Annotated in this window: 42 protein-coding genes, 3 tRNA genes and 1 pseudogene; 19 read left to right on the forward strand and 27 right to left on the reverse strand. The window is 61.0% G+C overall.

What is annotated here, in order from left to right:
* Positions 1–465: 465 nt before the first annotated feature.
* The 9 genes from AB4N80_RS00795 (at position 466) to AB4N80_RS00835 (ending at position 13,164) form a co-directional block, all read left to right on the forward strand.
* Positions 466–2,067, forward strand: coding sequence for an ABC transporter substrate-binding protein (locus AB4N80_RS00795; RefSeq protein WP_305469721.1), 1,602 nt, complete (start codon positions 466–468; stop codon positions 2,065–2,067).
* 255 nt (positions 2,068–2,322) lie between these two features.
* On the forward strand, positions 2,323–3,948 hold the full coding sequence (locus tag AB4N80_RS00800; RefSeq protein WP_122569173.1) for an ABC transporter substrate-binding protein: 1,626 nt from the start codon (positions 2,323–2,325) through the stop codon (positions 3,946–3,948).
* A gap of 383 nt (positions 3,949–4,331) precedes the next feature.
* Entirely contained in the window at positions 4,332–5,933 is a 1,602-nt protein-coding gene (locus AB4N80_RS00805) for an ABC transporter substrate-binding protein (protein WP_122569172.1), read from the forward strand.
* Positions 5,934–6,105: 172 nt separating this feature from the next.
* Complete coding sequence (locus AB4N80_RS00810; RefSeq protein WP_122569171.1) at positions 6,106–7,527, forward strand: OprD family porin; 1,422 nt, start codon at positions 6,106–6,108, stop codon at positions 7,525–7,527.
* 75 nt (positions 7,528–7,602) lie between these two features.
* A complete protein-coding gene (locus AB4N80_RS00815; protein WP_460080248.1) occupies positions 7,603–9,198 on the forward strand; it encodes an ABC transporter substrate-binding protein in 1,596 nt (531 codons plus the stop codon).
* A gap of 74 nt (positions 9,199–9,272) precedes the next feature.
* On the forward strand, positions 9,273–10,283 hold the full coding sequence (locus AB4N80_RS00820) for an ABC transporter permease subunit (RefSeq protein WP_014336601.1): 1,011 nt from the start codon (positions 9,273–9,275) through the stop codon (positions 10,281–10,283).
* Positions 10,284–10,293: 10 nt separating this feature from the next.
* Entirely contained in the window at positions 10,294–11,205 is a 912-nt protein-coding gene (locus AB4N80_RS00825) for an ABC transporter permease subunit (RefSeq protein ID WP_053118415.1), read from the forward strand.
* 10 nt (positions 11,206–11,215) lie between these two features.
* On the forward strand, positions 11,216–12,184 hold the full coding sequence (locus tag AB4N80_RS00830; protein ID WP_122569169.1) for an ABC transporter ATP-binding protein: 969 nt from the start codon (positions 11,216–11,218) through the stop codon (positions 12,182–12,184).
* Positions 12,184–13,164 carry a peptide ABC transporter ATP-binding protein gene (locus AB4N80_RS00835; RefSeq protein ID WP_122569168.1) on the forward strand — a complete coding sequence of 327 codons (981 nt, stop codon included), beginning with the start codon at positions 12,184–12,186 and terminating at the stop codon, positions 13,162–13,164. The genes AB4N80_RS00830 and AB4N80_RS00835 overlap by 1 nt, the downstream gene beginning before the upstream one ends.
* A 198-nt stretch (positions 13,165–13,362) precedes the next feature.
* On the opposite strand, the gene AB4N80_RS00840 is transcribed toward AB4N80_RS00835, so the two are convergent.
* A complete protein-coding gene (locus AB4N80_RS00840) occupies positions 13,363–13,602 on the reverse strand; it encodes a hypothetical protein (RefSeq protein WP_122569166.1) in 240 nt (79 codons plus the stop codon).
* Positions 13,603–14,619: 1,017 nt separating this feature from the next.
* Complete coding sequence (locus AB4N80_RS00845; protein WP_122569164.1) at positions 14,620–16,203, reverse strand: peptide chain release factor 3; 1,584 nt, start codon at positions 16,201–16,203, stop codon at positions 14,620–14,622.
* Between the two features lie 334 nt (positions 16,204–16,537).
* On the opposite strand from AB4N80_RS00845, the gene AB4N80_RS00850 reads away from it, so the two are divergent.
* The 6 genes from AB4N80_RS00850 to AB4N80_RS00875 all read left to right on the forward strand — a co-directional run bounded on the left by AB4N80_RS00850 (position 16,538) and on the right by AB4N80_RS00875 (position 24,934).
* The gene (locus AB4N80_RS00850) at positions 16,538–17,254 is read left to right on the forward strand and encodes an ABC transporter permease (protein WP_122569163.1); all 717 of its coding nucleotides are present in this window, start codon (positions 16,538–16,540) and stop codon (positions 17,252–17,254) included.
* Between the two features lie 26 nt (positions 17,255–17,280).
* Positions 17,281–18,183 (forward strand): glycine betaine ABC transporter substrate-binding protein, encoded by a 903-nt coding sequence (locus AB4N80_RS00855; RefSeq protein WP_122569162.1) that lies wholly within the window; start codon positions 17,281–17,283, stop codon positions 18,181–18,183.
* A gap of 15 nt (positions 18,184–18,198) precedes the next feature.
* A complete protein-coding gene (locus AB4N80_RS00860) occupies positions 18,199–18,852 on the forward strand; it encodes an ABC transporter permease (RefSeq protein WP_122569161.1) in 654 nt (217 codons plus the stop codon).
* Positions 18,849–20,006, forward strand: a complete 1,158-nt coding sequence (locus tag AB4N80_RS00865) for an osmoprotectant ABC transporter ATP-binding protein OsmV (RefSeq protein WP_122569160.1) — start codon at positions 18,849–18,851, stop codon at positions 20,004–20,006. The genes AB4N80_RS00860 and AB4N80_RS00865 overlap by 4 nt, the downstream gene beginning before the upstream one ends.
* Before the next feature lie 478 nt (positions 20,007–20,484).
* Positions 20,485–21,648: a type III PLP-dependent enzyme gene (locus AB4N80_RS00870; RefSeq protein ID WP_122569159.1), complete on the forward strand. Its 1,164-nt coding sequence runs from the start codon at positions 20,485–20,487 to the stop codon at positions 21,646–21,648.
* Between the two features lie 760 nt (positions 21,649–22,408).
* Positions 22,409–24,934: a PepSY domain-containing protein gene (locus AB4N80_RS00875; RefSeq protein WP_460083191.1), complete on the forward strand. Its 2,526-nt coding sequence runs from the start codon at positions 22,409–22,411 to the stop codon at positions 24,932–24,934.
* Positions 24,935–25,087: 153 nt separating this feature from the next.
* Here the strand turns inward: AB4N80_RS00875 and AB4N80_RS00880 are convergent, their stop codons facing one another.
* From AB4N80_RS00880 to ptsP, 4 genes are all read right to left on the reverse strand, one after another.
* Entirely contained in the window at positions 25,088–26,629 is a 1,542-nt protein-coding gene (locus tag AB4N80_RS00880) for an alkaline phosphatase D family protein (protein WP_122569156.1), read from the reverse strand.
* Between the two features lie 192 nt (positions 26,630–26,821).
* Positions 26,822–28,567: a PTS fructose-like transporter subunit IIB gene (locus tag AB4N80_RS00885; RefSeq protein WP_122569155.1), complete on the reverse strand. Its 1,746-nt coding sequence runs from the start codon at positions 28,565–28,567 to the stop codon at positions 26,822–26,824.
* Positions 28,568–28,581: 14 nt separating this feature from the next.
* Positions 28,582–29,523, reverse strand: coding sequence for a 1-phosphofructokinase (gene pfkB, locus AB4N80_RS00890; RefSeq protein ID WP_460080259.1), 942 nt, complete (start codon positions 29,521–29,523; stop codon positions 28,582–28,584).
* Entirely contained in the window at positions 29,523–32,387 is a 2,865-nt protein-coding gene (ptsP, locus tag AB4N80_RS00895) for a phosphoenolpyruvate--protein phosphotransferase (RefSeq protein WP_305491687.1), read from the reverse strand. The genes pfkB and ptsP overlap by 1 nt, the downstream gene beginning before the upstream one ends.
* A 289-nt stretch (positions 32,388–32,676) precedes the next feature.
* Here ptsP and cra point away from each other — a divergent pair, with 289 nt between their 5' ends.
* Entirely contained in the window at positions 32,677–33,672 is a 996-nt protein-coding gene (cra, locus tag AB4N80_RS00900; protein WP_122569152.1) for a catabolite repressor/activator, read from the forward strand.
* 20 nt (positions 33,673–33,692) lie between these two features.
* Positions 33,693–34,469: a TatD family hydrolase gene (locus tag AB4N80_RS00905; RefSeq protein ID WP_122569151.1), complete on the forward strand. Its 777-nt coding sequence runs from the start codon at positions 33,693–33,695 to the stop codon at positions 34,467–34,469.
* Positions 34,470–34,591: 122 nt separating this feature from the next.
* On the opposite strand, the gene AB4N80_RS00910 is transcribed toward AB4N80_RS00905, so the two are convergent.
* The 5 genes and pseudogenes from AB4N80_RS00910 to AB4N80_RS00930 all read right to left on the reverse strand — a co-directional run bounded on the left by AB4N80_RS00910 (position 34,592) and on the right by AB4N80_RS00930 (position 40,578).
* On the reverse strand, positions 34,592–35,521 hold the full coding sequence (locus tag AB4N80_RS00910; protein WP_431496248.1) for a methyl-accepting chemotaxis protein: 930 nt from the start codon (positions 35,519–35,521) through the stop codon (positions 34,592–34,594).
* A pseudogene (locus AB4N80_RS00915) lies at positions 35,498–36,589 on the reverse strand (methyl-accepting chemotaxis protein); the annotation flags it as partial. The pseudogene AB4N80_RS00915 and the gene AB4N80_RS00910, both read right to left, overlap by 24 nt.
* A gap of 317 nt (positions 36,590–36,906) precedes the next feature.
* The gene (ampE, locus tag AB4N80_RS00920) at positions 36,907–37,743 is read right to left on the reverse strand and encodes a regulatory signaling modulator protein AmpE (protein WP_122569149.1); all 837 of its coding nucleotides are present in this window, start codon (positions 37,741–37,743) and stop codon (positions 36,907–36,909) included.
* Positions 37,740–38,300 carry a 1,6-anhydro-N-acetylmuramyl-L-alanine amidase AmpD gene (gene ampD, locus AB4N80_RS00925; RefSeq protein ID WP_122569148.1) on the reverse strand — a complete coding sequence of 187 codons (561 nt, stop codon included), beginning with the start codon at positions 38,298–38,300 and terminating at the stop codon, positions 37,740–37,742. The genes ampE and ampD overlap by 4 nt, the downstream gene beginning before the upstream one ends.
* Before the next feature lie 64 nt (positions 38,301–38,364).
* Positions 38,365–40,578 carry a DUF1631 domain-containing protein gene (locus AB4N80_RS00930; protein WP_460080265.1) on the reverse strand — a complete coding sequence of 738 codons (2,214 nt, stop codon included), beginning with the start codon at positions 40,576–40,578 and terminating at the stop codon, positions 38,365–38,367.
* Positions 40,579–40,801: 223 nt separating this feature from the next.
* On the opposite strand from AB4N80_RS00930, the gene nadC reads away from it, so the two are divergent.
* Entirely contained in the window at positions 40,802–41,650 is an 849-nt protein-coding gene (nadC, locus tag AB4N80_RS00935) for a carboxylating nicotinate-nucleotide diphosphorylase (RefSeq protein WP_122569146.1), read from the forward strand.
* An 87-nt stretch (positions 41,651–41,737) separates the two neighbouring features.
* Here nadC and AB4N80_RS00940 read toward each other — a convergent pair whose 3' ends face one another.
* The gene (locus AB4N80_RS00940) at positions 41,738–42,043 is read right to left on the reverse strand and encodes a DUF6388 family protein (RefSeq protein WP_053213286.1); all 306 of its coding nucleotides are present in this window, start codon (positions 42,041–42,043) and stop codon (positions 41,738–41,740) included.
* A gap of 304 nt (positions 42,044–42,347) precedes the next feature.
* On the opposite strand from AB4N80_RS00940, the gene AB4N80_RS00945 reads away from it, so the two are divergent.
* A complete protein-coding gene (locus AB4N80_RS00945; RefSeq protein WP_122569145.1) occupies positions 42,348–42,893 on the forward strand; it encodes a hypothetical protein in 546 nt (181 codons plus the stop codon).
* A gap of 9 nt (positions 42,894–42,902) precedes the next feature.
* Here AB4N80_RS00945 and AB4N80_RS00950 read toward each other — a convergent pair.
* The 15 genes from AB4N80_RS00950 to ftsH all read right to left on the reverse strand — a co-directional run bounded on the left by AB4N80_RS00950 (position 42,903) and on the right by ftsH (position 57,604).
* Positions 42,903–42,978: transfer RNA gene (locus AB4N80_RS00950), tRNA-Thr, on the reverse strand.
* A 125-nt stretch (positions 42,979–43,103) separates the two neighbouring features.
* Positions 43,104–45,209 carry a polyribonucleotide nucleotidyltransferase gene (pnp, locus tag AB4N80_RS00955; protein ID WP_003197725.1) on the reverse strand — a complete coding sequence of 702 codons (2,106 nt, stop codon included), beginning with the start codon at positions 45,207–45,209 and terminating at the stop codon, positions 43,104–43,106.
* Positions 45,210–45,403: 194 nt separating this feature from the next.
* Entirely contained in the window at positions 45,404–45,673 is a 270-nt protein-coding gene (gene rpsO / locus AB4N80_RS00960) for a 30S ribosomal protein S15 (protein WP_003197723.1), read from the reverse strand.
* Between the two features lie 143 nt (positions 45,674–45,816).
* Positions 45,817–46,734: a tRNA pseudouridine(55) synthase TruB gene (gene truB, locus AB4N80_RS00965; protein WP_060739216.1), complete on the reverse strand. Its 918-nt coding sequence runs from the start codon at positions 46,732–46,734 to the stop codon at positions 45,817–45,819.
* A gap of 3 nt (positions 46,735–46,737) precedes the next feature.
* Positions 46,738–47,139, reverse strand: a complete 402-nt coding sequence (gene rbfA / locus AB4N80_RS00970) for a 30S ribosome-binding factor RbfA (protein ID WP_003177871.1) — start codon at positions 47,137–47,139, stop codon at positions 46,738–46,740.
* Between the two features lie 159 nt (positions 47,140–47,298).
* Positions 47,299–49,818 carry a translation initiation factor IF-2 gene (infB, locus tag AB4N80_RS00975; RefSeq protein WP_122569143.1) on the reverse strand — a complete coding sequence of 840 codons (2,520 nt, stop codon included), beginning with the start codon at positions 49,816–49,818 and terminating at the stop codon, positions 47,299–47,301.
* 27 nt (positions 49,819–49,845) lie between these two features.
* A complete protein-coding gene (nusA, locus tag AB4N80_RS00980; RefSeq protein ID WP_003177868.1) occupies positions 49,846–51,327 on the reverse strand; it encodes a transcription termination factor NusA in 1,482 nt (493 codons plus the stop codon).
* Positions 51,328–51,386: 59 nt separating this feature from the next.
* Positions 51,387–51,845, reverse strand: a complete 459-nt coding sequence (gene rimP, locus AB4N80_RS00985; protein WP_013692254.1) for a ribosome maturation factor RimP — start codon at positions 51,843–51,845, stop codon at positions 51,387–51,389.
* Between the two features lie 140 nt (positions 51,846–51,985).
* A tRNA-Met gene (locus tag AB4N80_RS00990) sits at positions 51,986–52,062 on the reverse strand.
* A 97-nt stretch (positions 52,063–52,159) separates the two neighbouring features.
* Positions 52,160–52,245: transfer RNA gene (locus tag AB4N80_RS00995), tRNA-Leu, on the reverse strand.
* Positions 52,246–52,266: 21 nt separating this feature from the next.
* Positions 52,267–52,650: a preprotein translocase subunit SecG gene (gene secG / locus AB4N80_RS01000; protein WP_025211789.1), complete on the reverse strand. Its 384-nt coding sequence runs from the start codon at positions 52,648–52,650 to the stop codon at positions 52,267–52,269.
* 4 nt (positions 52,651–52,654) lie between these two features.
* Positions 52,655–53,410 (reverse strand): triose-phosphate isomerase, encoded by a 756-nt coding sequence (gene tpiA, locus AB4N80_RS01005; RefSeq protein ID WP_122569142.1) that lies wholly within the window; start codon positions 53,408–53,410, stop codon positions 52,655–52,657.
* 66 nt (positions 53,411–53,476) lie between these two features.
* Entirely contained in the window at positions 53,477–54,814 is a 1,338-nt protein-coding gene (gene glmM / locus AB4N80_RS01010) for a phosphoglucosamine mutase (RefSeq protein ID WP_122569141.1), read from the reverse strand.
* Between the two features lie 16 nt (positions 54,815–54,830).
* Entirely contained in the window at positions 54,831–55,682 is an 852-nt protein-coding gene (folP, locus tag AB4N80_RS01015) for a dihydropteroate synthase (RefSeq protein WP_122569140.1), read from the reverse strand.
* An 8-nt stretch (positions 55,683–55,690) separates the two neighbouring features.
* Positions 55,691–57,604 carry an ATP-dependent zinc metalloprotease FtsH gene (gene ftsH / locus AB4N80_RS01020; RefSeq protein ID WP_053118351.1) on the reverse strand — a complete coding sequence of 638 codons (1,914 nt, stop codon included), beginning with the start codon at positions 57,602–57,604 and terminating at the stop codon, positions 55,691–55,693.
* Between the last annotated feature and the right edge of the window lie 67 nt (positions 57,605–57,671).

Raw genomic sequence — 57,671 nt, forward strand, 5'->3', positions numbered from 1 at the left:
ATTGTGGAGTGGGCATCCCGGCATGGATGCCGGGATAGCCGCGCTGGGCCATGGATGGCCCTTCGCGGCGGGCCCACGGAGCAATGCCGGAGTGAGGGCATGCCGAGCCTAGGCGAGGTGCCGAGTGGTGGGGCAGAAGCGTTTTGGTTACTTTTGACTGGGCCGGCTTCCGGGCTCTTCAAAAGTGACCCGCCGTAAGGGCGGAACCCTAAGCCGCCGTTACCGCAGCAATGGATATGTACTCAGCCAACAACATTCTGGCCGGCTGTCAGGCCGCCATCGCAAGCAAGCTTTGCTCCCACACACCTGACAGGTGTACACCCGGAAGAAACAGGCCGGCTATAAGGCCGCCTCGTCCAAAGCACTATGCCCAAACCCAACAGTCCCCCTCACTTTTCGATATTTCCAACACCCCCACCCACAACGCTACTCTCCTGAAAACCGTCGCCACCCCCAAGGGATTTCATGGACAGAACCACCTTCAAACCACTTCTACTCACCCTAGCCCTGATCAGCAGCGCCCCAATGGCCCAGGCCGCCACCACCCTGGTCTACTGCTCCGAAGCCAGCCCCGCCGGATTCGACCCCAGCCAATACACCAGCGGCACCGACTTCGACGCCTCGGCCGAAACCGTCTTCAACCGCCTCACCCAATTCAAACGCGGCGGCACCGAGGTCGAACCTGGATTAGCCACGAGCTGGGACGTGTCGCCCGACGGCCTGGCCTACACCTTCCACCTGCGCGACGGCGTGAAATTCCACACCACCGACTACTTCACCCCCTCCCGCGACTTCAACGCCGACGACGTGCTGTTCACCTTCCAGCGCCTGCTCGACCCACAACACCCGTTCCGCCAGGCCTACCCCACCGAATCGCCGTACTTCACCGACATGGGCCTTAACACCACGATCAAGAGCGTCGAGAAAGTCGACGAGCACACCGTGCGTTTCAACCTGAACAACGTCGATGCCGCCTTCGTGCAAAACCTGGCGATGAGTTTCGCCTCCGTGCAGTCCGCCGAATACGCGGCGCAGTTGTTGAAGGAAGGCCAGGCCGGCGACCTCAACCAGAAACCCGTCGGCACCGGGCCGTTCGTGTTCAAGCGCTACCAGAAGGACTCGCAGATCCGCTACGCCGCCAACACCGCGTACTGGAAACCCGAGGACGTGAAGCTCGACAACCTGATTTTCTCCATCACCCCGGACGCCGCCGTGCGCCTGCAAAAGCTCAAGCGCGGCGAATGCCAGGTCAGTGGCTACCCACGCCCGGCCGACATCGAAGTGATCGAACAGGATCCGAACCTGCAAGTGCTCAAGCAGCCCGGTTTCAACCTGGGCTTCCTCGCCTACAACGTCACCCACCCGCCCCTGGACCAGCTCAAGGTCCGCCAAGCGCTGGACATGGCCATCGACAAGCCGGCGATCATCAAGGCTGTGTACCAGAGCGCCGGGCAACTGGCGCAGAACGCCCTGCCACCGGCCCAGTGGTCGTTCGACCCGAGCATCCAGGACGCGCCCCACGACGTGACCAAGGCCAAGGCGCTACTGAAGGAGGCCGGGGTTGCGCCCGGTACAACCATCAATTTATGGGCGATGACGGTGCAGCGCGCCTCCAACCCCAATGCGCGAATGTCTGCGCAGATGATCCAGCAGGATTGGGCCAAGATCGGGATCAAGGCCAACATCGTCAGTTATGAATGGGGCGAGTACATCAAGCGTGCAAAAAATGGCGAGCATGATGCAATGATTTACGGCTGGACCGGTGACAACGGCGACCCCGACAACTGGCTGGGGGTGCTGTACAGCTGCGCGGCGGTCAAGGGCAGCAACTACGCCAAGTGGTGCGACCCGGCGTATGACCGCTTGATCCAGCAGGCCAAAGTCTCGACAGACCGACAGAAACGGATCGATTTGTACCAACAAGCACAGAAAATCCTCAAGCAACAGGTGCCGATCACCCCGATCGCCAACTCCACGGTATTTCAGCCGATAAACAGACAAGTGGTGGACTTCAAACTCAGCCCATTCGGCCTCACACCCTTCTACGGCGTGGGTTTGAAGAAGTAACACCCGCCCATTTCCGGTGCGTTACAACCACATAGCGCACCGGGAAAGGGCGCTATTTGCCCCGAAAAAACACGCGCAAACGATCAAATGCGCCGAAAGTTACACAGATGCGACATTAAGGTACGTTCGTGCCACTGTTTCGGACTTGTGACCGCTCTGGATCTTGCATTGGGTATGGGGCCTGCATAAGTATCCGCAGGACGACTCACGAGGTCGCCCTCAAATCCAAAAATGACAACAAATCATGAGGCCAACATGCTTAAACAAGCGGTCATTCCGTTTTTAGTCGGCGCAAGCTTATTAGCCAGCGCACCTTTCGCCCAAGCCGCGACTAACCTGGTGTTCTGCTCCGAAGGAAGCCCGGCCGGTTTTGACCCTGGTCAGTACACCACCGGAACCGACTTCGACGCCTCTGCAGAGACCATGTTCAACCGCCTGACCCAGTTCGAGCGTGGCGGCACCGCCGTGATTCCTGGCCTGGCGACCAAATGGGATATTTCCGAAGACGGCCTGACTTATACCTTCCACCTGCGTGAAGGCGTCAAGTTCCACACCACCCCGTACTTCAAGCCGACCCGCGAATTCAACGCCGACGATGTGTTGTTCACCTTCAATCGGATGATCAACAAGGACGACCCGTTCCGTAAGGCCTACCCGACCGAATTCCCGTACTTCACCGACATGGGGATGGACACCAACATCACCAAGATCGATAAAGTCGACGACCACACCGTCAAGTTCACCCTCAAGGATGTCGACGCTGCGTTCATCCAGAACATGGCCATGAGCTTCGCCTCGATCCAGTCCGCCGAATACGCCGCCCAGTTGCTCAAGGAAGGCAAGGCCTCCGACATCAACCAGAAGCCGGTCGGCACCGGCCCGTTCGTGTTCAAGAGCTACCAGAAAGACTCCAACATCCGCTACACCGGGAACAAGGACTACTGGAAGCCTGACGACGTGAAGATCGACAACCTGATCTTCGCCATCACCACCGACCCGTCGGTGCGCATGCAAAAGCTCAAGAAAAACGAATGCCAGATCACCCTCTTCCCACGCCCGGCCGACCTCAAGGCCCTGAAGGAAGACAAGGCACTGAAGATGCCTGACCAGGCGGGTTTCAACCTGGGCTACATCGCTTATAACGTGATGGACAAGATCAAGGGCAGCAACGAGCCGAACGTGCTGGCCGACCTGAAGGTCCGACAGGCGCTGGACATGGCGGTCAACAAGCCGCAGATCATCGACTCGGTCTACCAGGGCGCCGGCCAACTGGCCGTCAACGCCATGCCGCCGACCCAATGGTCCTACGACACCACCATCAAGGACGCCAAGTACGACCCTGAGAAAGCCAAGGAGCTGCTCAAGGAAGCCGGCGTCAAGGAAGGCACCAACATCACCCTGTGGGCGATGCCGGTCCAGCGTCCGTATAACCCGAACGCCAAGCTGATGGCCGAGATGCTGCAGTCCGACTGGAAGAAAATCGGCCTGAACGTCAACATCGTCAGCTACGAATGGGGCGAGTACATCAAGCGTTCCAAAGGCGGCGAGAACCAGGCGATGATCATCGGCTGGAGCGGTGACAACGGTGACCCGGACAACTGGCTCAACGTGCTGTTCGGCTGCGATTCGCTGGCCGGCAACAACTTCTCCAAATGGTGCGACAAGAAATTCGATGGCCTGGTCAAGGAAGCCAAGCGCACCACCGACCAGTCCAAACGCACCGAACTGTACAAACAGGCACAACACGTCCTCAAGGATGCCGTGCCAATGACACCTATCGCTCACTCGACGGTGTATCAACCCATGCGCGCCAACGTGCAGGACTTCAAGATCAGCCCATTTGGCTTGAACTCCTTCTACGGCGTCAGCGTCAGCAAATAAGGTGACCTGTGGCGAGGGAGCTTGCTCCCGCTGGGCTGCGTAGCAGCCCCTCTTTTGAGCGCGATGGCGGTGTACCAACAACGCCATCGCGAGCAGGGCTCGCTCCCACGGCATGCCGTTGCTTTAAGCCAAGACCAAGGAAAACGCCTACATCCAAAAGCACTGCGTACCACAGCAGTTGGTTTGGGACGTATCGCCTTTTCCCACAAGTCTTTCAGGCATTACGCATTTACCGCCCGGCCTACGGCTCATACCGTCGGCACTTGGACGACTTGCCAGCCCTGCGGCATCGCTACGCAATGGAATGAGCTCAGTGCTCCGGACCTGTCCCCGGAAGAACACCGGTTCACTGTTAAAACACCCCGAACGAGAGAGGGAGCGTCATGCGCCATACCTTGGTTTTATCCGCATTGCTGGGCACCGGCCTGCTGGCCGCCACATCCGCAGCCCAAGCCGCCGGCGGCAGCCTGGTGTTCTGTTCCGAAGGCAGCCCCGCCGGTTTCGACACCGCGCAATACACCACGGCCACCGACAACGATGCCGCCGAACCGCTGTACAACCGCCTGGCCGAGTTCGAAAAAGGCGCGACCAACGTCGTCCCGGGCCTGGCCACCAGTTGGGACATTTCCGAAGACGGCTTGAAGTACACCTTCCACCTGCGCGAAGGGGTGAAATTTCACACCACCGACTACTTCAAGCCGACCCGGGATTTCAACGCCGACGACGTGCTGTTCACCTTCAACCGCATGCTTGATCCGCAGCATCCGTTCCGCAAGGCCTACCCCACTGAGTTCCCCTATTTCAACGGCATGAGCCTGAACAAGAACATCGCCAAGGTGGAAGCGACGGGGCCGTTGACCGTGGTCATGACCCTCAACAGCGTGGACGCCGCGTTCATCCAGAACATCGCCATGAGTTTCGCCGCGATCCTGTCGGCCGAATACGCCGATCAGTTGCTCAATACCGGCAAGCCCAGCGACATCAACCAGAAGCCGATCGGCACCGGGCCGTTCGAGTTCAAGAGCTACCAGAAAGACTCCAACATCCGCTATGTCGCCAACAAACAGTACTGGGCGCCGGAGCGGGTCAAGCTGAACAACCTGATCTTCTCCATCAACACCGATGCCTCGGTACGGGTGCAGAAACTCAAGGCCAACGAGTGCCAGATCACCCTGCATCCGCGTCCCGCCGACGTGCCGGCCTTGAAGAACGACCCCAAGCTGCAACTGATCGAGAAGCCCGGCTTCAACCTGGGCTACATCGCCTATAACACCCGCCACAAGCCGTTCGACCAGGTCGAAGTACGCCAGGCGCTGGACATGGCGGTGAACAAGCAAGGCATTCTCAATGCCGTGTACCAGGGCGCGGGGCAACTGGCGGTCAACGCCATGCCACCGACGCAGTGGTCCTACGACGACACCATCAAGGACGTGCCCTACAACCCGGAAAAAGCCAAGGAGTTGCTCAAGGCCGCCGGGGTCAAGGAAGGCACCGAAATCACCCTCTGGGCCATGCCCGTGCAACGTCCGTACAACCCTAACGCCAAGCTGATGGCCGAGATGCTCCAGGCCGACTGGGCGAAGATCGGCCTGAAAGTGAAGATCGTCAGCTACGAATGGGGCGAGTACATCAAGCGCACCAAGAACGGTGAGCACGACATCAGCCTGATCGGTTGGACCGGTGACAACGGGGACCCGGACAACTGGCTGGGCACGCTGTACAGCTGTGATGCCATTGGTGGCAACAACTACTCCATGTGGTGTGACCAGGACTACGACAAGCTGATCAAGCAGGCCAAGGTCGTCACCGACCGCGACCAGCGCACCGTGCTCTACAAACAGGCCCAGCAGTTGCTCAAGCAGCAAGTGCCGATCACCCCTGTTGCCCACTCGACGGTCAACCAGCCGCTGAGTGCCAAAGTCGAAGGGTTCAAAGTCAGCCCCTTCGGTCGCAACGTGTTCTCGGGCGTCAGCCTTACCCCATAACCGATAGCCATACAGTCTGGGGGCCCATTTGGGCCCTCACGCAGACGTCTTGCCTGAATTCGCCGATCAAGCGCCATGCAAACGTTTGCGATCTGTAAATGAGTTGTAAAAACCACTAGCCGTATCACCAAAAAAGACCGGCGTTAAAAAAGCAAGCAAAGGAGCGTTACCGATGAAACTGAGCAGCACCGCGATACTGGCCTTGGCCATCAGCAGCGTTACGGCCACGGCTTACGCTGAATCTGTCAGTCAGGAATTCGTTCCTACCGCGCTGGCCGACAGCAGCGCCCAGAGCGAAGCAAAAGGCTTCATCGATGGCCAGAGCCTGGGGGGCACGACTCGTAACTGGTACTCCAACGAGTTGAAACGTCGTGACGACCGATTCAGCTACAAGCCAAACAGCGTAAAAAATGACCCGTCCGTGCCGGCGACTCCCATCGCTCGTCGTATCAACTGGGTCCAAGGCACCATCGTCAACTACACGTCGGGCTTTACCCAAGGCACCGTCGGCGTCAGCACCGAAGTGGCCGCCTACAACGCTGTCGTTCTGGACCAGGACCGCAAGCACATTGCCGGTGGTTCCAACCGTACCCTGGCAGACTCCAACGGTGATGCCGTGGACCAATGGAGCAAACTGGGCCTGGCTAACGTAAAGTTCCGCGTATCGAACACGACGCTGACTGCGGGTCGCCAGAACTTCAGTACGCCAATCATTGATGTCATTGGTAACCGTGCGCTGCCTTCGAGCTTCGAGGGTGTCAGCCTGCACAGTGAAGAATTCAACAACCTCTCGTTCGATCTGGCCGGTTTCGATCGCGTTTCGCCACGGACCGAGCAGAGCCTGTCAAAATTCCGTACCGAGTATTCCGCCACTGGCGTGGAAACCGACAAGGTCTACACCGCCGGCGTGAACTACCAGCCGTTCAAGAGCCTGAAAACCAGCCTGTATGGCGCCAAGGTCGAAGACTTCTGGAACCAATACTACTTCGGCGCCACCCACGAGCTGGGCGATAGCCAGGTGCTCAGCCTGACCACCAGCCTGAACTATTACAAAACCGTCGACGAAGGCAAAAAGCTGATGGGGAATATCGACAACGATACCTACTCCCTGTCGCTCGGCCTTGCTCACCAGGCCCACAGCCTGACGTTCTCCTACCAGGAAGTGAACGGCGACGAGTACTTCGACTACCTGCACGAAACCAACGGCATCTACCTGGCCAACTCCCTGCTGTCGGACTTCAACAGCCCGAACGAGAAATCGTTCCAGATCGCCTACGGCCTCAACATGGCCGAGTACGGCGTACCAGGCCTTAAGTTCAACATCTACCAGGCACGCGGTTGGGGCATCGACGGCACGCATTACCGTGGCACGGCCTACACCGTTGCAGGCAACCAACGCGCCGACCTGAGCCTGATGGACGGCGAAACTCACTACGAATACGGTGTCGGCGCCTCCTACGCCGTGCAGAGCGGCCCGCTCAAGGCCACCGCGATTCGTGCCACCTACACCACTCACCGCGCCAGCGAAAACCAGGCTGATGGCAACATCAACGAGTTCCGCCTGGTCACCACCATCCCGTTCAACATTCTCTAAACTGCCACCGGGCGGTCGACTCACAAGGTCGCCCGCCCGGTCTTTTGCCATTGACCCGATTGCAGAGGATTGACGATGAACATGATTCCCCTACGCGCCGCCATCGCCGCCGCGCTGCTGAGCGTCGCCGTTGGCGCCACGGCCAAACCCCTGGTGGTTTGCACAGAAGCCAGCCCGGAAGGCTTCGACATGGTCCAGTACACGACTGCAGTCACCGCCGATGCCGTGGCGGAAACCATTTTCAATCGCCTGGCCGACTTCAAGCCCGGCACCACCGAGGTGATTCCGGCCCTGGCCGAATCCTGGGACATCAGTGACGATGGCCTGACCTATACCTTCCACCTGCGCAAGGGCGTCAAGTTCCACACCACCGAATACTTCAAGCCGACCCGCGACATGAACGCCGACGACGTGGTCTGGAGCTTCCAGCGCCAGCTGGACCCGAACCACCCGTGGCACAAACTGTCGAGCGTGGGCTTCCCCTACTTTGAAAGCATGGGCTTCAAGGAACTGCTCAAAAGCGTCGAGAAAGTCGACGAGCACACGGTCAAGTTCAGCCTGACCCGCCGCGAAGCGCCGTTCCTGGCCGACATCGCCATGGCCTTCTCCTCGATCTACCCGGCCGAATACGCCGACCAGTTGCTCAAGGCAGGCAAGGCTGGCGACCTCAACAGCAAGCCGGTCGGCACCGGGCCGTTCGTCTTCCAGCGCTACAACAAAGATGCCCAGGTGCGCTTCAAGGCCAACCCGGACTACTTCCGTGGCAAGCCGCCGGCCGATGCCCTGGTATTGGCCATCGCCACCGACAACAACGTGCGCATGCAGAAACTCAAGACCAACGAGTGCCAGATCGCGCTGTACCCCAAACCCGATGACATCCCCAGCATCAAGAAAGACCCGAACCTGAAGGTCACTGAACTGGACGCGATGACTGTCTCCTACACCGCCCTGAACACCAGTCACAAATACATGAGCGATGTGCGGGTGCGCAAAGCCGTCGACCTGGCCTTCGACAAGGAAGCCTACGTCAACGCGCTGTTCGGCAAAGGCAACGCCACCGTGGCGGTCAACCCGTACCCGCCAACCCTGCTGGGTTTTAACCACGACCTGAAGAACCCGACCCCCGACCTGGACAAAGCCCGCCAGTTGCTCAAGGAAGCCGGCGTGCCGGAAGGCACCGTGTTCACCCTGTTCACCCGCAACGGCGGCGGCCCGACCAACCCCAACCCGATGCTCGGCGCGCAGATGATGCAGGCGGACCTGGCGAAGGTCGGGATCAAAGTCGACATCCGCGTGATGGAATGGGGCGAAATGCTCAAGCGCGCGAAAAACGGCGAACACGATATGGTGTCCGCCGGATGGGCGGGCGACAACGGCGACCCGGATAACTTCCTGACGCCTATGCTCAGTTGCGAGGCGGCCAAGAACGGCGAAAACTACGCGCGCTGGTGCAACGAGAAATTCCAGACACTGATCGACCAGGCACGCGCCACGGTGAACCCCGAGGAGCGCGCCAAGCTCTATGAACAGGCCCAGGTGATTTTCAACCAGGACCAACCGTGGATCAGCATGGCCCACACCCGGATGTTCACTGCAATGCGCAACAACGTAGAGGGCTATGTGATCAGCCCGCTCACCACCAACAACTTCGCCACCACCCAGGTGAAGTAGATAAGAAAACGCCCGGTATCCCTTATCCGAGGGCTACCGGGCACGCCTAACCGGCTGATGAGGTACACCTGAAGATGTTTAGTTTTATTGCCCGCCGACTGGGATTACTGATCCCCACGTTCTTCGGCATCACCTTGCTGACCTTCGCGTTGATTCGCATGATCCCCGGCGACCCCGTGGAAGTGATGATGGGCGAACGTCGGGTCGATCCCGAAATGCATGCACAGGCAATGGAACGCCTTGGCCTCAACAAACCGCTGTATGCCCAGTACTTGGACTACATCGGCAAACTGGCCCACGGCGATCTCGGCGAATCGCTGCGTACCCGTGAAAGCGTATGGACCGAGTTCAGCTCCCTGTTTCCCGCGACCCTGGAACTGTCCATGGCCGCCCTGTTGTTCGCCGGTATCCTGGGCCTGCTGGCCGGGGTGATCGCGGCACTCAAGCGAGGATCCCTGTTCGACCATGGGGTGATGGGCATCTCCCTGGCGGGGTATTCGATGCCGATCTTCTGGTGGGGCCTGATCCTGATCATGTTCTTCTCGGTGTCCCTGGGCTGGACGCCGGTGTCGGGGCGGATCGACCTGCTCTACGACATCGAACCAAAAACCGGCTTCATGCTGATCGACACGCTGCTGGCCGACGAGCCGGGCGCGTTCCTCGATGCGCTGCATCACCTGATCCTGCCGGCCATCGTGCTGGGCACCATTCCGCTGGCGGTCATCGCCCGCATGACCCGCTCCTCGATGCTCGAAGTGCTGCGTGAAGACTACATCCGTACCGCCCGCGCCAAGGGCCTGTCGCCGTCGCGCGTGGTGTTCGTGCATGGCCTGCGCAACGCACTGATCCCGGTACTGACCGTGGTCGGCCTGCAAGTCGGCACGCTGCTGGCCGGTGCGGTCCTGACCGAAACGATCTTCTCCTGGCCGGGCATCGGCAAGTGGCTGATCGAAGCCATCGGCGCCCGGGACTACCCTGTGGTGCAGAACGGCATCCTGTTAATCGCCTGCCTGGTGATTCTGGTCAACTTCGTCGTGGACATCCTCTACGGCTTTGCCAACCCACGCATCCGTCACCAGCGCTGAGATCAAAACCATGAGTACTCCAACTACCGCGGTAGCAGTCGATCAAAGCCTGCTGTACCCGTCCCCGTACAAAGAATTCTGGCAGGCGTTTTCCCGCAACAAGGGCGCCGTGGCCGGGCTGCTGTTCATGATCCTGATCGTGTTCTGCGCGATCTTCGCGCCGTGGGTCGCGCCCCATGACCCGAGCGAGCAATACCGCGACTTCCTGCTGACGCCGCCGGCCTGGCTTGAAGGCGGGCAGATCCAGTTCCTGCTGGGCACCGACGAACTGGGCCGCGACTTGCTGTCGCGCCTGATCCAGGGTTCGCGGCTGTCGCTGCTGATCGGTCTGTCGTCGGTGGTGATGTCGCTGATCCCGGGCATCCTGCTGGGGCTGTTCGCCGGCTTCTTCCCGCGCCTGCTCGGCCCAACCATCATGCGTTTGATGGACATCATGCTCGCCCTGCCTTCGCTGCTGCTGGCCGTGGCGATCGTCGCCATCCTCGGCCCAGGCCTGATCAACACCGTGATCGCCATCGCCATCGTGTCGCTGCCGTCCTACGTGCGCCTGACCCGCGCCGCCGTGATGGGCGAACTGAACCGCGACTACGTGACCGCCGCGCGCCTGGCCGGTGCCGGCCTGCCGCGCCTGATGTTCATCACCGTGCTGCCTAACTGCATGGCACCGCTGATCGTCCAGGCGACCCTGAGCTTTTCCTCGGCCATCCTCGACGCCGCCGCCCTGGGCTTCCTCGGCCTTGGCGTGCAGCCGCCGACCCCGGAGTGGGGCACCATGCTGGCCTCGGCCCGCGACTACATCGAACGCGCCTGGTGGGTCGTGAGCCTGCCTGGCTTGACCATTTTGCTCAGCGTGCTGGCAATCAACCTGATGGGCGACGGGCTGCGCGATGCGCTGGACCCGAAACTCAAGAATGCCGCCTGAGGAGATTCCCATGTCACTGCTAGAAATCAAGAATCTCAATGTCCGCTTTGGCGACGCCACCGCCGTGCCGGTGGTCGACGGCCTGGACCTGAGCGTGGAAAAAGGCGAAGTCCTGGCAATCGTCGGCGAATCGGGGTCGGGTAAATCCGTGACCATGATGGCGCTGATGGGCCTGATCGAGCATCCCGGCATCGTCACCGCCGATGCGCTGAACTTCGACGGCAAGAACATGCTCAAGCTGAGCAACCGCCAGCGCCGGCAGATCGTCGGCAAGGACCTGGCGATGGTGTTCCAGGACCCGATGACCGCGCTCAACCCCAGCTACACCGTGGGTTTCCAGATTGAAGAAGTGCTGCGCCTGCACCTGAAGATGTCCGGCAAGGCCGCCCGCAAGCGCGCCATCGAGCTGCTGGAAAAAGTCGAGATCCCCGGCGCCGCCAGCCGCATGGACGCCTACCCGCATCAACTGTCCGGCGGCATGAGCCAGCGCGTGGCGATTGCCATGGCGATTGCCGGCGAGCCGAAACTGTTGATCGCCGACGAACCTACCACCGCCCTCGACGTGACCATCCAGGCGCAGATCATGGACCTGCTGCTGGCCCTGCAAAAAGAGCAAAACATGGGCCTGGTGCTGATCACCCACGACCTGGCCGTGGTGGCTGAAACCGCCCAGCGCGTGTGCGTGATGTACGCCGGCCAAGCCGTGGAAGTGGGCCAGGTGCCGCAGCTGTTCGACATTCCGGCCCACCCGTACAGCGAAGCGCTGCTGGCGGCGATTCCGGAGCACAGCATGGGCGCCGAGCGCCTGGCGACTCTGCCGGGCATCGTGCCCGGTCGCTACGACCGTCCACAAGGCTGCCTGCTGTCGCCGCGCTGCCCGTACGTGCAGGACAACTGCCGTCAACAACGCCCGGCCCTCGATCCGAAATCCAACAGCCTCGCCCGCTGCTTCTACCCGTTGAACCAGGAGGTGGCGTGATGGCCGTCGTACTTACCGCCCGTGACCTGACCCGTCATTACGAAGTGTCCCGTGGCATGTTCAAGGGCCATGCGACCGTGCGCGCCCTCAACGGTGTGTCGTTCGAACTGGAAGCCGGCAAGACCCTGGCCGTGGTCGGTGAATCCGGTTGCGGCAAATCCACCCTCGCCCGGGCCCTGACGCTGATCGAAGAACCGTCCGCCGGCTCCTTGAAAATCGCCGGCCAGGAAGTGGCCGGCGCCAACAAGGCCGAACGCAAGCAATTGCGCAAGGACGTGCAGATGGTGTTCCAGAGCCCCTATGCGTCCCTTAATCCGCGGCAGAAAATCGGTGATCAACTGGCCGAGCCGTTGCTGATCAACACCAACCTGTCGGCCACCGAGCGGCGGGAAAAAGTCCAGGCGATGATGAAGCAGGTGGGCTTGCGTCCCGAGCATTACCAGCGCTACCCGCACATGTTCTCCGGCGGCCAGCGCCAACGCATCGCCCTGGCCCGCGCCATGATGCTGCAACCCAAGGTGCTGGTGGCGGACGAACCGACCTCCGCGCTGGATGTGTCGATCCAGGCTCAGGTGCTGAACCTGTTCATGGACTTGCAGCAGGAATTCAACACCGCCTACGTGTTCATCTCCCACAACCTGGCGGTGGTGCAGCATGTGGCCGACGACGTGATGGTGATGTACCTCGGCCGCCCGGTGGAAATGGGCCCCAACGAGTCCATCTACAGCCGCCCGCTGCACCCGTACACCCAGGCGCTGCTGTCGGCCACCCCGACCATCCACCCGGACCCGAACAAGCCGAAGATCAAAATCGTCGGCGAACTGCCCAACCCGCTCAACCCACCGTCCGGCTGCGCCTTCCACAAGCGCTGCCCGTACGCCACCGAGCGCTGCAAAACCGAAGAACCGGCATTGCGCTTGCTCGATAACCGGCAGGTGGCGTGTCACTACGCGGAGCAATTCCTCGAAGGCGCGGCGTAACAGCCGGCACTTGCGATAAACCGTGGCGAGGGAGCTTGCTCCCGCTGGGCAGCGCAGCGGACCCTCTTTTTTGGGCCTGCTGCACAGTCCAGCGGGAGCAAGCTCCCTCGCCACGAGTCATGCAACGAAGATGAAAAAAAACCCCTTCAGCCCGATCAAGCATCGATCAGGCGGAAGGGGTTTTCTTTTACCTGAAATCTAAGTCTGGCTATCACCTTCATCGTCGGCATCGGGATCATCATCAATCGTCGAGTCGTCATTGTCTTGATCGCCAGGCTGCTGTTCTTCAGTCGCGGCCAGCATCAACTCACCCTGGGCCACCTGTCCGCTCGCCGCGTGCTTCTCATGCTCATCGCATTCCGCCCACACAGCCGTAGACCCCAGGGACAGCATCACCAACACCTTCAGCAAAAACATCATGCGTAGCAGCTTATTCATAGCCAATTCCTTCTTTTCCGGATAAAGCCGGGGCCTGACGGCGCTCAAGAAAATCTAGTTCTGAACAGGCCGGTTCACCAGATAAGACGCTGTCGAACCACCAGAAATGCCCCTGCCCGACAGATTGGTTTCGAATAAGTATTATCTCCAAATCTACTAACGCCTGGAGCCCGTGTGGGAGCAAGGCTTGCCCGCGATGGCACCAGTACATTCAACACTCCCCGCTATCGCAAGCAAGCTTTGCTCCCACAGAGAGATCTGTGCCAAACACAAGTTTCTTGCCCGCTGAAGATCCAGTGTGGGAGCGAGCTTGCTCGCGATGGCGGTGGCACATCCAACATCCAGGCAAGCTGACCCGCCGCTATCGCGAGCAAGCTCGCTCCCACAGGGAATCTGTGCCGAACACAAATTTCTTGCCCACTGAAGATCAGTGTGGGAGCGGGCTTGCCCGCGATGGCGGTGGCACATTCAACATCCAGGCAAGCTGACCCACCGCTATCGCGAGCAAGCTCGCTCCCACAGGGGATCTGTGCCGGACACAAATTTTTTGCCCGCTGAAGATCCAATGTGGGAGCGGGCTTGCCCGCGATGGCGGTGGCACATCCAACATCCAGGCAAGCTGACCCGCCGCTATCGCGAGCAAGCTTTGCTCCCACAGAGGGATCTGTGCCAAACACAAATTTCTTGCCCACTGAAGATCCAGTGTGGGAGCGAGCTTGCTCGCGATGGCGGTGGCACATCTAACATCCAGGCAAGCTGACCCGCCGCTATCGCGAGCAAGCTTTGCTCCCACAGAGGGATCTGTGCCAAACACAAATTTCTTGCCCACTGAAGATCCAGTGTGGGAGCGAGCTTGCTCGCGATGGCGGTGGCACATCCAACATCCAGGCAATCTGACCCACCGCTATCGCGAGCAAGCTCGCTCCCACAGTGAGTTATCTATGTTCAGGGCATGGGACAAGCCATAAAAAACCCCCGCTGTTTTCGCAACGGGGGTTTTGATTTGCAGCTCAGCGTTTAGTGATGCTCACGCGTCGCGCGGAATTTCACATCCGGCCAGCGCTCTTCCATCAGCGCCAGGTTGACCCGGGTGGGCGCCAGGTAGGTCAGGTGACCGCCGCCATCCAGCGCGAGGTTTTCCACGGCCTTGTTGGAAAATTCCTCGAGCTTTTTCTTGTCGCCGCATTCGACCCAGCGGGCGGAGTACACGGTGATCGGCTCATAAGAGCACTCAACCTTGTATTCCTCTTTCAAGCGGCTGGCGACGACGTCGAACTGCAGCACACCGACGGCACCGAGGATGATGTCGTTGCTGCGCTCCGGGAAGAACACCTGGGTGGCGCCCTCTTCGGCCAGTTGCTGGAGGCCCTGGCGCAGTTGCTTGGACTTGAGCGGGTCCTTCAGGCGGACGCGGCGGAACAGTTCCGGGGCGAAGTGCGGGATACCAGTGAAGCCCAAGGCTTCGCCTTCGGTGAAGGTGTCGCCGATCTGGATGGTGCCGTGGTTGTGCAGGCCGATGATGTCACCGGCGAAGGCTTCTTCCAGTTGTTCGCGTTCCGAGGAGAAGAAGGTCAAGGCGTCGCCGATGCGCACGTCCTTGCCGGTGCGCACGTGGCGCATCTTCATGCCTTTTTCGTATTTGCCGGAGCAGATGCGCATGAAGGCGATGCGGTCGCGGTGCTTGGGGTCCATGTTCGCCTGGATCTTGAACACGAAGCCTGCGAACTTCTCTTCCACCGGTTCCACGGTGCGCTCGTTGGCGACACGTGGCAGTGGGCGCGGGGCCCAATCGACCACGGCGTCGAGCACATGGTCGACACCGAAGTTGCCCAACGCGGTCCCGAAGAACACCGGGGTCAGTTGGCCGTCGAGGAATTCCTGTTGGTTGAACTCGTGGCAGGCGCCCTGTACCAGTTCCAGTTGCTCGACAAAACGATCGTACTCGTCGCCCAGATGCGCGCGGGCCTCGTCGGAGTCGAGCTTCTCGATGATCTTGACTTCGGTGCGCTCGTGCCCGTGACCGGCGGTGTAGACGATGATGTAGTCGTCGGCCAGGTGGTACACGCCCTTGAAGTCGCGGTAGCAACCGATCGGCCAGGTGATCGGCGCCGCCTTGATCTTCAGGACCGCTTCGATCTCGTCGAGCAGTTCGATCGGGTCACGGATGTCGCGGTCGAGTTTGTTGATGAAGCTGACGATCGGCGTGTCCCGCAGACGGCAGACATCCATCAGCGCGATGGTCCGTGGCTCGACGCCTTTACCGCCGTCGAGGACCATCAAGGCCGAGTCCACCGCGGTCAGGGTGCGGTAGGTGTCTTCGGAGAAGTCTTCGTGGCCCGGGGTGTCGAGCAGGTTGATCATGTGATCGCGATACGGGAATTGCATGACCGACGTGGTAATGGAAATACCCCGTTGTTTTTCCATTTCCATCCAGTCGGAGGTGGCATGGCGGTCGGACTTGCGAGATTTCACCGTGCCAGCGACCGCAATCGCCTTGCCCATCAGCAAGAGCTTTTCGGTGATGGTGGTCTTACCGGCATCGGGGTGGGAAATAATGGCGAAAGTGCGGCGTTTCGCGACTTCGGCGGCCTGTTTGGTCATGGGAAATCGCCTGGCAGGTGATTCAAAAAAGGGCGGCGATTATAGCTCAACTTGAACCAGGAACCGAACCGTTGAGCACATCAAGGGTGGCCAGATATTGCCCAGCATGGGAACCTTTCGCCGCGTGGAGGCGTCCACCACCCTGTTACGGCTATTCGTCAGGGTCTGAAAAATCAGCAAGTTAGCCTGACGAGGCTGCGCTCATGGCTCGATTTATCTGCCGTTTTACCGGCATCGAAAAGAGCTGCTTCTCGCGAACGTCTTGTCCCGACAGCCAGCAATGGCCTGCCACACGGGACTGCGTGCGCCGACTGAAACAAAAAGGAGTCCGCCTGTGGCTATCCGCTATGGCAAAGGGCTTATCGGAGGTGCGGTCGTCGTCGCCCTCCTGGCCCTGTTGGTCCACTGGATCGGCATCGATACGATCCAACATTACCGCGACGATCTGTTGTTTTACCTGCAAGCGCACCTGATGCTTGTACTGGCCTCCATGCTGGCGGCCCTGATTGTTGGCATCCCCGCCGGCATCGCCCTGAGTCGCCCCAGCCTGGTCGGGCGCGCCGAACGCTTCATGCAAGTGTTCAACATCGGTAACACCGTACCGCCCCTGGCCGTGCTGGCCATCGCCCTGGGTATCCTGGGCATCGGCAGCGGGCCCGCCATCTTCGCCCTGTTCCTCGCCTCGCTGCTGCCCATCGTGCGCAACACCTATGAAGGCCTGAAGAATGTCCAGGGCTCCCTCAAGGAAGCCGCCGTCGGCATCGGCATGACCCCGCGCCAGGTGCTGTGGAAAGTCGAATTGCCCAACGCCGTGCCGATCATCGTCGGCGGCGTGCGCGTAGCCCTGGCGATCAACGTCGGCACCGCGCCCCTGGCGTTCCTGATTGGCGCCAACAGCCTCGGCAGCCTGATCTTCCCCGGCATCGCCTTGAACAACCAGCCGCAGCTGCTGCTCGGCGCGGCCTGCACCGCCCTCTTGGCACTGCTGCTCGACGGCCTGGTGACACTGGCCAGCCGTCTCTGGCTGGAACGCGGTCTGCGACCGTCATAAGCCCGGCTGGATAAAGGAAATCGTTTATGAAGAAGTTGAGCTTGATATTGGGCTGTGTCCTGCTGTTCGCAGGGTTCGCCCAAGCGGCTGAAAAACCGCTGATCCGCCTCGGCGCCCGAGTGTTCACCGAACAGACGCTGCTGGCGGAAATCACCGCGCAATACCTGCGCGATAAAGGTTATGACGCGCAAATCACCGGCGGCCTGGGCAGCACCCTGGCCCGCAGTGCCCATGAGACCGGGCAATTGGACATGCTGTGGGAATACACCGGCGTGTCGCTGGTGTCCTACAACCATGTCACGGAAAAACTCGACAGCGCCCAGTCCTACGCCCGGGTGAAAGAACTCGACGCCAAAAAAGGCCTGGTCTGGCTCGCACCGTCGAAATTCAGCAACACCTTCGCCCTGGCCCTGCCGGAAAAGGTTGCGCAGAAATATCCGCAAATCAACACCATCAGCCAATTGAACACGGTGTTGCAAGCCGAAGCCGATGACAATCATCTGGTGGCCCTGGACACCGAGTTCGCCAACCGTTCCGACGGCCTGGCGGGCATGGTCGAGCAGTACGGCATGAACCTCACCCGCAAGAATATCCGGCAGATGGACGCAGGCCTGGTCTACACCGCCCTGCGCAACAGTCAGGTGTTCGCCGGCCTGGTCTACACCACCGACGGCCGGCTTAACGCCTTCAAACTGAAGTTGCTGGAAGACGACAAGCATTACTTCCCCGATTACACCGCCGCGCCGGTAGTACGCCAGGTGTTCCTCGACGCGCACCCACAACTGGCCGCGCAGCTCAAGCCCCTGACCGAACTGTTCGACGACGCAACCATGCGCCAGCTCAACGCCCGCGTGGACGTCGATCATGAAAGCCCCTCCGCCGTTGCCGCCGATTTCCTGCGCCAACATTCGCTGCTCTCAACCCAATGACCTGGAGGAAAAGCCATGGATTTTCTTGACGCCTTTTCCCATCTGGACTGGCCGCTGGTGCTGCACCTGACCTGGCAGCACATCACCCTGGTGGGCATCGCCGTGACCCTGGCGATTATCGTCGGTGTGCCGCTGGGCATTTTCATGACCCGCTTCCCGGCGCTCGCCGGCCCCTTGCAGGCCAGCGCCACGGTGCTGCTGACAATTCCGTCGATTGCCCTGTTCGGCCTGCTGCTGCCGTTCTATTCCAAGTTCGGCCAGGGCCTGGGGCCAATGCCGGCGATCACCGCGGTGTTTCTCTATTCCCTGCTGCCGATCATGCGCAACACCTACCTGGCCTTGACCGGCGTCGAACCAGGCATCCGTGAAGCCGCCCGCGGCATCGGCATGACCTTCGCCCAGCGCCTGCGCATGGTTGAACTGCCCATCGCCGTGCCGGTGATCCTGGCCGGCGTACGCACCGCCGTGGTCATGAACATCGGCGTCATGACCATCGCCGCCACCATCGGCGCCGGTGGCCTGGGCGTGCTCATCCTCGCTTCCATCAGCCGCAGCGACATGTCGATGCTGATCGTCGGCGCCGTGCTGGTCAGTCTCCTGGCCATCTTCGCCGACCTGCTTCTGCAATGGCTGCAACGCTCGCTGACTCCTAAAGGACTTCTCAAATGATCGAACTTCAAAACCTCAGCAAAACCTTCAAGAGCAACGGCAAAGACGTCAAGGCCGTGGACTCGGTGAACCTGACCGTCAACGAAGGCGAGATCTGCGTGTTCCTCGGGCCGTCGGGCTGTGGCAAAAGCACCACGCTGAAGATGATTAACCGGCTGATCCCACCCACCTCGGGCAAGGTGTTGATCAACGGCGAAGACACCACCGGCCTGGACGAAGTGACCCTGCGCCGTAACATCGGCTACGTGATCCAGCAGATCGGCCTGTTCCCGAACATGACCATCGAGGAAAACATCACCGTCGTCCCGCGCCTGCTCGGCTGGGACAAGCAGAAATGCCACGACCGCGCCCGCGAATTGATGAGCATGATCAAGCTCGAACCCAAGCAGTACCTGCATCGCTACCCCCGTGAACTGTCGGGCGGCCAGCAGCAGCGGATCGGCGTGATCCGGGCCTTGGCGGCCGATGCACCGCTGTTGCTGATGGACGAACCTTTCGGCGCGGTCGACCCGATCAACCGCGAGATGATCCAGAACGAGTTCTTCGAAATGCAGCGGGCGCTGAACAAGACCGTGATCATGGTCAGCCACGACATCGACGAGGCCATCAAGCTGGGGGACAAGATCGCGATCTTCCGCGCCGGCAAGCTGGTCCAGTGCGATCACCCGGACACGTTGCTGGCGCATCCGGCCGACGAGTTCGTCAGCAACTTCGTCGGCCAGGACAGCACGCTCAAGCGCCTGTTGCTGGTCAAGGCCGAAGACGCCGCCGACAACGCCCCGTCGGTCAGCCCCGAAACGCCGGTGAGTGAGGCGCTGGAGTTGATGGACGAGCATGACCGGCGCTACGTGGTGGTCACCTGTGCCGAGAACAAGGCCCTGGGCTATGTACGCCGTCGCGACCTGCATCGCCAGACCGGCACGTGCGACCAATACCTGCGCGAATTCAACGCCACTGCCGCCTACGACGAACACCTGCGGATCCTGCTGTCGCGCATGTACGAGTTCAACCGTTCGTGGCTGCCGGTGCTGGATGCCGAACGGGTGTTCCTCGGTGAGGTGACCCAGGAGTCGATCGCCGAGTACCTGAGTTCCGGTAAGTCCCGTGGGGGTAAGACCAGCATTGTCTCGCCGGCCGAGACAGCGTTGGCCTGACTGACGCCTTCGCGAGCAAGCCCGCTCCCACATTAGATCTGCATCGACCGGCAATTTGTGCTTGAACACAGCCCAGTGTGGGAGCGGGCTTGCTCGCGAATGGGGCTGCACAAATACCCCTGAAACACCTCAAAAACAACTTCAACGGGAACATCAATCTGTCACGCAGGTCGGTTACATCATGAGCTGTCGCGGGCCGCACGACGGATGTGTGCAAAAACGCGACATTTTTAGTTGATCTCAGGCCCCTCACGCCCTAAAGTTCGCGCCGAACGTCCATGCTGGAAACGATCCATCCGGCTCAAGTACTGACGACGAGACAGCAAGGCCAAGGGAATCACGCATCCCATGGCCTTTTTGCTTTCGGCGACATGCCTTGGGAAGTAGGCGAACCAAAGTGGGGATACGGAGGACGTTCACGAAGGCTGCTAGCCTTCACACCCATTGATCCTGATGTTTGCCAGTAGGAGTCCCAAGTATGTCGATCCAGGTCGAAGATTATTTCGCGCGCGAAACCTTCCAGAAAATGAAAGCGTTCGCCGACAAGCAGGAAACCCCGTTCGTGGTGATCGACACCGCGATGATCTCCCAGGCCTATGACGACCTGCGCGCCGGTTTCGAATTCGCCAAGGTCTACTACGCCGTCAAGGCCAACCCGGCGGTGGAAATCATCGACCTGCTCAAGGAAAAAGGCTCGAACTTCGACATCGCCTCGATCTATGAGCTGGACAAGGTCATGAGCCGTGGCGTGGGCCCGGAGCAGATCAGCTACGGCAACACCATCAAGAAATCCCGCGACATTCGCTACTTCTACGAGAAGGGCGTGCGCCTGTATGCCACCGACTCCGAAGCCGACCTGCGCAACATCGCCAAGGCCGCGCCGGGCTCGAAAGTCTATGTGCGGATCCTCACCGAAGGCTCGACCACCGCTGACTGGCCGTTGTCGCGCAAGTTCGGCTGCCAGACCGACATGGCCATGGACCTGCTGATCCTGGCTCGCGACCTGGGCCTGGTGCCGTACGGCATTTCGTTCCACGTCGGCTCGCAACAGCGCGACATCAGCGTCTGGGACGCCGCCATCGCCAAGGTCAAGGTGATCTTCGAACGCCTGAAAGAAGAGGATGGCATCGTTCTGCAGTTGATCAACATGGGCGGTGGCTTCCCGGCCAACTACATCACCCGCACCAACAGCCTGGAGACCTACGCCGAGGAAATCATCCGTTTCCTCAAGGAAGACTTCGGTGACGACCTGCCGGAAATCATCCTGGAGCCGGGCCGTTCGTTGATCGCCAACGCCGGTATCCTGGTCAGCGAAGTGGTGTTGGTGGCGCGTAAGTCCCGTACCGCTGTCGAGCGTTGGGTGTACACGGATGTGGGCAAGTTTTCCGGCCTGATCGAAACCATGGACGAAGCCATCAAGTTTCCGATCTGGACCGAGAAGAAAGGTGAGATGGAAGAAGTGGTCATCGCCGGGCCGACCTGCGATAGCGCTGACATCATGTATGAGAACTACAAGTACGGCTTGCCGTTGAACCTGGCTATTGGGGATCGGCTGTACTGGTTGTCGACTGGGGCTTATACCACTAGCTATAGCGCGGTGGAGTTCAATGGCTTTCCGCCGCTGAAATCGTTTTACGTGTGATGCGCTTGGGGCTTGAACCTTTGTAGTTCTGTTGCGTAATAAAAACGGCGCTTTTTTCAGAAATGGAAAGCGCCGTTTTTTTTGGGGTTTTTGAGAGGGTTATTTTGCCGTGCGGTTGGTGTGTATATCCGTTATTTCGGTAACGGCGGCTTATGGTTCCGCCCTTACGGCGGGTCACTTTCGAAAAGCGCGAAAGTAACCAAAGCGCTTCTGCCCCACCACTCGGCACCTCGCCTAGGCTCGGTGTGCCCTCACTCCGGCATTGCTCCGTGGGCCCGCCGCGAAGGGCCATCCATGGCCCAGCGCGGCTCTCCCGGTCGTACACCCATCAGATCTGTAGGAGCAAAGCTTGCTCGCGAGGCGGCCTGACAGCCGACCTGGCTCTCCCGGTCGTACACCCATCGGATCTGTGGGAGCAAAGCTTGCTCGCGATAGCGGTGGCTCAGTCAATGAAGATGTTGGATGTGCCGGCCTCATCGCGAGCAAGCTCGCTCCCACAAAGGGACTCTGGGTGCACACGAATTTGGGGTCTGCCGCAGTTCCAATGTGGGAGCGGGCTTGCTCGCGAAGGCGGTGTCCCAGTCGGCGAAGATGTTGGATGTGATGGCCTCTTCGCGAGCAAGCTCGCTCCCACAGGATTCGTCGCCTGCCCGTTCATGCAAATGATCGGGGCTTTTCGGTGTGTTTATGAATGCTTCTCGATAACACACGGCATAATGCGCACCGTGATGAACAGTATTAGATGAACAAGGCGGGCGACGTGTTGAAGAAAACCCTGTTCCAGTTGCACTGGTTTTTCGGCATCAGTGCCGGGCTGGTCCTGGCGTTGATGGGCGTTACCGGGGCGGTGGTGTCGTTTCAGGATGAAATTCTGCGGGCCTTGAACCCGCAGGTGCTGACGGTCGAGAAGCAACCGGCCGGCGTTTTGCCGCCCGCCGAGCTGGTGGAGCAGATCGAAGCCGCTTCCGGCAAGACCGTCGCCATGCTCTGGGTCGAGACCGACAGCGGCAACGCCGCGCGGGTGATTTTCGCGGCGCCTCCTGGGGAAAAACGTGGCGCCATGCGCTATTTCAACCCCTTTACCGCACAGTTCATGGGTGAGGTGACCGGCCAGGATTTCTTCGGCCTGATGCTCAGGCTGCACCGCGTCCTGACCCTGGATGACGTGGGCCGGCAAATCACTGGGGCCTGTACGTTGATCCTGGTGTTCTTCTGCCTGTCCGGGCTGTACCTGCGTTGGCCGCGCCAATGGAAAAGCTGGCGCGCGTGGCTGACCCTCGACTGGCGGAAGAAAGGCCGCAGCTTCAATTGGGACCTGCACTCGGTGGCGGGCACCTGGTGCCTGGTGTTTTATCTGCTGGCGGCACTGACCGGGCTGACCTGGTCCTACGAGTGGTACAACAAAGGCGTGACCCGCCTGCTCTCCGATTCGCCGAAAGAGGAACGGGTGCGCAATCGCGGCCCGGCGCCGAGCGGCCCACTGCCCGTGGCCGATTACCGGGCCATGTGGAGCAGCATCTACAGCGCCGCCGGCCCGGGCCTGTCCGCCTATAACGTGCGCATGCCGCCCGTGGCCGGGCAGCCGGCGACCGTATTCTACCTGCTGAACAACGCACCCCACGACCGGGCGCTGAACCAGCTCACTCTCGACCCGGCCACCGGCGTCATCAGTCGGCACAGCCGCTACAGCGACAAGAGCCTCAAGGCGCAGTTGCTGACCAGTGTCTATGCCCTGCATATTGGCAGCTACTTCGGCCTGGTCGGGCGGATCCTGGTGACCGTCGCCGCGCTGACCATGCCGCTGTTCTTCATCACCGGCTGGTTGCTGTACCTGGACCGTCGTCGCAAGAAACGCCACGCCAGAAACGCCCGCCAGGCCCTGAGTGCCAACCCGACCAATGCGCCGGCTTGGCTGATCGGCTTCGCCAGCCAAAGCGGTTTCGCCGAGCGACTGGCCTGGCAGACCGCCGGCCAACTCCAGGCCGCCGGCTTGCCCGTGAACGTCCAGCCATTGGCCGGTGTTCGCGAGCAAGACCTGAACAACGCCACCCACGCGCTGTTTGTCGTCAGCACCTTTGGCGACGGCGAAGGACCGGACAGTGCCCGTGGCTTCGAACGCAAGGTGCTGGGCCAGGCCTTGAGCCTGGAGCGCTTGCAGTATTCGGTGCTGGGCCTGGGCGATCGGCAATATGAACACTTCTGCGGCTTCGCCCGGCGTCTGCACGCCTGGCTGGCGGAACACGGCGGCAAGACCCTGTTCGCGCCGGTGGAAGTCGACAGCGGCGATCCTTACGCCTTGCGTCACTGGCAACAACAACTGGCCGAACTGACCGGTCAGACGCCCGCAGAGACCTGGCAGGCGCCCCGCTTCGAAAACTGGACACTGAGCCAACGCACCCTGCTCAACCCCGACAGCAGCGGCTCGGGCGTGTACCTGCTCGGCCTCAGCGCCCCCGGGCCGAGCAGTTGGCTGGCCGGTGACCTGGTGGAAATCCTGCCGCGCAATGACCTGTGGGTCATCGAACATTTCCTCGATGGCCTCGGCCTCTCCGGCCAGGCGCGCGTGCAAGTCGACGGCCTGCCCCAGAGCCTCGACCAGGCCCTGGCGACCCGCCAGTTGCCGGAAAACCGCGCCCATCTGGTCGGCCTGCATGCCCAGGCACTGGTGGATGCGCTGGCACCGCTGGCGATCCGCGAATACTCCATCGCCTCGATCCCGGCCGACGGCGTGCTGGAGCTGATCGTGCGTCAGGAACGTCACGCCGACGGCAGCCTGGGCGTGGGTTCCGGCTGGCTGACCGAACACGCACCGCTGGGCAGCGCCATCAGCCTGCGGCTGCGCCGCAACAGCAGCTTCCACCTGCCGCCCCAGGGCGTGCCGATGATCCTGCTGGGCAATGGCACCGGCCTGGCGGGCCTGCGCAGCCTACTCAAGGCGCGCGTCACCGAGGGTATGCAGCGCAACTGGCTGCTGTTTGGCGAACGCAACCGCGAACACGACTTCCACTGCCGCGATGAGCTGCAGGAATGGGTGACCTCCGGCGACCTGGAACGCCTGGACCTGGCTTTCTCTCGGGATCAGAAGCAGAAAGTCTACGTCCAGGACCGCCTGCTGGAATCGGCCGCGCTGCTCAAGCAATGGCTGGCCGACGGCGCGGTGATCTACGTCTGTGGCAGCCTGCAGGGCATGGCATCCGGGGTGGACCACGTGCTCAACAACGTGCTGGGGCGCGAGGAAGTGGAGCGACTGATCGAGCAGGGGCGGTATCGGCGGGATGTCTACTGACAGACACCCATTTTAAGTACCCCTTGTGGGAGCAAAGCTTGCTCGCGATAGCGGACTTTCAGTCAGCCATTTATTGACAGATATACCGTTATCGCGAGCAAGCTTTGCTCCCACAGAGGCTTTTCCCACAGAGGCTCCTGGCGCGACTGACAGTCAAACCGGCTGTAACTTCTTCTCGAACACCGCCACACCTTCCAGGTCCCGCAACACCACACTCATCTCCCCGCTCGGCCCATCGATGTTCACCTCGCCAAAAAACTGATACCCGGCAAACGGCGAGGTGTTCTGGGCCGGAGGAGCTTTCTGGAACACCACTTCCGGGCCGAAGGTCTTGTCCAGGGCATTGGGCCCGAAGCTGCCGGCGTTCAACGGCCCGGCGACGAACTCCCAGAACGGTTCGAAATCCTGGAAGGCGGCCTGTTCGGGGTGGTAGTGATGGGCGGCGCAATAGTGCACGTCCGCGGTGAGCCAGACGTAGTTGCGCACCTGATGTTTGCGCAGGTAACCCAGCAGTTCGGCGATCTCCAGTTCACGCCCCTGGGCCGGGCCCGGGTCACCGTTGGCGACCGCTTCCCAACGCGGCACGCCGGGGCTGACCTCACCATCCGGCACACCGAGGCCGATGGGCATGTCGGCGGCAATGACTTTCCACTGGGCACGGGATTGCTTCAATTCGCGCTTGAGCCAATTCAATTGCTCACGCCCCAGGAACGGTTTGGCCACGCCGAGGTTGGCGTCGTTGGCTTCGCGGTAACTGCGCATGTCCAGCACGAACACATCCAGCAGCGGCCCGTAACCGAGCTTGCGGTAGATCCGTCCACCGCCGTCGGCCTTCTGCCGGCGCATCGGCGCGTATTCCAGCCAGGCCTGGCGCGCACGCCCCACCAGGCTGTGGATATCCTTGGTCTGGTAGCGCTCGTCCAGTTGCTTGCCCGGCGACCAGTTGTTGACCACCTCATGGTCGTCCCACTGCCAGATCTGCGGCACCTCGGCATTGAAACGGCGTACGTTTTCGTCCATCAGGTTGTAGCGATAGTTGCCGCGATACTCATCCAGCGTCTCGGCGACCTTGCTCTTGGCGTCGGTGGTGAGGTTGCGCCAGATGCGCCCACCCTCGGCGGTGATTTGCGCCGGCACCGGGCCGTCGGCGTAGATAGTGTCGCCGCTGTGGATAAAGAAATCCGGCAGGCGCAGGCGCATGGCTTCGTAGATGCGCATGCCGCCGATGTCCGGGTTGATCCCGAAGCCCTGGCCGACGGTGTCGCCGCTCCAGACGAAACGGATGTTGCGCTTGAACTGCGGCACGCTGCGCAGGTGGCCGAGCCAGGGTTCGCTGGCAACGCCGCTCTGGGCGTCTTCAAAATGCACACGGTAGAAAATCGCCTGGTCGCGGGGCAGCCCGGTGAGTTCGACCCGGGCGGTGAAATCACTGCGGGCGTCGGCCATGGGCGAAACGACACGCCGCGGATTGCTGAATTTGCTGCGGGTGTCCCACTCCACCACCATCCGCGCCGGACGGTCGCTGCGGCTCCAGATCATCGCCCGGTCGCCCTGCAAGTCGCCGGACTGCACACCGTCGGTGAGCAGCGGACGATCCTTGACCGAAGCGATCACCGCCGGCGCCAGCCCCGGCAACAACAACCCCGCCCCCACGGCTTGCATCACACGACGACGGCCCAGGTCGAATTCGCTCATGGTGTTCTCCCCAAATAGGGAAACTTAAGCATGGCTCTGTGAAGTGGCTGTGACAGAAATTTTATGACTACCCAAAACCACTGTGGGAGCGGGCTTGCTCGCGATAGCGGTGTATCAGCCGACAAAAATGTGGTCTGACACTCCGCTATCGCGAGCAAGCTCGCTCCCACAGGTAGGGTGGTGTGACTTAAATCAGGCCTTCGCCGGCTCCAACGCCATCTCCACCACCTCAGGCCGCTTGAGCAGCGCATACGCCACCCCCGTCAGCAGGCTCCCCGCCACGATCGCCAGCAGGTACAACAACGCATGGTTGATGGCGTTGGGGATCAGCATCACGAACAGGCCGCCGTGGGGGGCCATGAGCTTGCAGCCGAAGTACATCGACAGCGCACCGGTCAGCGCGCCGCCGGCAATGCTGGCCGGGATCACCCGTAGCGGATCCTTGGCCGCGAACGGGATCGCGCCTTCGGAAATGAAGCACAGCCCCAGCACCAGCGCCGCTTTACCGGCCTCGCGCTCGGTCTGGGCAAATTTGCGTCGGGCGATGAACGTGGCGATGCCCAGGCCAATGGGCGGCACCATGCCGGCGGCCATGGCCGCGGCCATCGGCGCATAACTCTGCGAAGCCAGCAGCCCCACCGAAAACGCGTAGGCAGCCTTGTTGATCGGTCCGCCGAGGTCGACGCACATCATCGCCCCCAGCAACACACCCAACAGAATCGCATTGGTGGTGCCCATGCTGTCGAGGAAGTGGGTCAGGGCGTCGAGCATGCCCGCCACCGGCTTGCCGACGATGTAGATCATCACCAGGCCGGTGAACAGGCTCGCCAGCAGCGGAATGATCAGGATCGGCTTGAGCGCTTCCAGGCTTTGGGGCAAACGCGCGTAGCGGTTGATCGCCTTGGCCGCGTAGCCGGCGAGAAAACCGGCGATGATCCCGCCAATGAAGCCAGCACCCAGAGTGCTCGCCAGCAACCCGCCGATCATGCCTGGCGCCAGGCCTGGCCGGTCGGCGATGGAGTAGGCGATGTAGCCGGCCAGCAGCGGCACCATCAATTTGAACGCGGTTTCGCCGCCAATCTGCATCAGCGCGGCCGCCAGGGTTCCAGGCTCCTTGAAGGCCTCGATGCCGAACACGAACGACAAAGCGATCATCAAACCACCGGCCACCACCATCGGCAGCATGAACGATACGCCCGTCAGCAGGTGCTTATAGGCACCGCTTTTTTCCGCTTTCGCCGGCCCCGAGGCGGCACCACTCGCCGCGCTTTCCTGCCGCCCTTCAGCCAAGGCTTTTTTCAGCGTGGCCTCGGCCTGTTTCAAGGCAATGCCGGTGCCACAACGATAAATTTTCTTGCCGGCAAAACGTTCGGTGGCGACTTCGATATCAGTCGCCAGCAGTACCACATCGGCCTCGGCGATTGCCTCGGGGCTCAACGGATTGCGCGCGCCCACCGAGCCTTGGGTTTCGATCTTCAGGTCGTAACCCAAGCGCGCCGCCGCCTGCTGCAAGGCTTCGGCAGCCATGAAAGTGTGGGCGACGCCGGTCGGACAAGCCGTGATCGCAACCAGGCGTGGAGCGCGCTCGGTCGAAGTCGCCGGTTCTTGCGCGAATACGTCGGCCTCGCCCAGAACCTCAGCCTCTTCGGCGCCGCGACGCAGCACCGCATCAACGTCCTGAAGAGCCAGGGCCGGTGTGCTGCGGAACACCCGCTTACCAACAAACCGCGACAGGTCCACCGGGCCGCTGGCGACCAGCAACACCCACTCGGCCGCTTCGAGTGTCGCGGCCGACAACTGGCGTTCCGGATGGGCCGCGTCATGGACCTCGACGCTGGTGCTCCAACCCTGGCGCTGCGCCGCGGCGTCCAGCAGGCGGGCGCACAACACACTGGTAACCATGCCGTTCGGGCAGGCCGTCACAATGGCTAGTTTCATTCTTGCGAACCCTCTTATTGTTCTGTCAGGGGGCGCACGCGCACGCCCTGTTCAAGCGACGCCAGCAACGCGGTGTCGTGGATGCCAAAACCGATCTGCGTGACCGCCATGGCGGCGATGGCCGTGGCGGTGCGCAGCGTCTGCTCCGGCGTGTCGGCACTGAGCAGGCCGTGGAGCATGCCCGCCAGCAGCGAATCCCCGGCACCCACGGTACTGGCGACACTGACCTTGGGTGGCGAGGCATGCAGCGCCGCACCGACACTGAACCAGTTCACGCCATCGGCACCGTGGGAAATCACCACATGCTCGACACCCTGGGCATGCAGGCGCTGAGCCGCTTGTGCCTGGGCCACTTCGCTCACCACCTCGCAACCCAGCGCATCGGCCAGTTCCTCGGTGTTCGGCTTGATCAGCCACGGCCCCGCCGCCAGGGCAACGCGCAAGGCTTCGCCACTGGTGTCGAGGGCCACGTTCAGGCCGAGTGTCTTCAAGCGGGTGATCAATGCCTGCAACCACTGCGGGCTGACGCCCCGGGGCAAGCTGCCCGCCACCACGACCACGTCATGGCCGGGGGCGATTTGCTCCAGTCGCGCCAACAAGGCCTGCTGTGCGGCGGCGTCGACCACCGGGCCCGGCCCGTTGAGGTCAGTGATGCGCCCGTCCTGCTCGGCCAGCTTGATGTTGCTGCGGGTTTCGCCGGGGACGCGGATAAAGGCGTCGACAAAACCCCGCTGGGCGAACAGCGTCTCGAACACCTGGGCATTGTCTTCGCCCAGAAAGCCACTGACCGTCAGCGTATGGCCGAGATCGGCCAACACCTGGGCCACGTTCACGCCCTTGCCGGCGGCGTGGGCGTGCATGCCGTCGCTGCGGTTGACCTGGCCCGGTTCCAGGCGCACCAACTCTACCGTGAGGTCGAGCGCCGGGTTGAGGGTCAGGGTAAGAATCTTCGCCATTACAGCGCCTCCACTAATGCGCGCACGTCATCGGCGCTGCCCACGGCCAAGGCCGCTTGGGCCAGGGTTTGTACTTGCGCCAGGCTCAACTCGCGGACCCGCGCCTTGACCTCGGCAATGCTGCGGGCCGAAACGCTCAGTTCGTCCACGCCCAGGCCTACCAGCACCGGCACCGCCAGCGGATCGGCCGCCAGTTCGCCACACACACCGACCCACTTGCCATGAGCATGGGCGGCACGCACGGTGATGTCGATCAGTTGCAGCACGGCCGGATGCAAGCCATCGGCCTGGGCCGAGAGGGTCGGGTGACCACGGTCGATGGCCAGGGTGTATTGCGTCAGGTCGTTGGTGCCGACGCTGAAGAAGTCGACTTCCTTGGCCAGCACCGGCGCCAGCAACGCGGCGGACGGGATTTCGATCATGATCCCCAGTTGCAGGTCCGCCACCGGGATTTCCAGGCGCAGGCGCTCGGTCATGGCCCGGGCCTGGCGCCACTCATCGACGCTGCCCACCATCGGGAACATGATCCGCAGCGGACGGCTGTCCGCCGAGCGCAACAAGGCCCGCAGTTGCGCTTCCATCACCTGCGGACGTTGCAAGGTCAGGCGGATGCCACGTACGCCGAGGAACGGGTTTTCTTCTTTCGCGATCGGCCAGTACGGTAACGGCTTGTCGCCGCCCACATCCAGCGTACGCACCACCAGCGGCCGACCGGCCAGGCCATCGAGCACCTTGCGGTATTCGGCTTCCTGGGTCGCTTCGTCCGGCGCTTGGTTGTGGGCCATGAAAATCAGTTCGGTGCGCAACAGGCCAATGCCTTCGGCGCCCTGCTCCACCGCACTGGCGACACCGGCGCTTTCGCCAATGTTGGCAAACACTTCCACGGCATGCCCGTCACGGGTCACTGCCGGTTCGTGACGTTGCTGCGCGGCGACCTTGAGGCGCTGTTCGCGGGTGTCGCGCTCTTCCTTGGCGCGCTGCAACGTGGTGGCGTCAGGGTCTACGTGCAGGCGGCCGCGCTGGCCGTCCAGCAGCAACGAGGTGCCCGGTGCCAGCAGCAACACCGCCGCACCGGCGCCCACCAGCGCCGGAATGCCCAGGGCGCGGGCGACGATGGCGCTGTGGGCGGTGGCACCGCCACGGGCAGTGAGAATCCCTGCCACACGGGCCGGGTCCAGGCGAGCCACGTCGGACGGGCCGACTTCGTCCATCACCAGGATGTAGGGTTGCTCGGGTTCGTTCGGGGTTTCGACGCCACACAGTTGCGCCAGCACTCGACGGCCGACGTCTCGCAGATCGGCGGCGCGTTCGGCCAGCAAGGCATCCTGCAAGGCTTCCTGCTCTTTCGCGGCGGCTTCGATCACGCCCATCCACGCTGCCTGCGCACTCTCGCCCAGCTTCAAGCGGGTGTCGACTTCGTCGCTCAGCTCCGGGTCGTCGAGCATTTCCTGATGGGTGATGAAGATCTCGCGGATGGCCTTGGCCTTGGCGCGCTCGATCAGGCCTTGGATGTCCTGGCGCACCTGGTTCAAGGCGTTCTGCAGGCGCTCGCGCTCGATGGCTGCCGACTCACCGCGCAGTGGATAGTCAATGGCCTGCAAGACCTGGATATGCGCCGGGCCGATGGCGATGCCCGGGGCGGCGGCGACGGCCTGGATCAGGCTGCCGGATTCGGGCGCCAGCATGACGGTCGCAACTTCCGCCATCACGGTTTCCCGTGGCGCACTCGGTGGCGGCAGTGGTTCAACTTCTTCGCCAAGGCCTTCTTCAATGGCCGCCAACAGTGCCGGCAACGCATCGGCGGCAATGCTCGGCTCGGCGATGAATTCCAGGACCTGGCCGCGACGGGCGCCCAGGCTCAACAGCTTGCTCAAGCTCTTGACCGACACGGCGCTGTCCTGGCCGTCGACGATACGTACGCGGATTTCGCCTTCGAAACTTTTCGCCAACTGGGCGAGGATCTTCGCCGGACGCGCATGCAGACCATGGGCATTGGCCAGGCCGATGCGCGCGCTGGGCCAGTCGGCGGGCAATTCGCCGCCGAGCACTTCCAGCACCTTGCGGCTGCTGGTGGCGCGGCCCAGTTCGTGGCCACGGCCTTCGATCAGCAAGGCGCAGAGCCGTTCCAGCAAGGCCTGGTGGGCCTCGCCAAGGCTGGCGAGGCAGAACAGACCGCTCAAGGGTTGGCCCAGGTAACGGATGGGTTTGTCCGGGGTGACGAACGCCAGGCCCGGGCGCTTGACGGTCTGCTCGCTGTGCAGCCACCACAAGCCATCGCCCAGGGGCAGCGCATCGACTTGCTGCAACACGCCGGCAAAGCCGTTGCTCACGCAATCGGCCTGGCGCAACAGGCGAGCGCCGCGCCATACCAGCTCTTCAAAATCGTCAGCCGACACACCGAGGCCGATCATCTGGGCATCCAGGGCCAGTTCCTGCGGCGCGCCTTGCAGCAGCTTCAGCAAGGCTTCGGCGGAACCGGCACGGCGCAGGGCCTGGCCCAGGTCCGTCTCGCCGAGGGCGCGGGTCAGCAGTTGCAACAGGCGCAGGTGTTCGTCGGACTTGGCAGCAATGCCGATGGCCAGGTAGACAATCTGACCATCGCCCCAGTCCACGCCTTCGGGGAATTGCAGCAGGCGCACGCCGGTGGAATAGACCAGGTCGCGGGTCTGCGGGGTGCCGTGGGGGATGGCAATACCTTGGCCAAGAAAGGTCGAACCCTGGGCTTCGCGAGCCTGCAAGCCGGCGAGGTAACCCTCAGCCACCAGGCCATCGGCCACCAGTTTGTCGGCGAGCAGTTGCAGTGCAGCGTCTTTATCCACAGCCGTCTGCGCCATGGATATCTGCTCTAGAGTGAGCTCGAGCATGCTTTCTCCTTTTTGGCGACCGGGTTGGCGCCAGGTATTGTTTTGAATGAATCAGCTTAGCGTTACAGGACGGCTTTTGGCGGTATCGCGGCAGCACGGCCAAAAATCCTGCTAGCCTTGAAAATACGCTTGCTGAAACGTTTAATCTAGAAAGATTGGCACGTTACTCGATAATCTCTCATCGTTGAAGTGCAACTTGTCGTAAGCGCTTGGACGGTAACCGTCGGCTTGAATCGGGTAGGATGGCCCTTATCGTCGGGGCTAACTCGAAAAAACAAGGAAAACCGGGTTGAAACTCAGTGATATTGCCCAACTGGCCGGTGTGTCCGTGACCACCGCCAGCTATGTCATCAATGGCAAGGCCGAACAGCAACGCATCAGCAGCGCCACCGTCGAACGGGTGCGGGCGGTGGTCGAGGAACACGGCTTCACGCCCAACCCCCAGGCCGCCGGGCTGCGCAGCCGGCATACGCGGACCCTGGGCTTCATCCTGCCAGACCTGGAAAACCCCAGTTACGCACGCATCGCCAAGTTGCTGGAACAAGGCGCACGGGCCCGGGGCTATCAGTTGCTGATCGCCAGTTCCGATGATGCGCCCGACAGTGAGCGGCAGCTATTGCAATTGTTCCGCGCCCGGCGCTGCGATGCGCTGATCGTCGCCAGTTGCCTGCCGGCCGGCGACGACAGCTACCTGCAATTGCAGGCCAAGGGCATTCCGATCATCGCCATCGACCGGGTGATGGAACCGGCGCGGTTCTGCTCGGTGATCAGCGACGACCGCCAGGCCAGCCTACACCTGACGCGCAGCCTGCTGGAAACCCACCCGCGGCAAATCGCCTTGATCAGCGCCCGTCCCGAATTGAGCATCAGTCAGGAACGGGCCGCCGGTTTTCGCGAAGCCCTGGCTGGGTTCGAGGGCCAGGTGCTGATCGAGCATGGCGAGTCGTTCAGCCGTGAATGCGGTCGTCAGTTGATGGATGAAATGCTCGCGCGCCTGGGGCACCTGCCCGATGCGCTGATCACGACATCTTACGTGCTGCTGCAAGGGGTGTTCGACGCCCTGCACGATTTCCCGCTCAAGACGCGTCCGCTGCGCCTGGGCACGTTTGGTGACACGCAATTGCTGGATTTCCTGCCGCTGCCGGTCAATGCCATGTCCCAACAACATCAGCTGATCGCCGCCAAGGCCCTGGAACTGGCCCTGGCGGCCATCGAAAACGATGACTACCAGCCTGGCGTGCAGGCCATCGCGCGGACGTTCAAGCAGCGGATCCACCAGGGCTGACGTTTCTTCAGGATTGATGCATGGAGTTGATCGACACCCACACCCACCTGGACTTTCCGGACTTTGACGCGGACCGCCCGGCGCTGCTGGCCGAAAGCCGCGCCTTGGGCGTGCGGCAAATGGTGGTCCTGGGGGTGTATCGGGACAATTGGCAGCGGGTCTGGGACCTGGTGCAAAGCGACCCGGACCTGCATGCCGCCCTGGGCCTGCACCCGGTGCACCTCGACCAGCATCAACCCGACGACGTGGCGCTGCTGCGCGACTGGCTGAGCCGTCTGGCCGGGCATCGGCAATTATGTGCGGTGGGGGAAATCGGCCTGGACTACTACATCGAGACCCTGGACCGCGAGCGCCAGCAAGCGCTGTTCGAAGCGCAACTGGAATTGGCCGTGGAGTTTGCACTGCCAGCGCTGATCCACGTGCGCCGCAGCCATGCCGCCGTGATCGCCACACTCAAGCGCATTCGCCCGGCGCGCGCGGGGATCATCCACGCCTTCGCCGGCAGTTTCGAAGAGGCCCGCGAATACATCAAGCTCGGCTTCAAGCTCGGCCTCGGCGGTGCCGCGACCTGGCCCCAGGCCCTGCGCATGCACCGGGTGCTGGCGAAGTTACCGCTGGAGGCGGTGGTGCTGGAAACCGACTCACCGGACATGGCCCCGGCGATGTTTCCCGGCCAACGCAACAGCCCGGCGCATTTGCCGGCGATTTGCGAGGCGCTGGCCGGGATCATGGCGGTGACGCCTGAGCGTCTGGCCGAGGCCAGCACGGCCAACGCCCGCCAACTGTTCAACTGGTAAAAAACCTGTGGGAGCGGGCTTGCTCGCGAAGGCGGAGTGTCAGGCAACACTTTCGTCGACTGACCCACCGCCTTCGCGAGCAAGCCCGCTCCCACATTGGGTCTGCGGCGAATCAGCCAGACTCACACCCGAAACGCATTGATCAGTTGCTTGAGCTGCACCACCTGGGCGGACAGTTCGCGGCTGGCGTTTTCGGTCTGGTGCGCGCCTTCGGCCGTACGTTCGCCAGCTCGGTTGATCTCGACGATGTTCTGGTCGATGTCATGGGCCACGGCCGTCTGTTGCTCCACGGCGGCGGCGATCTGCTGGTTCTGGTCGACGATCATGCCGACCGCACCGAGGATATTTTCCAAGGCCTGTTGGACTTTTTCCGATTGGCCGACCGTGCCACTGGCCATCTCATGGCTGGTGCCCATCGCCTTGACGGCGGCGCCGACTCCGCCGTGCAGGCGGGTGATCATCGCTTCGATTTCTTCGGTCGATTGCTGAGTCCGCTTGGCCAGGGTCCGCACTTCATCGGCCACCACCGCAAAACCCCGACCCTGCTCACCGGCCCGGGCGGCTTCGATGGCGGCATTGAGGGCCAGCAGGTTGGTCTGCTCGGCGATGCTCTTGATCACATCCAGCACGCGGCTGATGGCCTGGCTGTCGGTCGCCAGTTGATTGATCACCTGCACCGACTGATCGATCTCGCTGGCCAAGCGGGCGATGCTGCCCTGCTGGGACTCCACCAGCCCGCGCCCGCTGAGGGTCTCGTCGTTCACGCTGTGGGCACTGCTCACGGCAGCGGCGGCACTGCGGGCCACTTCCTGGGCCGTGGCCGACATCTGGTTCATCGCCGTGGCCACCAGTTCGATCTGACTGCGCTGGCCGGCGACCGCCTGGTTGCTCTGGGCCGATACCGTTTCCACCTGCCCGGCCTGGCGTTCGACTTCCGCGACGGTGCGGCCGACCTGTTCGATCAGGTCATGGATCTTCGCCACCGTACCGTTGAACACTTCACCCAATTCGCCCAGTTCGTCCTTGCTGCGCGCTACAAAATTGACCGTCATGTCCCCCGCCGCCACTTTGTCCATCATCTGGCCGAGGTGCTGGAGGGTGGTGCGGGTCGACGCGTAGAAGCCGGCATACAGGTAAAAAATCAACAGGAACACCGCCACCAGCGCCACGGCTTGCAGCACCATATGGCTGCGATTTTGCTCCAGACGTTGTTGCAACTGCACACCGAGAAAACCCTGGGTCGCTTCGTTCAACCGATAAGTCTGCTCCATCAGGCCGCTGACCTGGTCAAAGAATGCCGACCAGGGCGCATCGAGGGTGTCGGCCATCACCACCTGTTCCTCGATCAGTTCCGAAGCGTTCTTGAGGGTGCTCTTGCTGCTATCGGCCTGGGTGCCAAGGGCTTGTCCGGCCGCCTTGCTGGAGCCGAGGGCGTCCTGCAGTTTCAAGTCGTACTCGCCCTGGAGCTTTTCGATCTGCGCCAGCAACTCGTCGAAACGGGTGCTCGAGGCCGAATTGAGAAAGCCCAGCCCCAATGAAGAGGCGCCCAATGCCCGGCCTTCGCCGAGGATCTGGGTGACCTTGGGGGTGGTGCCGATGATCAATTCGCTGAGTTGACGGATGTCGCTCTGGTTGTCGCGGCTCAGCCCCGCCTGGCTGGCGATGATCTGGCTGAACATCTGGGCGCTGTTGAGCAACTTGCCGATCAGCGCACTTTTGCTCTGCAAGGAACTTTCGGCCTGCTGGGCCTTGAACGCGCCGATCATCTCGTCGCGCTTGGCCTCGAAGGCACTGACCTGCTCAGGCTCGATGGCCATGGCGGTCATGCCTTGCAGGCGCGTGAGGACCTGTTGCTCCAGGCTGCCGATCTTCGCTTCCACATCACCGGCCTTACCGGACTGGCCCAGGCTGGCGTTGATCTGCACCAGGTTGTTGAGGGTTTCCAGGTCTCGGCGCAGGGTCAGGCTACTGCCCAACAAGTCGAGGCTTTGCAGCTCCACTTGGGTGCCCTGGAATTCCCGATAGGAATCACGCACCAGAAAGAAATTGGTCACCAGCATGGGCAGCAGGAACAGCACGCTGATCAGGCTGAACTTCATGCCGAAGCTCAGGCGGTTCATCAGCGCGACGGCGGGCCAGAGCAAACTCTTCACAAGGAAGTCTCCCGGTAGTGTTCTTATTGTTATGAGCTCGCGCACGGAGACAGCAGAAAGCCACTATTCGGGCGCTGTCCCTGTATAGCCTAAATCGGCGGGGAGATTTGTAACTTAAGGTTAACGAGGTACATCGCCCGTTCCCTGTGGCGAGGGGATTTATCTGTGGGAGCAAGGCTTGCCCGCGATGCAGACGCCGCGATTTCTGAAAGACCGCATCGCTTATCGCGGGCAAGCCTTGCTCCCACAGAATCCCCTCGCCACAAGGAAATGTGTTGGTGTTCTCAGGCCAACACCGTCCACAACGCAAACCCGGCATACCAGAGCACCGCCGCACGCAGCAGCAACTCCCAGAGGCGGTCCAAGCTATTGATGCCATCCGGCCCGGCGACAGGCCTGGGGATTTCGCCAGCCACCAGGCCGACCTTGTCGATGAGGTCGGCGGCGCTGATGTTCCAGTTCAACAGCTCATGCAACATGACCCGGCTGACCGCGACGAAATTGCCCACCAGGGCGAAGCTCGCCGCCAGCAACCGCACCGGCACCCAGTCGAAGGCATGACGCATTTGCGCGGCCCGCTCGGCCACGTCGGGGTTCTGGCTGTGCTCGGCGGCCAGCGCCAGCAGTCGATAGCTCAAGGCCGCGACCGGGCCCAACACGAAGTACCAGAAAATTACCGCGAAAAAGCTCTGGTAGGCCTGCCACAACAAATGCCCCTGGACCCGCTCCAGCAACTGCTCACCGTCATCGGCCTCGATGTCCAGGTCGCGCTTGGCCACATGGGCCGCCGCTTGCAGGTCCTCCCGACGCCAGGCATCGCGAAACGGCCCGAGGGCGGCCAGCAGATCACCGCGCCCCAGGCTGTAAATCACCACCAGCAAGTGCACCGGCAGCGCCAGCAGACCATAGGCCACCGGCTCCAGCACCCACAAAAGCAATGCCAGCAGTGCCACGGGCAGCAGGACCATCACCGTCAGCACCAGCCAAGGTCGGTTGACCCACCGTGGGCTCGCCTCGAGCTTGTTCAGCTCGCGCAGCCAACCGCCGTCGCGCTGAACCCGCTGGCGCAAGGCCGAGAACTTCTCGATCCAGACGGCCAGCAGCAACACCAGAAAACTCATTGTCCTTCCCCTTCTGTCAGGGCTGCGCGGTAGCGCACCCAGTCGAATGCCGGTCCCGGATCGGTCTTGCGCCCCGGCGCGATATCGCTGTGCCCGCAGATACGCTGCACAGTGATCGCCCTGAACGCCGCTTGCAACTGCCGGGTCAGGTCCACCAATGCCACATATTGCGCGTCGGTGAACGGCAGATCATCCGTGCCCTCAAGCTCGATGCCCAGGGAAAAATCGTTACAGGTCTCACGCCCCTCGAAGCACGAGACGCCCGCATGCCACGCGCGGTCCAGACAAGAGACAAACTGGGTCACGGCGCCGTCACGTTCGATCAGAAAATGCGCAGAAACCCGCAGATCGGCGATACCGACAAAGTAGGGATGTTCCGTGACATCCAGTCGATTCTGGAAGAATTCCTGCACCTTGCCCGTGGCAAATTGTGCCGGTGGCAGACTGATGTTGTGGATCACCAGCAGGGAGATTTCGCCTTCCGGGCGCGCATTGAAGTTGGGCGATGGGCAATGACGCACCCCTTCGCACCAACCGCTCGCGGAGTCCAACTGCATAGAGGTTCCTTCGATGACGACGGTGAATGCCGCCAGTATGCCGTGATCGGACCGGGCTGCGCGATCACTTGCCGCGATTGAGCTGGCGCAGATTGCCCAGCACCGACTCCAGCGCCCGGTCGAACAACAGGGTGTCGTCCAACAGTCGCGCCGCGCCCCGGCGAAACTCCAGGGCCAGGCTGGTGCGGCTGTGCTCCAGCACCTTGAGGCCGGTGCGATTGACGAAGACGTATTTGCCGGTGGCCTCGATGATCGCCGCCAGCTTGCAACGCAGGGTATTGTCATCGTCCTCCTGGAACTCGACCCAACTCCCCAGGTGCAACTGGTCGACCTGCAGCAGGCCGACATCATCCGCCGGCAAATGCACCGCCACGCTCTCTCCCGCCGTTTTTTGCGAGGGGCGCAGGAAGATTCTTTCCAACACCTCGACCATCGCCGGCGAATCGAACGACTGGGCCTGTTCCGTTGCCTGGCCCGTGCGTTCGAGGGCCTGCACATGCAGGACTTCCAGCTCACTGAAAAACTCGCTGGTGGCGAATGGGTCGAACGCCGAACGACTCAGGCCTTCACGCAAGGCCTTGAGCAGCTCCGGCACCATCGCCAGTAAACGCAGGCCAGCGTCTGGCTCGTCGTGAGGCTGGACGCTCCAGATCAATTGCTCCAGGGTCAGGACGTCGGCCTGCCACTCGGCGGAATACTTACCGTGCTTGAAACAGGTCAGCAACAGCACCTGGCTCCAGGCCTGCTGCACGAACTCCACCACGGCTTGCGGCAAGACTTTGCCCAGCATCACCTGGTTCAACGCCCCTTCGACCCGATGACGCGCCAGCTCAGCCTTGGCCCGCCCCTCCTCGGCGTCGCGGATACGCTGTTCAAGCAACTCACTGCGGCGCCGCTCATCACTGGTGAAGGCCAGGAAATCGGCCAGCAGCTCGGAGAAAATCGCCGGGTCATCGACGAAATCATTCAGCAAGCGCTGCACGACTTGTTCGATGCGCAGGTACAGGCTGTCGCGCTGATGATCGTCGCAATCGCCCCAGCCCATGGCGGCGGCGGCGATTTCGTTCAGCAGCCGCCGGGCCGGATGATTGCCGCGGCTGAAGAAGCTCTTGTCCTGCACCGCGACCTTGAGCATCGGGATCTGCAGGCGGCCGATCAGGGCCTTGAAAGAGTCTGGGAGGTTATGATCGTCGAGGATGAACTCGAACATCATCGAGATCAGGTTGATCACGTCTTCATCGGCGCCTTCAACCACCCGGGACTTGCCGCTCCTGACGCTGACCCGGGTCAACAATTGTTCAAGCTGACTACGCAAGTCGAACTCGTCCTGCACGGCAGGCGCTGGCACGTACTGCTGCAAATGCGAGAGCAGCCGCAGCAGGTCACGGGTAGAAATCGGCTGGGGTGGCACGCTGGCTTCCAGGGTCGGCGCCACGCTGCCACGCACGTGCATCAAGAGTTTCTGCAGGGCGGCGAACACTTCCTGCACGCTGTCGTCGACCTCGGCATCGCTGGGCTTGGCAGCGATCTCGGCGTTGGGCCTGGGATTATCCTGGGGACGATCCGATACCCGGCGCGCCGGCGTCACTTTGAGCTCCGGCAAGACGCCCGTGGCGGCCAGCAATTGGTTGGCCTCGGTATAGAGTTGGTCGCACTCGCTGAGCACATAACGCTCGAAGAGCTTGAGCAGGATCAGCTTGACCTTGATGCCCACCCCCAGATTGCGCCCGGCCTGCAGGAACTTCTCGCACAGCAGTGCCGGGCTCAGGGGGTTGTGCTGGTTGGCCAGCGGTCGGTCCAGCAGCACACCGAGCCGGGCCGTCAGTTGCTCGAGCGCCACGCCATCGCGCCTGAGCACCCGAGTGACCATGGCCTCGACCGCCAGATGACGCTCCAGCTCATCGTGGGAGCGCTGGGTTTGGCCGTCCGGCGCCAGGGTGGGCGCCAAGCTGGCGTGGGTCAGGTCGTACTGGGCCAGGCTGACGAAGGTCTCGAAAAACTGCTCGATGAACTCCCGCTCGATACTTTTACGCTTCAGACGCAGGTCTCGCATGGCCTCGAAATACAGGTTCTGCTCGACGTCGTCGCGCGCCCGGTCGGCCATTTCAAACAAGGTGTCGTCGGCGTTATCAAACAGCCCCTGCAAACCCAGGCGCAACTGTTGGGCGGCCTTGTCGCGAACCTGAAGCAGAATCACAGGCAGGCGGGCGAGCGGCGAGCGACTCGCCTGATCGGTAGGCACCTTGTGCAAAGGCACTACATTCCCGTCGTTGTGCATCCTGGCCTCCTGAAACGGTTTTCGGTTCGCAACGTCAAAGTCATGACGTCAATCGAAAGGCGGATTATCGGGTAAAACAACCCTGTCGTACCAGCAGACTCTGTGATCGAGCTCGAAATACGGCGCAATAAGTGACCGGGAAAATGAGGAAATGTTGCGAGGACGCGACCAAATGCAGGTTTCGACACCCTATAATCAAGCCACTTTGTTTGTGGAGCCCGTTATGCCGAATCTACGCCTCGCCGATCTGACCGCCGAAATCGAAGCCAACGTGCGCCGTGCGTTGCTCGAAGACATCGGCAGCGGCGACATCACCGCGCAACTGATCCCCGCCGAACGCCTGGCCAAGGCCACGATCATCACCCGCGATGCGGCGACCATCAGTGGCACGGCCTGGGTCGATGCCGTGTTCCGGCAACTGGACCCGCGTGTCGCGGTGCACTGGCAAGTGCGCGACGGCGACCGGGCCACCCCCGATCAGGCGCTGTTCCATCTGGAGGGCCCGGCCCGCTCGCTGCTGACCGGCGAACGCAGCGCGCTGAACTTCCTGCAAATGCTCTCGGGCGTCGCCACGCGGGCCCGTTACCTGGCCGATTTCGTCGCCGACACTCAGGTCAAGCTGCTGGACACCCGCAAGACCCTGCCCGGGCTGCGCCTGGCCCAGAAGTACGCGGTCACCTGCGGCGGCTGCCATAACCACCGCATCGGCCTCTACGATGCCTTCCTGATCAAGGAAAACCACATCGCCGCCTGCGGCGGAATCGCCCAGGCCATCGCGGCCGCCCACAAGATCGCACCGGGCAAACCGGTGGAAATCGAAGTGGAAAGCCTGGCGGAGTTGAAAGAAGCGCTGGCGGCCAACGCCGACATCATCATGCTCGACGAACTGAGCCTGGACGACATGCGTGAAGCCGTACGCCTCAATGGCGGCAAGGCGAAGCTGGAGGCCAGCGGCGGGATCAACGAAAGCACGTTGCGCCCGATTGCCGAGACCGGCGTGGACTACATCTCGATCGGCGCGATGACCAAGGATGTGAAGGCGGTGGATCTGTCGATGCGCTTGAGCCTCTGACAGGCTGACGCCAGGCGATCAGAAACGAAGAGGGTCCGTGACGAGGGAGCTTGCTCCCTCGCCACAGTTTTGTTCTGGTCGCGTTTTTCAGACCACCAGATTATTCATCTCGCAGTACTCATCCCATTCCACACCCAGCACCTCGGCCGCCTCCTTGTGCAACGCAAGGCGCTGCGCCTCGAACTCTTCAGGCGTGCTGGTGTACTTGAGCGTCAACTCCCAAGGCTGCAGCCCCTGAGCTTCGGCCTCATCCTCGAACGCCCACTGGATCTGGTCTTTTTGATCGTCGGCAGGCAAGTCCTTGATCTCTTCCAGCAGTTGGGGCGCATCCAACACGTACTTCTTCAGCGCTTCTTCGTGCCTGGCTTCCTGGGTCAATGCTTTAACGGTCATGGCGTTCTCGTTGATCTGGGGAATGGAAGATGGATCTGGATCATCAAGGATCTCTCTGACGCAAAAAACCGTGTGAAGCCCGGTTTATCTGGCCTTCAGAACCATTCGGGGATCATCTGAAAACTGCTGGGCGATGCACATGCAGGCAACGAATATAGGACGTTTTGCCGACGATTTACACGGTTCTTTACATCTATCCCACAAAAAACCATGTGCATGGGAAACCAGGGGAGCTTTGGAACATCTGTCAAAAAAACCAGTCATAGCGATGTGCCACACAGGCACTTCACAAGGAACCCCAGTGATGCGCAGCTTTTCGAAACGTTCGTCGACCCGGCTTGCTACCGCGACCTTGCTGCTCGGCAGCCTGAGCTTTGCCGGCCTTGCTCAAGCGGCTGTCGAAGTTACCTCCGGTACACCTTTGCCTACCGACACAATCCCCGTGCTCCGCAACTCATTTGATAAAGATGTTCTCATCAAGACCAATATCAGCGTGGGTGACTTGGAAAACTTGCCAGAAGCAGTCAAGGATAACGCCGCCGAACTGGAAAACCAGAAGCGCATCCTCAGCGAGCAGGCCCGCCAGATCGAAGAGTTCAAGCGCAACAGCGGCTCCGGCTCCACCTCCAGCAGCAAGGAGATTGACGAGCTCAAGCGCACGATCAAGGAACAGCAAGACGATCTGAAGGACCTTGGCAAACAAGTGGAAGAACTCAAGCGCAATAGCGGCTCCAGTTCGAGTTCGAGCAACAGCGAGATTTCGTCCCTGAAACGAGAGCTTAGCGATCAGGACAATGAAATGGACAAGCTCAAACGTACCGTCGAGGAACTGAGCAGGAAGGTGAAATAACGAGGGGGGTGGTGCCCGAGACAGGAATCGAACCTGCGACCTTCGCGTTACGAGTGCGCTGCTCTACCGACTGAGCTACACGGGCGGTGGCTAAAACTAGCACCGTCCCCGGTGGCCAGGCAACCTGCCTGGCGGGGATTTTCTTCACATAGCAAAACGCCCCGAACCAGTCGGGGCGTTTGCTTGTTCAGCGGTCAGGCGAAGGGCTGATTAAACGCCCGATGCCTTGGCTGCTGCGACGTCCTTGATGGACAGCTTGATACGGCCGCGGTTGTCCACGTCCAGTACCAGCACTTCCACTTCCTGGCCTTCTTTGAGGATGTCGGTCACTTTCTCGACGCGAGCATCGCTCAGCATGGAGATGTGAACCAGACCGTCCTTGCCTGGCAGGATGTTGACGAAGGCGCCGAAGTCGACGATGCGTTCAACCTTGCCGACGTAGATCTTGCCGATCTCGGCTTCTGCGGTGATACCCAGGACACGCTGGCGTGCTGCTTCTGCCGCTTCCTTGGTTTCGCCGAAGATCTTGATCGAACCGTCGTCTTCGATGTCGATCGAAGCCTTGGTTTCTTCGCAGATCGCACGGATGGTCGCGCCGCCTTTACCGATGACATCACGGATTTTGTCGGTGTCGATCTTCATCGCGATCATGGTCGGAGCATTTTCCGACAGCTCGGTACGGGACTGACCGATGATCTGGTTCATCTGGCCAAGGATGTTCAGGCGCGCTTCCAGGGCTTGGCCCAGGGCGATTTCCATGATCTCTTCGGTGATGCCCTTGATCTTGATGTCCATCTGCAGTGCGGTGACGCCTTTGGCGGTACCGGCCACTTTGAAGTCCATGTCGCCCAGGTGGTCTTCGTCACCCAGGATGTCGGTCAGGACGGCGAATTTCTCGCCCTCTTTAACCAGGCCCATGGCGATACCGGCAACCGGCGCCTTCATCGGCACACCAGCGTCCATCAGGGCCAGGGAAGCGCCGCAGACCGAAGCCATCGAGCTCGAACCGTTGGACTCGGTGATTTCCGATACCACGCGAATGGTGTACGGGAACACATCAGCGGCAGGCAGCATGGCCTGGACCGAACGACGGGCCAGACGGCCGTGACCGATTTCGCGGCGACCGGCGCCACCCATGCGACCACACTCGCCCACCGAGAACGGAGGGAAGTTGTAGTGCAGCATGAACGGGTCTTTCTTTTCGCCTTCCAGGGTGTCCAGCAGTTGTGCGTCACGGGCGGTGCCCAGTGTGGCAACGACCAGGGCCTGGGTCTCGCCACGGGTGAACAGTGCCGAACCGTGGGTCTTTGGCAGAACACCAACTTCGATGTTCAACGGACGTACGGTGCGGGTGTCGCGACCGTCGATACGCGGCTTGCCGTTGACGATGTTTTCGCGAACGGTGCGGTATTCGATTTCACCAAAAGCGGCTTTGACGTCGCTGGCCGATGGCTGGCCTTCTTCGCCGGACAGCTTGGCAACGACCTGGTCTTTCAGCTCGCCCAGGCGCGCATAACGGTCAGCCTTGACGGTGATGGTGTAGGCCTGGGAGATCGCTTCACCGAACTCGGCACGAATCGCGCCCAGCAGTTCAGTGGCTTCGGCTTGCGGAGCCCAGGTCCAGGTTGGCTTGGCGGCTTCGGCGGCCAGTTCCTTGACGGCGTTGATTACCACCTGGAACTCGTCGTGAGCGAACAGCACGGCGCCCAGCATCTGGTCTTCGGTCAGCTCTTTGGCTTCGGATTCAACCATCAGCACGGCTTCGGAAGTACCGGCCACGACCATGTCCAGGCTCGAAGCTTTCAGTTGCTCGTAGGTTGGGTTCAGCAGATAGCCGGTGCTTTCGTGGAACGCGACACGGGCAGCGCCGATCGGACCATCGAAAGGAATGCCGGAGATGGCCAGGGCAGCCGAGGTACCGATCATCGCAGCGATGTCCGGATCGGTTTTCTTGCTGGTGGACACGACGGTGCAGACAACCTGCACTTCGTTCATGAAGCCTTCTGGGAACAGCGGACGGATCGGACGGTCGATCAGTCGGGAAGTCAGGGTTTCTTTCTCGGAAGGACGGCCTTCGCGCTTGAAGAAACCGCCAGGGATCTTACCGGCAGCGTAAGTCTTTTCCTGGTAGTGGACAGACAGAGGGAAGAAGCCCTTGCCTGGATCGGCTTGCTTGGCACCGACAACGGTCACCAATACGCTGACGTCGTCGTCAACGGTGACCAGCACTGCGCCGGAGGCCTGACGGGCGATACGGCCAGTCTCGAGGGTAACGGTCGACTGACCGAATTGGAATTTTTTGATTACCGGGTTCACGGTGTCCTACCTTCTTTGTGGCTCTTGGGGAACTTGTCTTCTTGCGAAATTCTTGGGCAATGACGGGAATCGGCCCGACGCCTGTCCAGGGTAAAACGTGTATCCAGATAAAACTTGAGGCTGGGAGCCTGCCATGCGCCAGCGGGAAACCCACTGACGTACGACAGACCACCAACCTCTAGCGCAATCGCTGATTAGCGACGCAGACCCAGGCGAGCGATCAGAGCGCTGTAACGGCTCACGTCCTTGCCTTTCAGGTAGTCCAGCAGCTTACGACGCTGGTTTACCATGCGGATCAGACCACGACGGGAGTGGTGATCTTTACCGTTGGCCTTGAAGTGACCTTGCAGTTTGTTGATGTTGTGGGTCAGCAGTGCAACTTGCACTTCTGGCGAACCAGTGTCACCAACAGCTTGCTGGTAGTCAGCTACGATTTGAGCTTTTTCTTGAACGTCGAGAGCCATGAGGCAATCCTTTTAGTCAGGAAACTGTTCCAAGGAAACAGCTTCAACAGGCCAGGGACAAATCCCTGTATCTATAAATGAGTAGTGACCGTGCCTGTTAACAGCCACACTCGCCAACCTGCTGTTACGCAGGCTGGTTCCGGTCATTCCGACCGAATCAGTCGACGCGGCGCAATGCGCCCGTCTTCGCTCACTTCACCGATACCGATGAAGCGACCGTTGTGATCTTGTACCCGGACCATGCCGAATTTCGGCGCATCCGGGGCGCGTACCGGCTGGCCGTTGAGCCAGTAGAACGCGCTGTGTTCCGAGAACTGCAAGAGCGGCCAATCCAGCAAACCGCTGTCCGATGGCATCAGGAAGCGGTCGACCGCTTCGTTGCCGCCTTCGGCATGCACCGCTTCAAGCTCTTCCAGCGTGACCGTCTGGGCCAACGTGAAAGGCCCGGCCTGGGTCCGTCGCAATTCTGCCACGTACGCGCCACAGCCGAGCTGTTCACCAATATCCTCCACCAGGGTGCGGATATAGGTGCCCTTGCTGCAATCCACGGCCAGCCGCGCAGTATTACCGTCGAAGGCCAGCAATTCCAAGCGCGCAATAGTAACAGAACGCGGTTCGCGCTCCACTACTTCGCCTGCACGGGCCAGTTTATACAACGGCTGCCCATCGCGCTTCAAAGCGGAGTACATCGGCGGTATCTGACTGATTTGCCCGCGAAAACCCGGCAAAACCGCTTCGATATCCGCCTGACCAACGGTCACCGGGCGTTCCAGCAAAACCTCGCCTTCGGCATCCGCCGTGGTGGTGGTCTTGCCCAGTTGCGCCAGGGTTTCATAACCCTTGTCGGAATCGAGCAGGTACTGGGAAAACTTGGTTGCCTCGCCAAAGCACAGCGGCAATACGCCGGTGGCCAGCGGATCGAGGCTACCGGTGTGCCCGGCCTTTTCAGCATTGAGCAGCCAGCGAACCTTCTGCAACGCCGCGTTGGACGTGAACCCCAGCGGCTTGTCGAGCAGGATGATACCGCTGACGTTACGACGGATACGTTTGACCTGAGCCACCGATTACTCCTTGGTGTCTTCGGGTTCAGCCGCAACCGGGTGCTGACTGTCTTCAGCCACGGCGCGTTCGATCAACGCCGACAGGTGAGCACCCCGCACGACGCTTTCGTCGTAATGGAAGTGCAGCTGTGGGACGCTGCGCAGCTTCATCTCCCGGGCCAGCTGCATACGCAGGAAGCCGGCGGCCGAGTTGAGCACCTTGATGCTCTGGGCGATTTCTTCGGCGCTGTCCTGGCCCATCACGGTGATGAAAATCTTGGCGTGACCGACGTCACGGCTGACTTCCACTGCGGTAATGGTGACCAGGCCGACGCGCGGGTCTTTGACTTCGCGACGGATCAGCTGGGCCAGCTCGCGCTGCATCTGATCGCCGATTCGTTGGGTACGGCTGTATTCTTTTGCCATGTCTTGTTACCTGTTACTGCCCCACGGTGAAACCCGCGAGGTCTGAAAGCGGCAAACGCCCGGCCTGGCAAAAGCCAGACCGGGCGTTGCGTTTAGAGTCCGCCAGCCAGGCAGCGCATGTTCATGCGGCTGCCCGGTGCGGCTCTTGAAGTGCGCGAGTTAGAGGCTGCGAGCAACCTGGACCTTCTCGAAGACTTCGATCTTGTCGCCGACCTTGACGTCGTTGTAGCTCTTGACGCCAATACCGCATTCCATGCCGGCACGTACTTCGGAAGCGTCATCCTTGAAGCGACGCAGGGATTCCAGCTCGCCTTCGAAGATCACGATGTCTTCACGCAGTACACGGATCGGACGGTTACGGTGAACGACACCCTCGATCACCATGCAACCGGCGATGGCACCGAACTTCGGCGAACGGAACACGTCGCGAACTTCGGCCACGCCCAGGATGTTCTCCCGCACGTCGCTGCCCAGCATACCGGTCAACGCTTTCTTGACGTCTTCGATGATGTCGTAGATCACGTTGTAGTAACGCATATCCAGGCCTTCCTGCTCGACGATCTTGCGAGCGCCAGCATCGGCACGCACGTTGAAGCCGAACAGTACAGCATTGGAGGCCAGTGCCAGGTTGGCGTCGGACTCGGTGATACCACCGACACCGCCACCGACCACACGCACTTGCACTTCGTCGTTACCCAGGCCATTCAAGGCGCCGTTCAACGCTTCGAGCGAACCACGGACGTCGGATTTGAGGACGATGTTGAGCGTCTTCTTCTCTTCCTGGCCCATGTTCTCGAAGATGTTTTCCAGCTTGCCGGCGTGAGCACGAGCCAGTTTGACTTCGCGGAACTTGCCTTGACGGAACAGAGCCACTTCACGGGCTTTCTTCTCGTCAGCCACAACGCTCATCTCGTCGCCAGCGTCCGGGGTACCGTCCAGGCCGAGGATCTCGACCGGGATAGCCGGACCGGCTTCCTTGATGGGCTTGCCGTTCTCGTCGAGCATGGCGCGCACGCGGCCATAGTTCGAGCCGACCAGCACCATGTCGCCTTGACGCAACGTACCGTCCTGGACCAGGACAGTCGCTACCGGGCCACGGCCCTTGTCGAGGCGCGATTCAACAACCACACCACGACCAGGCGCCGAAGGCGTAGCGGTCAGTTCGAGAACCTCGGCTTGCAGCAGAACGGCTTCGAGCAGTTCGTCAACACCGGTACCCATCTTCGCCGAGACCGGAACGAATGGAGTGTCGCCACCCCACTCTTCGGAGGTCACGCCGTGGACCGACAGTTCGCTGCGGATGCGATCGAGATCGGCGCCCGGCTTGTCGATCTTGTTCACCGCAACCACCAGCGGCACGCCAGCTGCCTTGGCATGCTGAACGGCTTCGATGGTTTGCGGCATCACGCCGTCGTCCGCTGCAACCACCAGGATCACGATGTCGGTCGCCTTGGCACCACGGGCACGCATTGCGGTAAACGCAGCGTGACCCGGGGTGTCGAGGAACGTCACCATGCCGCGGTCGGTTTCAACGTGGTAGGCACCGATGTGCTGGGTAATACCACCCGCTTCACCGGCCGCCACCTTCGCACGACGAATGTAGTCGAGCAGGGACGTTTTACCGTGGTCGACGTGGCCCATGACGGTCACGACCGGAGCACGGGAAACCGCCTCACCTTCAAACTTCAGGGACTCGGCCAGGGAATCTTCCAGGGCGGTGTCGCTGACCAGGGTCACTTTGTGGCCCAGCTCTTCAGCAACCAGTTGGGCAGTTTCCTGATCCAGTACCTGGTTGATGGTGGCTGGTGTACCCAGCTTGAACATGAACTTGATGATTTCAGCAGCCTTGACCGACATCTGCTGGGCCAGATCGCCCACCGTGATGGTCTCGCCGATCTTCACTTCACGCACGACAGGGCCCGTAGGGCTCTGGAAACCGTGGGCGTTGCGTTTCTTCAGCTTGGCCTTGCCGCGACCGCCACGACGGAAACCGTCGCTTTCTTCGTCGGTAGTCCGTGGCGCAACACGAGGTGCCGGTGCCTTTTCCTTGACCGAAGCACGATGAGGCGCGTTTTTGCGCTCACCATCGCCACTGCCACGACGGTTGTCGTCGGCACGTGGTTTGTCCGGACGACGCTGTTCGTCGCGCTTGCGAGTGTCGGCTGGAGCCGGCGCTGCTGCCACGACTGGCGCCGCTTCACGCACAGGTTCGGCAACCGGGGCAACAGCCTCGACGGCGTCTACCGGCGCGGTTTGCGCAGCAGCAGGCTGGCGACGCGCTTCTTCTTCGGCGCGACGCTTGGCTTCTTCTTCAGCCTTCTGACGAGCAGCATTTTCTACTGCGCGACGTTCTTCCTGTTCGCGTTTGCGCTCGGCTTCGATTTCTTCCGGGCTGCGTTGTACGAAGACTTTCTTCTTGCGTACTTCAACGCTGATGCTTTTGCTACCGGCAACACGCAGGGTGCTGGTGGTTTTACGCTGCAGAGTGATCTTGCGCGGTTCTTCCACTTTCGCCTTGTGACTGCTCTTCAAGTGAGTCAGCAGAGACTGCTTCTCACTGTCGGTCACATGTTCCTCGGCGGCGGTGTGCGGCAGACCTGCCTCACGCATCTGCTGCAACAGGCGCTCTACCGGTGTTTTGACCTCATCGGCCAGTTGTTTCACCGTGACTTGCGTCATGCACTTCTCTCCTCAGGCCGCGCCTAATTACTCGAACCAGTGGGCTCGGGCGGCCATGATCAACTTGCCGGCACGATCATCGTCAATGCCGTCGATGTCGAGCAGATCGTCAATAGACTGCTCGGCCAGGTCTTCGCGGGTAATTACGCCGCGCACCGCCAGTTCCATCGCCAAATCCTTGTCCATGCCCTCAAGCGAGAGCAGGTCTTCGGCCGGATGGGCGTCTGCCAGCTTTTCCTCAGTAGCGATGGCTTTGGTCAACAAACGATCCTTGGCCCGAGCGCGAAGCTCGTTGACGATTTCCTCGTCAAAGCCGTCGATGTTGAGCATTTCCTCCACCGGTACGTAGGCAATCTCTTCCAGGCTGGTAAAGCCTTCATCCACCAGCACCTGCGCCAGCTCTTCATCGACTTCAAGCTCTTCGATGAAGTTGCGCAGGATGTCGCCAGTTTCAGCTTGCTGTTTAGCCTGGATGTCCGATTCGGTCATCACGTTCAGGGTCCAGCCAGTCAATTGGCTGGCCAGACGCACGTTCTGACCACCGCGACCGATGGCCTGAGCCAGATTGTCTGCGCCAACGGCGATGTCCATGGCGTGGGCATCTTCGTCGACGATAATTGCCGCCACTTCAGCAGGCGACATGGCATTGATCACGAACTGAGCCGGGTTGTCGTCCCACAGGACGATGTCCACGCGCTCGCCGCCCAACTCGCCGGATACGGCCTGGACACGCGAACCACGCATGCCGATGCAGGCACCTTGCGGGTCAATGCGCTTGTCCTTGGAGCGGACTGCGATCTTGGCACGCGAACCCGGATCACGGGAGGCGGCCATGACTTCGATCAGGCCTTCAGCAATTTCCGGCACTTCGATGCGGAACAACTCGATCAGCATTTCCGGCGCTGTACGCGACAGGATCAACTGCGGGCCGCGGTTCTCGGTGCGGATTTCCTTGAGCAGCGCACGCAAACGCACGCCGACCCGGAAAGTTTCGCGAGAGATGATGTCTTCGCGAGCCAGCAACGCTTCGGCGTTGTTGCCCAGGTCGACGATCACGTTGTCGCGGGTCACTTTTTTCACGGTGCCGGAGATGATTTCCCCCAGGCGCTCGCGATAAGCGTCGACGACTTGCGCGCGCTCGGCTTCGCGAACTTTCTGCACAATGACTTGCTTGGCAGTCTGTGCAGCGATGCGACCGAACTCAATGGACTCGATTTTTTCTTCTACTACGTCACCGACCTTGGCGCCCGGGTGCGTTTCTGCAACCTTGCTCGGCCAGGTTTCGATAGCCGGATCGTCCAGGTCGGCTTCCTCGACCACCGTCCAGCGACGGAAAGTCTCGTAGGCACCGGTGTGGCGATTGATTTCCACACGCAAATCAACTTCGTCTTCAAACCGCTTCTTGGTAGCAGTGGCCAGAGCCAGCTCCAGCGCTTCAAAAATAACGTTAGCCGGTACGCCCTTTTCATTGGATACCGACTCAACAACCAGCAGTACTTCTTTGCTCATCGTACGCCTCGCCTTTCGCAAGCCATTGGATCCGCGGGATCCGCAGTATCTGGCACGTATCAGTCAAAACTGGGAATAATGTTGGCCTTGTCGATCATATCGATCGGCAACAGGAACTCATGGTCATCTACCTGCACCACGACGTCCTGCTCTTCTACACCGCGCAGAAGGCCTTGGAAGTTGCGTCGTCCTTCGAAAGGCGAGCGCAGCTTGATCTTCACTTGTTCACCGGCAAACGAAGCGAACTGTTCAAGTGTGAACAGGGGGCGCTCCATGCCAGGCGAGGAAACTTCAAGGGTGTATTCGGAGGTGATTGGATCTTCAACATCCAGTACACCGCTGATCTGACGGCTGACGATGGCGCAATCATCCACCAACACGCCGCCTTCCTTATCGATATAAACGCGCAACAGTGAGTGGCGACCTTGAGCCGAGAACTCAATACCCCAGCATTCATAGCCAAGGGCCACGACCACCGGGGCCAACAAGGCCTGCAACTGTTCTAGCTTGCTCGACACCTGAACCCCCTCGTGCATGTTTGTGCATGCTGTGCAAATAAAAAAAAATGGGCGAATCGCCCATCCCTGAAACGCCGTCGAACAGCGGCGTTATAAAGTGTCCAGCTAACAAAAAGCCCCTTGGAAGGGGCCCCTGAAACTGGTTGCGGGAGCCGGATTTGAACCGACGACCTTCGGGTTATGAGCCCGACGAGCTACCAGACTGCTCCATCCCGCGACAAAGCTGGGGCGGAAGTATACGACCGATCCCTTACAGGGTCAATGTAACCCTTCCACCTACAAGAAAGCCCGCAATCGCGGGCTCTCCTGATAATTGGTACCGAGAAGGGGACTCGAACCCCTACACCCTATGGGCACAACCACCTCAAGGTTGCGTGTCTACCAATTCCACCACCTCGGCAATACAGCGTTTGAAACCTTCTTACTTCTGCTCTTGAGCTGGAGGCACGTCAGTCGCCGGGTTGGCCGACTTTTGCTCTTGAAGCACCGGGACATCATCAGAAGCCGGTTGTTGCTTTGGCGCTTCCAGTACCGCTGGGTTTGGCAAACCTACTTGAGTCAGCTCGTGAGCTTTCTCTTTAGCAAAGTAACCTAACCCTAAGCTGGTTATGAAGAAACCGGCGGCAAGTATAGCAGTAAACTTACTAAGAAAGGTAGAGGAACCTTGGCTTCCGAACACAGTATTTGAAGCACCTGCACCGAAAGACGCACCAGCATCCGCACCTTTACCCTGCTGCAGCAATACGAGAGCAACTACGCCCAGTGCACCCAGCAGATGAAAAACGACTACGACTGTTTCCAGCATTTTTTCAGTTTCCCGCGGCGCGACAGATCGCACCGAACTCATCTGCATTCAGGGACGCTCCACCAATGAGCCCCCCATCGATATCCGGCATGCCGAACAGTTCGGCCGCATTGGCCGCCTTCACGCTGCCGCCGTATAGAAGCCGCACACCTCGTGCCACTTCAGAATTCTCTTCCGCCAACTGCGCGCGGATGGCTGCGTGCACATCCTGCGCCTGTTGCGGCGAAGCCGTCAGCCCGGTACCAATGGCCCAGACCGGCTCGTAAGCAATGACGGCCTTTGCAAAAGCACCGACACCCAGGCCTTCGATGATGCAGCCCAGCTGACGCCCGACAACTTCAAGGGTCTTGCCGGCTTCACGCTGCTCGAGGGTTTCCCCTATGCACAACACCGGAATCAGACCACAGGCCTGGGCCGCAGCAAACTTGCGGATCAAGGTCTTGTCCTGCTCGCCCATGATCTGGCGACGCTCGGAATGTCCGACCAGGACCAGGGAGCAACCTGCATCCACCAACTGACTCGGCGCAATCTCACCGGTCATCGCACCTTGCATGGATTCCACCGCAGAGTTCTGCGCGCCGACCGAAATCGACTTACCTTTCAAGCCATCAATCACTTGATTGATATACAAGCAAGGCGGGAATACCGCGACATCAACACCGCTTGGCAAGGCCAGATGACGAAGGCCATTGATCAGCTCAGCGACGCTGGCGCGGGTACCGTGCATCTTCCAGTTACCAGCTACCATAGGGCGACGCATGCTGTACCTCGTCGGTCAAAGTGGGCGCAGATGTTACCCAACCGATTCATGACTGGCAAGCCGAATTCAGGCAGAAACTTCAGTAACCAGTTTTGCCAGCTCTTCGGCATAACCGCGAACTTGCACTTCATCCTCGCCTTCAACCATGACACGCACCAAAGGCTCTGTGCCGGACTTGCGCAACAACACACGCCCACGCCCCGCCATCGCCTCTGTCACGCGCTCACTGGCCTGCTTGACCTGCGCATGTTCGAGAGGGTTCACACCGCCACCGAAACGCACGTTGATCAACACTTGCGGGCATTTACGCAATGCCTGGCGCGACTGTGCGAGCCCTTCGTTGCGCGCCTTGAGGGCCATCAGCACCTGCAGTGCCGCAATGATCGCGTCACCGGTGGTGGTATGGTCGAAGCACACGATGTGGCCGGAGTTCTCGCCCCCGATCACCCAGTCGCGCTCCAGCAACTCCGAGATCACGTAGCGGTCGCCCACATTGGCCCGTACGAAGGGGATATCCAAGTCAGCCAGGGCCAGCTCAAGCCCGAGATTACTCATCAACGTGCCGACCACGCCGCCCTTCAACTTGCCACGTCCATGCAGGTCGCGAGCGATGATGAACAACAGTTCGTCACCATCGACGACCGTACCGGTGTGATCGACCATCAAGACCCGATCACCGTCGCCATCGAAGGCGATGCCCAGATCGGCCTGCTCGGCCAGCACTGCAGCCTGCAACGCCTCGGTATGGGTTGAGCCACAGTTGTGGTTGATGTTCAGACCATTGGGCTGGGCGGAAAGCACCACCACGTCGGCACCCAACTCGCGAAAGACGCTCGGCGCGACTTTATAGGTGGCGCCGTGAGCACAATCGACGACAATTTTCAGGCCGGAGAAGCTGGTACCGGTCGGCACGCTGCCCTTGCAGAATTCGATGTAGCGACCCGACGCATCGTTGATCCGCGACACCTTGCCGATCTTGCTCGACTCGACCACCGTCATCGGCGTGTCCAGCAGTTCTTCGATCATCAGCTCGATATCATCCGGCAGCTTGGTACCCTGGCCGGAGAAGAACTTGATGCCGTTGTCATCATGCGGATTGTGCGAGGCACTGATCACGATGCCTGCCTGGGCCTGGAACGTACGCGTCAGGTAGGCAATGGCCGGCGTCGGCATCGGGCCGAGCAGCATCACATCGGCGCCCGCCGACGTCAGGCCGGCCTCGAGCGCCGATTCGAACATGTAGCCGGAAATTCGCGTGTCCTTGCCGACCAGCACTTTGCAGGCGCCCATCTTGCGGAACGCCATGCCGGCCGCCCAACCGAGCTTGAGCATGAAATCAGGGGTAATAGGGTATTCGCCGACCCGACCACGAATACCGTCGGTGCCAAAGTATTTCTTGCTCATAAGTGCTCCGTCATTCTTATTCGGCTGAATCCACAGCTGCGATCATCCGCACGACATCCATCGTTTCGGCTACATCGTGCACGCGCAATATGCGTGCACCTTTGGTAAGGGCCAGGGCCGCAAGGGCGAGACCGCCATACAGGCGCTCTCCCACCGGGCGACCCAGGGCATTGCCTATCATGCTCTTTCGCGAGACCCCAACCAACAAGGGCCGGCCCAGGGCGTGCAGGGCTTCCATATGTTTGAACAGGCTCAGGTTGTGAGCCAATGTCTTGGCAAAGCCGAACCCGGGATCAAGGATGATCCGCTCGGGGGGAATGCCCACGGCAGCGCACTGGTCCAGACGCGCCGCCAGGAACTCACTTACCTCCCGGGTCACATCACCATAGTGCGGATCGTTCTGCATGGTTCCCGGCTCGCCAAGCATATGCATCAGGCATACCGGCAACCCGGTGGCTGCCGCGGCATCCAAGGCACCATCACGCTGCAGGGATCGAACATCATTGATCAGGCCCGCGCCCAGTCGCGCCGTCTCGCGCATGACCGCAGGCGTGGACGTATCGACCGAGATAATGACATCGAGTTCGCGGTGAATACGCTCGACAATCGGCGCCACCCGCTCTAGCTCTTCGGTAGGTGAGACCGCCCGCGCACCCGGCCGAGTCGATTCACCGCCCACATCAATCAACGTTGCGCCGGCGACCACCATGGCCTCGGCATGCCGCAACGCAGCATCGAGCTGGCTGAATCGACCACCATCGGAAAAGGAATCTGGGGTGACATTGAGAATGCCCATGACATGCACATGGGCCAAATCAAGAACCCGGTTGCCGCAAGGCAACCGGGTTGAGGACTGAACAGAAGTCATTTCAAGCCTTAGACATCAGCGGCCGGGCCGCCAATCGGTGTTTCCGGACGCTCACCCTGTACCGCCGGAGGTGTACCGGAAGTACCGGTACCGCCACCCGACCAGTCGCGAGGCTCGCGAGGCTCACGACCCGCCATGATGTCGTCGATCTGCTCGGCATCGATGGTTTCGTACTTCATCAAGGCATCAGCCATGGCATCGAGCTTGTCACGGTTGTCCGTGAGGATCTGCCGGGCAGTGCCATAGCACTGGTCGATGATGCTGCGCACTTCGGAATCGATCAGCTTGGCCGTCTCGCCGGAGAAGCTTGCATGCTGGCCACCGCCACCACGACCGAGGAACACTTCCCCTTCTTCTTCGGCATACATCAGCGGCCCCAACTTCTCGGACAGGCCCCACTTGGTGACCATGTTCCGGGCGATCTGACTGGCGCGCATGATGTCGTTGGACGCCCCAGTGGTCACACCGTCGAAGCCTAATGTCATCTCTTCAGCGATACGGCCGCCGTACAACGAACAGATCTGGCTGATCAATGCACGCTTGGACAGGCTGTAGCGATCTTCTTCCGGCAGGAACATGGTCACGCCCAGGGCACGACCGCGGGGGATGATCGAAACCTTGTAGACCGGATCATGCTCGGGCACGACACGACCGACGATCGCGTGCCCCGCCTCGTGATACGCAGTGTTCTGCTTTTCCTTCTCCGACATGACCATGGATTTGCGCTCTGCGCCCATCATGATCTTGTCCTTGGCCAGCTCGAATTCCTTCATTTCCACAACACGCTTGCCGGTGCGAGCGGCGAACAGCGACGCTTCGTTGACCAGGTTCGCCAGGTCGGCACCGGAAAAGCCCGGCGTACCACGCGCGATGACGGCCGGAGCGACGTCGTCGCCCATTGGCACCTTGCGCATATGGACCTTGAGGATCTGCTCGCGACCACGAATGTCCGGCAGCCCCACCACGACCTGACGGTCGAAACGACCTGGACGCAACAGCGCAGGGTCGAGCACGTCAGGACGGTTGGTGGCGGCAATCACGATGATGCCGTCGTTCATTTCGAAACCGTCCATCTCGACCAGCAACTGGTTGAGAGTCTGTTCGCGCTCGTCGTGACCGCCACCCATGCCGGCACCACGATGGCGACCAACGGCGTCGATTTCGTCGATGAAGATGATGCACGGTGCGTGTTTCTTGGCCTGCTCGAACATGTCGCGGACACGACTGGCACCCACGCCGACGAACATTTCGACGAAGTCGGAACCGGAAATCGTGAAGAACGGCACCTTGGCTTCACCGGCAATAGCTTTGGCCAGCAAGGTTTTACCGGTACCTGGCGGGCCTACCATCAACACGCCACGTGGAATACGACCGCCCAGGCGCTGGAACTTGCCCGGATCGCGCAGGAACTCGACCAGCTCGCCCACTTCTTCCTTGGCTTCGTCGCAGCCTGCGACGTCGGCCAGGGTGGTTTTCACCTGATCTTCGGAAAGCAGTCGGGCCTTGCTCTTGCCAAAGCTCATCGGCCCGCCCTTGCCACCCCCACCGCCCTGCATCTGGCGCATGAAGAACATGAACACCGCGATGATCACCAGGATCGGGAAGCTGGCCACCAGGAGTTGGGTCCAGATGCTTTGCTGTTCAGGCTGCTTGCCTTCGACCACGACATGGTTATCCACCAGGTCGCCAATCAGGCCATTGTCCTGGATTGCCGGACGAATGGTCTTGAAGCTGTCACCATCGGTGCGCTTGCCGGTAATCACATAGCCATCAACGGCTACGCGCTCGACCTTGCCATCCTTGACCTGCTGGATGAAGTCGGAATAGTTGAGGGTCTGCGGCTCGTTAGGGCTGGAGAAGTTGTTCATCACGGTCACCAGGACAGCGGCGATGATCAACCACAGGATCAGATTCTTTGCCATATCGTTCAATTAACTACCCTCTGAAGCAAGCTCCGCTACTGGCGCGCGCTTCGCATGATATTCACCG

Source organism: Pseudomonas sp. H3_A02, assembly GCF_054671965.1.

Excerpts from the sequence above, each read along its gene's own strand:
- AB4N80_RS00795 (WP_305469721.1), top strand. The coding sequence starts at position 466 with ATGGACAGAACCACCTTCAAACCACTTCTACTCACCCTAGCCCTGATC.
- AB4N80_RS00800 (WP_122569173.1), top strand. The coding sequence starts at position 2,323 with ATGCTTAAACAAGCGGTCATTCCGTTTTTAGTCGGCGCAAGCTTATTA.
- AB4N80_RS00805 (WP_122569172.1), top strand. The coding sequence starts at position 4,332 with ATGCGCCATACCTTGGTTTTATCCGCATTGCTGGGCACCGGCCTGCTG.
- AB4N80_RS00810 (WP_122569171.1), top strand. The coding sequence starts at position 6,106 with ATGAAACTGAGCAGCACCGCGATACTGGCCTTGGCCATCAGCAGCGTT.
- AB4N80_RS00815 (WP_460080248.1), top strand. The coding sequence starts at position 7,603 with ATGAACATGATTCCCCTACGCGCCGCCATCGCCGCCGCGCTGCTGAGC.
- AB4N80_RS00820 (WP_014336601.1), top strand. The coding sequence starts at position 9,273 with ATGTTTAGTTTTATTGCCCGCCGACTGGGATTACTGATCCCCACGTTC.
- AB4N80_RS00825 (WP_053118415.1), top strand. The coding sequence starts at position 10,294 with ATGAGTACTCCAACTACCGCGGTAGCAGTCGATCAAAGCCTGCTGTAC.
- AB4N80_RS00830 (WP_122569169.1), top strand. The coding sequence starts at position 11,216 with ATGTCACTGCTAGAAATCAAGAATCTCAATGTCCGCTTTGGCGACGCC.
- AB4N80_RS00835 (WP_122569168.1), top strand. The coding sequence starts at position 12,184 with ATGGCCGTCGTACTTACCGCCCGTGACCTGACCCGTCATTACGAAGTG.
- AB4N80_RS00840 (WP_122569166.1), bottom strand. The coding sequence starts at position 13,602 with ATGAATAAGCTGCTACGCATGATGTTTTTGCTGAAGGTGTTGGTGATG.
- AB4N80_RS00845 (WP_122569164.1), bottom strand. The coding sequence starts at position 16,203 with ATGACCAAACAGGCCGCCGAAGTCGCGAAACGCCGCACTTTCGCCATT.
- AB4N80_RS00855 (WP_122569162.1), top strand. The coding sequence starts at position 17,281 with ATGAAGAAGTTGAGCTTGATATTGGGCTGTGTCCTGCTGTTCGCAGGG.
- AB4N80_RS00860 (WP_122569161.1), top strand. The coding sequence starts at position 18,199 with ATGGATTTTCTTGACGCCTTTTCCCATCTGGACTGGCCGCTGGTGCTG.
- AB4N80_RS00865 (WP_122569160.1), top strand. The coding sequence starts at position 18,849 with ATGATCGAACTTCAAAACCTCAGCAAAACCTTCAAGAGCAACGGCAAA.
- AB4N80_RS00870 (WP_122569159.1), top strand. The coding sequence starts at position 20,485 with ATGTCGATCCAGGTCGAAGATTATTTCGCGCGCGAAACCTTCCAGAAA.
- AB4N80_RS00880 (WP_122569156.1), bottom strand. The coding sequence starts at position 26,629 with ATGAGCGAATTCGACCTGGGCCGTCGTCGTGTGATGCAAGCCGTGGGG.
- AB4N80_RS00885 (WP_122569155.1), bottom strand. The coding sequence starts at position 28,567 with ATGAAACTAGCCATTGTGACGGCCTGCCCGAACGGCATGGTTACCAGT.
- pfkB (WP_460080259.1), bottom strand. The coding sequence starts at position 29,523 with ATGGCGAAGATTCTTACCCTGACCCTCAACCCGGCGCTCGACCTCACG.
- ptsP (WP_305491687.1), bottom strand. The coding sequence starts at position 32,387 with ATGCTCGAGCTCACTCTAGAGCAGATATCCATGGCGCAGACGGCTGTG.
- AB4N80_RS00905 (WP_122569151.1), top strand. The coding sequence starts at position 33,693 with ATGGAGTTGATCGACACCCACACCCACCTGGACTTTCCGGACTTTGAC.
- AB4N80_RS00910 (WP_431496248.1), bottom strand. The coding sequence starts at position 35,521 with ATGACGGTCAATTTTGTAGCGCGCAGCAAGGACGAACTGGGCGAATTG.
- ampE (WP_122569149.1), bottom strand. The coding sequence starts at position 37,743 with ATGAGTTTTCTGGTGTTGCTGCTGGCCGTCTGGATCGAGAAGTTCTCG.
- ampD (WP_122569148.1), bottom strand. The coding sequence starts at position 38,300 with ATGCAGTTGGACTCCGCGAGCGGTTGGTGCGAAGGGGTGCGTCATTGC.
- AB4N80_RS00930 (WP_460080265.1), bottom strand. The coding sequence starts at position 40,578 with ATGCACAACGACGGGAATGTAGTGCCTTTGCACAAGGTGCCTACCGAT.
- nadC (WP_122569146.1), top strand. The coding sequence starts at position 40,802 with ATGCCGAATCTACGCCTCGCCGATCTGACCGCCGAAATCGAAGCCAAC.
- AB4N80_RS00940 (WP_053213286.1), bottom strand. The coding sequence starts at position 42,043 with ATGACCGTTAAAGCATTGACCCAGGAAGCCAGGCACGAAGAAGCGCTG.
- AB4N80_RS00945 (WP_122569145.1), top strand. The coding sequence starts at position 42,348 with ATGCGCAGCTTTTCGAAACGTTCGTCGACCCGGCTTGCTACCGCGACC.
- rpsO (WP_003197723.1), bottom strand. The coding sequence starts at position 45,673 with ATGGCTCTCGACGTTCAAGAAAAAGCTCAAATCGTAGCTGACTACCAG.
- rbfA (WP_003177871.1), bottom strand. The coding sequence starts at position 47,139 with ATGGCAAAAGAATACAGCCGTACCCAACGAATCGGCGATCAGATGCAG.
- infB (WP_122569143.1), bottom strand. The coding sequence starts at position 49,818 with ATGACGCAAGTCACGGTGAAACAACTGGCCGATGAGGTCAAAACACCG.
- nusA (WP_003177868.1), bottom strand. The coding sequence starts at position 51,327 with ATGAGCAAAGAAGTACTGCTGGTTGTTGAGTCGGTATCCAATGAAAAG.
- secG (WP_025211789.1), bottom strand. The coding sequence starts at position 52,650 with ATGCTGGAAACAGTCGTAGTCGTTTTTCATCTGCTGGGTGCACTGGGC.
- tpiA (WP_122569142.1), bottom strand. The coding sequence starts at position 53,410 with ATGCGTCGCCCTATGGTAGCTGGTAACTGGAAGATGCACGGTACCCGC.
- glmM (WP_122569141.1), bottom strand. The coding sequence starts at position 54,814 with ATGAGCAAGAAATACTTTGGCACCGACGGTATTCGTGGTCGGGTCGGC.
- folP (WP_122569140.1), bottom strand. The coding sequence starts at position 55,682 with ATGACTTCTGTTCAGTCCTCAACCCGGTTGCCTTGCGGCAACCGGGTT.
- ftsH (WP_053118351.1), bottom strand. The coding sequence starts at position 57,604 with ATGGCAAAGAATCTGATCCTGTGGTTGATCATCGCCGCTGTCCTGGTG.